Origin of the sequence: Nocardia sp. NPDC058480, assembly GCF_042720495.1 — a bacterium.
Classification (GTDB): Bacteria; Actinomycetota; Actinomycetes; order Mycobacteriales; family Mycobacteriaceae; genus Nocardia.
Genome location: NZ_JBHXMN010000021.1, coordinates 55,244 through 102,783 on the forward strand (window position 1 = coordinate 55,244; position 47,540 = coordinate 102,783).

Sequence of the window (47,540 nt, forward strand, 5' to 3'; positions counted from 1 at the left end):
TCCATCCGGCCGAGCACGGTGAACGCGGCGTCGAGCAGTTGCGCGCGGCGTTGCTCCGGTGGCAGACGCGGGGCATAGCGGCGTCGCGGTCGTTGCTCCTGCGTCGCGGTCACACGCCCACCTACCTTTCTCCCCTGGACGATACCCCCGCGTCCGACCTAATCCTACGCAACCGTTGTATTCATCACACGCTATTGCTACGGTGGTGTTGTATTCACCTGTGAGGCTCTGCCTCGGCACTGCAAAGGAGCATGTGCAATGGCTTTCGATCCGTCGACCCTGCGCCGCGACGACTACGGCTTCTTCGGGCCGGACTCCCCCAGCTGGAAGGTGTGGGGGTCGCCGACCGCGCTGATCGGCTTCCAGCGCGCCGTCACCCTCGAGCACTTCGATCCGTTCCTGACCGCGGCGGTCGCCGATTCACAGGGGATCTACGACAACCCCGCGGTCCGGCTCGACCACACGCTGTCCTATTTCGTGCTGGTCGCCCTCGGTGACGGCCGCACCGCCATCCAGGCCGCCGAGCATCTGATGAAGGTGCACGCGCCGATGACGGGCATCGAACCGGTCAGCGGCAAGCGCTACAGCGCCAACAGCCCTGAGGCACAGCTGTGGATTCACGTCACCGGGTGGCATTCGGTGCTCAAGGCCTACGAGATGTACGGGCCGGGGCCGCTGAGCCCCGCCGAGGAGGACCGGTTCTGGGCCGAGTGCGTGATCGCCGCCGAGCTACAGACCTGCAAGCCCTCCGATGTTCCGCGCAACCGCGATGAAGTGCATGCCTACTTCGAACGGGTGCGGCCGCGATTGTGCGTCACCGAGCGGGCGGTGCAGGCCATGCATTACCTGCTGTGGACGCCGCCGAGCAAGGGCTTGACGTTCGCGATCGGCGCCAGACTGCTGTCACTGGCGACGATTCCCACCCTGCCGATGTGGATGCGCGAGCTGGGCCGGTTCAATCTGCCGCGCATTGCCGATATGGCGGTCCGGATTCCGGCGAAGGTGATCGCCTGGGTGGCCGCGCGCCGGGACAACTGGGTGCTGATCCACGCGGCGCCCTACATCGCGCCGATGACCGGGCAGATCTTCGCCGCGCACGCCTATTCGGCGCCGCCGGAAAACCTTTCGACGATCACCCCGCGCGATGCCCGCGAGCGCTACGGCAGCCATGGCACCCGCAGCCTGTGGGGCACCGTCACCGAAACCGCCTGAATGACACCGTGATCGAAGGAACAGGACCGGTCCTGTTCAGCTGACGCCCAGGGTGTTGATGGTGGCCGCCAGGAAAACGATGGCGCTGCCGAGCGCGGTCAGCGCGGCCACGTCGAACGGGCGGCTGCGCACGGCGAGCAACCCCACCTGCACGGTCGGCAGGCACAGCCGGAACGCGGCGGCCACCAGGGCCGCACTGCCGAAGATCAGCGCGCCGCGGCGCCACCGATCCCACGCCACGAAGCCGACCGCGATCACGATCAGCGCGGTCACCACGGTCATCGGCAGATGACTGCGCAGGTACTGCTCCCCCGCGCTCAATCGCGCGACCCGGTGCTTGCCGGTCGTCTCCGCCTCGTTCACGGGGCCGATTGTTCCAGACCGACCCGGTCCGCGACGGATTGGCCCAGTACCCTCCTTCGAGTGTTCAACGTGATGTTCCACGAGCCGGTAATCCCTCCGAACACCGGCAACGCGATTCGCTTGGTGGCGGGTACCGGGTGCGCGTTGCACCTCATCGAACCCCTCGGCTTCGACCTGTCCGAATCGAAACTCCGCCGAGCGGGCTTGGACTACCACGATCTGGCGTCGGTGACAGTCCACCCGAACCTCGACACAGCGTGGGAGTCCCTCGGCTCCCAGCGAGTTTTCGCCTTCACCACCTCGGCGACCACCCGCTACACCGACATCGCGTACCGCCCCGGCGACGTCCTGCTTTTCGGTACCGAGCCCACCGGGTTGCCACCCGAGGTTCTGGCCGACCCCCACATCACCGAGCAGGTGCGGGTACCTATGTTGCCGGGGCGGCGATCGATGAACCTGTCGAACACCGCTGCCGTCGCGGTGTACGAGGCGTGGCGGCAGCTCGGGTTCCCTGACGGGGTGTAGCCCAGATGCATGCAGATTAGCGCTACAATAGCGCTATGGCGACCATTCAGATTCGAGACATCCCCGACGAGGACGCCGAGGTCTTCCGTCGCCGGGCCGAGGCGGCGGGGATGTCCCTTCAGGCATATATGCGCCGCGAGTTGATCGCCGCGGCACGACGGCGGACCAAGACGGAAGCGATAGCGGCGATCAGGGAATCGCTGGCGAACTCCGACAGTCCAGGCGCAACGAACGAATCCATTCTCGAAGCGCTGGCAGACGCCCGTGGCGAATGAGGAATTCGTTGTCGATGCCTCCGCCGCCCTCACCGCGCTGATCCGCAAAGACGCTGTCGGCGCGGCGATCAGCCGACTGCTCGAGACGACGGTTTGCCATGCGCCGCATCTCATCGACGCCGAGATCGGCAACGTTCTACGGCGACACGAACGGGGCGGTCTGATCGATGCCAACGAGGCGGCACTCGGGTTGCGACTGGTCACCACCGTGATCGACAGTCGCTACGCACATCACGGTTGGCTGTCTGAACACGCATGGGAGCTACGCCACAGCATGACGTTCTATGACGGCCTTTACGCCGCATTGGCCGCCCGTCTCGGCATCCCATTGTTGACTGCCGACGCGAAGCTCGCCAAGGCGCACGACCTGCCATGCCGAGTCGAACTGATCAGCTGACACGCTGTGGCGACCGATCACGCCGTAGCGCTCGGTGCAGTCACATCTCGACGTCGAAGCGTTTGAATCGTGAGGTCGCGCCCGCCGACAAGCGGACGGCGGACTTGGAGACGCCGAAGTGGTCGGCGAGCAACTCGATGGCGGCCTTGTTGGCTTTGCCTTCGACGGCCGGGGCGCGGACGTAGAGGGTGAAGGTGCCGTCCTCGGCGGTTTCGACGAGCGGGCCTTTACGGCTGTTCGGTTTGATCGTCGCCCGCACTGTGGGCACCGGGGGTCTCCTTCCTGGACGCTGCCGGTTCGGCATCTGATTCGGTGGTTGCCGAGGCCGTGGCTGCTGGCGGAGTGGTGGTGGTTACCGGGCCTGCCGATCGAGTGGTGGTCGTGGGCGCTGCGCTGCGACGTCTGCGCAGGAATCGCACTGCGGCGTACAGCAATCCGCCGATCACGGCGAGGAAGCCCAACCACGGCACGGCCTTGCCGACGAAGACGATCGCGTCCTGCAACCAGTCGATCAGCGAATGCCAGCCCGCGACGATGCCGTCCCAGAAATTGTCCGGGTCGCCGGGTGCGTTCTTGTCGTCGGCGGTGAGCGTGATGGTGAGCGTCGACAACGCGACCTGATCGTCGAGGCTGCGTTTCTGCGCGGTGAGACTGTCGAGCTCGCCCTGCCTGCTCGACAGCGCCTCCTCCGCGTCGATCAGGTCGGCGGTGTTGGTGGCACCGGTGATCAGCGCTTTGAGCCGGTCGACGGAGGCTTGCAGTGCGCGGATGCGGGCGTCGAGATCCTGCCACTGCATGGTGACGTCGTCGCGATTGGTGCTCACCCGGGTGACCGTGCCGACCCCGCCGAGGCCGGTGATGAAGGCGTCGGTCTTGTCGGCGGGCACCCGGACACTGAGCACGGCGCGAGCGGCACGCTTATCGGTGCCTGGCTGTTCGGTGCGGCTGTCGATCCGGCCGTCGACGGCATCGACCTGCTCGGTGACGGTCGCGGCGGCGGCGATCGGATCGGCCGAGGTGACATCTACCGCCCCGGTGATCACCTCTTTCCGGTTCGACTGGTCCGTCGGCGCCGGGCTGTCCTTCTGCGGAGCACCCTCCCGGAACCCGGGCGTCACAACGGGCGCGGGCCCATCTAAGACGGTGGGCGCCGACGCCCGACCTGCCTTGTCCTCGCTGTCGTCATCGCCGCACCCGGCCAGGAACAGGAGTCCGAGCAACGCGATCATCACCACGGCAAGCTTGCGCATGTTCGCAGCGTAGTGCGTCAGCGGACCCCCGGCTTGCGTTCAACTCGGCGGACACATCGCCACATGCGTGCACAGCCTGGGCCGGGAAACCCTGGATGTCCCTACCCAAAGGGGCCCGCCCCGATCTGGACTGACCGGAGGGTGCGACGAAGGAGTACCCGGAGGGAGGGAAGATCGGGGCCCTCCGGGGCCCCGCTCGAGCGCGCCAGCGCTCCAAAAACTCAGCGGAAGTCGCGTGAGCGGGCGACGATAGTCAGGTCCAAGTGTTCGAGATGGTCGGCGACCAGGCTGGCGGCACCCTCGGCGTTTTGGATGCGGCCGCGGATGAGCAGGGCGGTGGCGCTCTGCGCGAGGCGGCGGTAGCGGGTCCACAGGCCGACCGAGCAGACAACGTTGACCATGCCGGTCTCGTCCTCGAGATTGAGGAAGGTGACGCCCGCGGCGGTGGCGGGGCGCTGGCGGTGGGTGACAGCGCCTGCCACCAGGATGCGGGCGCCGTCTTCGACGAGCAGTAGGTCGCAGGCGGGGACGACGCCGAGCGAATTCAGGTGGGCCCGAAGGAATTCGGTGGGGTAGGTATCGGGCGAGATGCCGGTGGCCCAGACGTCGGCGGCGGCGAGTTCGAGAGCGCTCATGCCGGGCAGGGAGGGGGCGACGGTGGCGGGACCTGTGCCGGGTAGGCGATCGGGACGCTCCACGGCCGCCGCACCCGCTGCCCACAACGCCGCCCTGCGCACGCTGCTACCGCGCGTGTCGACCAGGACGTCCAGTGCCCCTGCGGTCGCGAGCGATTCCGATTGAGCGACAGTGAGTTCCACGCGGCCGGTGAGGTCGAGCATCGAGGTGAAGGGGCCGTGTTCGGCGCGGTCGGCGACGATGCGGTCGGCGAGGTCGGTGCCGATGTGGCGCACGCCCGACAGGCCGAGCCGGATCTCGGTGCCCGCGTTCTCGAGGGTGGGTTCGGCGCGGCTGGCGTTGATATCGGGGCCGTGCACGCGGACACCGTGGCGGCGGGCGTCGGCGACCAGCGACTGTGGTGAGTAGAAACCCATCGGCTGCGCGCGCAACAGCCCGGCACAGAACGCCGCCGGATGGTGCAGCTTGAACCACGACGAATAGAACACGATCGAGGCGAAACTCTGCGAATGGCTTTCGGGGAAACCGAAATTGGCGAAGGCGTAGAGCTTCTCGTAGATGCGATCGGCGACCTCGTCGGTGATGCCGTGCAGCTCACGCATTCCCTGGTAGAGCCTGGCCTTCAACATGGCCATCTTCTCCGGCGACCGCTTCGAACCCATCGCACGCCGCAACTGGTCCGCCTCGGCCGCACTGAAACCGGCGACATCGACCGCCATCTGCATCAGCTGTTCCTGGAACAGCGGGATCCCGAGCGTGCGGGCGAGCGAGCGCTCCAGCGAGGGATGGTCGAACACCACCGGTTCCTTGCCATTACGCCTGCGGATATAGGGGTGCACCGAGCCGCCCTGAATCGGCCCCGGCCGGATCAGCGCCACCTCGACGACCAAGTCGTAGAAATTGCGGGGCTTCAGCCGGGGCAGCGTCGCCATCTGCGCACGTGACTCCACCTGGAACACCCCGATCGAGTCCGCGCGCTGCAACATCTCGTAGACGCCCGCTTCGGTGAGGTCGAGCGCGTGTAGTTCCACTGTCTCGCCCTTGTGCTCGCGCACCAGGTCGATCATGTAGTGCAGCGCCGAGAGCATGCCGAGGCCGAGCAGGTCGAACTTCACCAAACCAACTGCGGCGCAATCATCTTTGTCCCACTGCAGCACACTGCGTCCGGCCATCCGCGCCCACTCCACCGGGCACACGTCGGCGATCGGCCGATCGCAGATCACCATGCCGCCGGAGTGGATCCCCAAATGCCGTGGCAGACCGTCGAGTTCGCCCGCGAGTTCGAGAACCGCAGCCGGGATATCGGTGCCCGTCTCGGCAGCCACCCCGGACCAGCGGCTCACCTGCTTGCTCCACGCGTCCTGTTGTCCCGGCGAAAAGCCGAGTGCGCGTGCGGCATCGCGCACCGAGGACTTGCCGCGATAGGTGATCACATTCGCCACCTGCGCGGCGTAGTCGCGGCCGTACTTGGCGTAAACGTGCTGGATGGCCTCCTCGCGACGGTCTGATTCGATATCGACATCGATGTCGGGCGGCCCGTCGCGCTCGGGTGAGAGGAACCGCTCGAACAGCAGTTGGTTGCCTACGGGATCGACATTGGTGATGCCGATGGCGTAGCAGACCGCGGAGTTGGCGGCCGAACCCCGGCCCTGGCACAGGATGTCGCTGTTCTTGCAGAACTCGACGATGTCGTGCACCACCAGGAAGTAGCCGGGAAAGTTCAGGTCCGCGATCACCGCCAGTTCGTGGTCGATCTGCTCATACGCCTTGGGGTTTCGTTCCGCCGACCCGTAGCGCCGCGCCGCGCCCGCATAGGCGAGGTGGCGCAGCCAGGAGTTCTCGTCGTGGCCTGGGGGCACCTCGAACGGGGGCAGATTCGGGGCGATCAATCCCAGGTCGAACGCGCATTCGCGAGCCAGCACCGCCGCGTTCGACACCGCGTGCGGGTAGTCGGCGAACAGGTGCGCCATCTCCGCGCCCGAACGCAGGTGCGCGCCGCCGGTGGGGGCGAGCCAGCCCGCTATCTCGTCGAGACTGCTCCTGGCCCGGATCGCGGCCAGCGCCATCGCGCGGCGGCGCTGCGCCGGGGACGCGAAATGCGCACCGGTGGTGGCGAGTACCGGAACATCGAGCCGATCGGCCAGCGCGATCAGCAGGGCGTTGCGCTCGTCGTCGGTGGCGATACCGTGATGAGTGAGCTCCACACTCACCCGGTCGACACCGAACCGTTCGATCAGATCTCGCAGCGCCACTTCCGCTTTCGGCAACTTCGTGTCGCCGGCACCCAGGTCGTACTCGAGCGCGGTACGCAGGTGCCCTTTTCTGCAACCGGTGAGCACATGCCAGTGCCCACCCGCCGCCGCGGCGAGCGTGTCCAGGTCGTACCGCAGCACCCCCTTCTCCCCTGCGGCCATATGCGCCGCCGCCATCTCCCGCGACAGCCGCCGATACCCTTCCTGCCCCCTGGCGAGGATCAGCAGATGCGGGCCCCGGGGGTCGGGAGATCCCGTGCGCGGCAGGGAGTCCGGCGCGGATGCGTGCCCGCTTCCCGGCTCGACCGATCCACTGGCATCGCGCATATCGCCGTCCGCCGTGTCGCCCATCGACCCATCAGCACCTGCTTCGCGCGCCTGCGCTCGACCGGCGCCCGGCGTGACACGCACTCCGCCCCGAGGTACAGAACGGCGCCGGACCGCATCCCCTCGGCCCGGCGCCGCCTCCGCATCGGTTCCCAGTGACAGTTCGGCACCGAAAACCGTTGGCATTCCCCATTCCCTGGCCGCCTCGGCGAACCGGACGGTCCCGTAGAACCCGTTGTGGTCGGTGAGCGCGAGCGCTTCCAGACCGAGCCGCACCGCCTCCTCCACCAGCTCCTCCGGCTGACTCGCGCCGTCGAGGAAGCTGTAGGCGGAGTGCGTGTGCAACTCCGCGTAGGGCACCGTCGGGCCGGTCGGCCGGTCGAGCCCGGCGGCGTGGTACTCGCCCCGCTTGCGCGACCAGGCCGGACTGTCGCCGCCGTCGCCTGGGTGCAAGTCCTGCGCGGGTCTGCCGCTCGGCTTGCCCGAGAGTACCCGCTCCAGCTCCGACCAGGTCGGCGGACCGTTGCTCCAGCCCATGCACCCGCTCCTCTCACGACCCCCGCATCACCGAACCCCTTTCCTGTTGCCGGACAACTCAATTCGCGGGCAAGCGCTCCATCGACCGCGATTCCAGCGCGGCCTCCACATGGCCGAGACCCGTGCGGATCACCGCGCCGTAGGCATCGTTGGCGAGCACGTCCAGGTGCCCGCGCGCGATAGCCAATTGCATCCGCGCCATCTCGAAGTCACCGACGCGGCGATGACTGTCGGCCAGGTTCAGATACAGCGAGGGCAGGAACCCGCGCAGCCCCTCGTCGAGCGGGATGCCCGGCCCGAACACCGCGGCGAGCGCCCGCTGATCCCACAGCAACGCACCCTCCGGCAACTCCTGCACATCCGCCAGGTGATGTGCCACCACGCAGCGATGCAACGGGTCGCCGCCTTCCCCTATTTCTCTCCACAGCCTGGTCAGCGCCGCGCGCGCCGCATCCGGGTCGCCACCGCCGAGCCGCACCGCGGCATAGATGTCCGCCATCCGATCGTCCGCCATGCGCACCAGTATCGCACATACGTTCGAATATTAGCGAGAGACATTCGAACATATTTTCGAGTTTCTCGAAGAGCCTGGCCCTGGAACTTACTTCGGAGTAAGTTCGGAGGTAACGAGCTGCAAAGGAGCAGTGATGTCTCAGGTTTCTCCAGGTGAACAGGGCCGCAAGCGGCGCGATCTCACCGGCAGGCACATCGTGATCACCGGCGCGTCCTCCGGGATCGGGCGGGCCGCCGCGCTCTCGGTCGCCGACAAGGGCGGTGTCGTGTTCCTCCTCGCCCGCCGCGCCGACGAACTGGCCGCGGTGGTCACCGAGATCGTCGACGCGGGCGGACGGGCCTACGGCTACCCGTGCGATGTCACCGATTCCGAATCCGTCGATTCGGTCGTCAAGGCCATTCTCGAGCAGCACGGCCACGTCGACATGCTGGTCAACAACGCGGGCCGTTCCATCCGCCGCGCCATCCACCGCTCCACCGACCGCCTGCACGACTTCGAACGCACCATGGCGGTCAACTACTTCGGCGCACTGCGGATAACCCTCGCGCTGCTGCCACAGATGCGCGAGCGCGGCTTCGGCCACATCGTCAACATCTCCAGCACCGGCGTGCAGGTGGCCGCACCCCGCTTCGCCGCCTACCTCGCAAGCAAGGCAGCCCTGGACAAGTTCACCGAGGTGGCCGCGGTCGAAACCCTCGCCGACGGAGTCACTTTCACCACCATCCACATGCCGTTGGTGCGCACGCCGATGATCGCCCCCAGTGGCGAACAGGGCCGCTCCGAATCCCCCGAGTGGGCCGCCGGCACGATCGTCCGTGCCCTCGCCGAACGCCCCAAACGCATCGACGTCCCCCTCGGCACCATCGCCGAATACGGCGGCATCCTCACCCCCAAACTCCGTGACCGCATCATGCACCGCTACTATCGCTCGCTCCCGGATTCCCCTGCGGCCAAGGGCGAGTCGGCCGAAGACACCGCCGTCCCGGCCACCCGATCAGATCCGAAACCCCGTTCCGCCGCCCGAAAATTCACCGGCACCGCCCTGCGCCGCGCGGCCCGCTGGGTGCCCGGCACGCACTGGTAGCCGGCGTAATCGCGCCGTGGGCGATTAGGCCGACTCTCGGCCCCGTCGTAGCGTGCCGCCACCAGACGATCCCACAACCGGTGACAAGGGCGTTGTGCTCGGCGGCGCTAGTTCTCGGGACCGAGATCGAGGGTGAAGTGGTGGGCGGTGATGGTCAGGTGGTGGCGCATATAGAGGCGGTGGGCGGCGGCTCGGGCCGGGCCGACGCCGGAGTCCAGGTGGATCGCCGCGCAGTCCAGGCGCCTGGCCTCGGCGGTGAGCCAGTCCAGCAGGTGGTCGGCGTGGCCTCGACCGCGCACCGCGGGGAGGGTGGACACATCGTCGATGTAGAGATGGTGGCCCCAGGCGGTGGAGTGGGATTCGCGGAAGCCCGCCACCGAAAGCGCTGTCGGAGAACCTGGTTCGAAGCTACCGACCAACCGGTAGCCCGCGGGGCGCAGTTCGGTGTCGATGAACTCGGCCAGCCGGGTTGCCGTCTCCCACTGTGGGCGAAGCTCCAGTAGAGCCTGGCCCGCCAGCTCGGTGTCGTCCTTGCCGATTTCCCGGATGTCGATCATGGAGTCGACGTTAGGGCCGCCGGGTGATCGCACGGGAGAGCCAATCCGCCGCAGTTCCGATAGTCCACCGACGTTGCCGGTCCGGCGCGCACTGGTTGATCGTCCCCGCGACCGTCAGCGGTCGGCGGACGGTGCGGGCTGGGTGGCGAATGGCCCGGAGAGTTGTTCTACGGCAGCGGGTTCCAGGTAGGTGGCTGGTTTGGGGGCTGCGCCGCAGCTGGCTTGGCGGGGGGCGGCGGGGACGGTGCGGGCGGTGACGCGCCAGCGGCGGCCGTCGCGGTGGGTGACGATGGCGGCGCCCGCCATGGTCGGGTCATGGGTGGGAGCCTGATCGGGGTGGACGGTGAGGTCGGTGGCATTGGCCGGGATCTGTTCGCGCACAGCGACTTCGGCGAGCTGGGAGATCGGTGGGTAGCAGCTGCGGCCGCGGAGACCGGTCAGGGAGACCTCGCCGACGTCGGCCGCTTCGAGCATCGCCTTGGCGGCAGTGGCGTCGACGCGGCCGTAGGTGAGGCCGGAGGGAAGCAGGACGACCGCGGGGGCGAAGCGGTGACCGCCGGTGTGCGAGGCCTCCCAGACCCGGCCCGGGTAATCGGCGGCCATGGCGGCGGCGATCGGGCGGCCCAGCAGGGCACAGCACTGGTCGCGTTTGCCGTGGGCGCAGACCAAGACCACCGAATCATCCACACGCACACCGATTCCCGGGGGTGGTCCGTCGACGAGATGCAGGTCTATGTCGAAGAGCTGGCGCAAGTCGGTGATCTCGAACCGCTCACACCAGGAACCCTCCGGCCGCGAACTGACCAGCAGCACAGTGCGGGTACCGGTGAACTCGTTGCGGCCGGGGCGGCGGATCAGCGTCGGCCGAACCTGCGCCGCTGACGTACGCGCCGCCAGTTCAGCGGTGATCTCCGGACCGAGCACCTCATCACCGATCACATCACCGCCCCACGCACCGGGATGCTCGATACACAGCCATCCGGTGAAGTGCCCCGCGGTACCGAGAAGCGGAATGTCGGCAGCGGCCGCCGTACACAACATGCCCTCGAATGGGTTCACAGCGCTCCTCCCGCGACCGAGCCTTCCGGGGCTATCCCGGACAAGCGTCGTTTCACTCTAGAACCGAGCGCGCGGACCGAGTCGACGCCCACCCCACACCCGCACCACACTGAGCGAGGACCGCCGCGCCACGAACCCGAGCTACGGGAGATGAGCGGCTCGGTGGCCTACTCGTAGACGCCCTCGGCGTGCCATTGCGCCGCGTCAAAGACGAGGAGGACGGCGCGAATTTCGGTCGGGTCGGCGTCGAGCTGGACTTGGACGCGCACGGCCAGCGAGGTGGGTTCGGCGGTGGACCACCAGCGTTCGGTGATCGGCCATGGGCCCGCCCAGCCCAGCAGCGCCCACTGCTTGCTGCCCCAGCGCAGGCTGGTGGGGGTGGCGGTGAACAGGCCGCGATCGGTGACCAGGACGGGGGTGCCGTCGTCGGCGGTCAGGTGCACGATCGGGCGGTGCAGCAGGAGCAAGGTGGGGGCGGGTTCGGGAAGTCGACCGGGCCAGGGCTGGGTGGGGTCGGCGGCAGGGGTCAGTTCGTCGCCGAGGGCGATCATGGTGATGCGTTCGGCGGGGCCGCGCCCGCCGCTGAGCACACCGATGCGGACCGCTTCGCCGCCGAGCAGTCCCTGCACGCGGACCAGGGCGCGGCGGGCACGCTCGGTTTCCTCGCCCTCGCCACCCCACAGACCCAGTTGCAGGGCACCGGCGGCGACCACCTCCACCGGCTCCAGCGTGAGCGTGACGATCGGGCCGGTGGGGCGGGCGCGGTGGGTGAGCCAGCCGTCGAGTTGCCAGCGGACGCGGTCGGCGGTGTCGGCGGGGGTGAGCGGGCGGGCGCAGCGCCAGATCCTGGTCAGCTCCTCGCCCGCCTCGGTGCGCGCGGTCACGGCGAGCCTGGTGCAGGCCACGCCCGCCGCCGACAGCACCGCGTGCAGCCGGGTGGACAGTTGCCTGCCCGCGAACGCGGCCGCGTCGACCCGGTCGATGGGCGGATCGCAAGCCAGCTCGACGGTCAGTTCCGGGGCGGGGCGCCGCGCCGACGGCGGGCGTTCCGGCAGCGCCCGGGCGGTGCGATGGGCGAGCACGGCGTCGGCGCCGAATCGGGAGGCCACTTCGGCGGGAGCCAGGCGCGCGAAATCTCCGATGCGGCGCAATCCCAAGCGGCGCAACAGATCTACCAAATCCTTGCGCTCCGGCGCGGCCAAGCTCGGTTCCACGGCGAGCTCCGAGACCGGGAGCGGAGCGAGGTACTGCGCGCCCTCCCCCGGCACCACGATCGCCCCGCGCCGCGCCGCGATCACCGCCGTCGAGATGACATCGGCGATCCCGATCTGCGCCTCGGCCCCCGCTACGGCGACCGCGTCGATCAACCGCACCACCGCGGCCTCCTCGGAGCCGAAATACCGTGCGGCACCATGTGCCCCGAGCACAATGAGCCCCGGCCGCAACACCTCGACCCCCGGCACCGTCGCATCGACAGCACCGACCACCAGCTCGAACAATCGCGCGTCCCGATCCGGATCGTCCTGCACAACAACAAGTCCCGGACAACACCCCTGCGCATCCCGACGCCGCATCCCGCGCCGTACTCCCTCGGCCCGCGCGATCGCCGAACACGCCACCACCGAATTTCCCCGCAGCACAGCGATCGGCCGCTCCGCCGACACACCCTCCACCGCGGCCGCCGCCACCGCGGGCCAGTCCAAGCACCACACCGCCAGCACCCGATCGACGCGCGTCACGACGACACCACCGATCCACCCGCCACACCACGCGCGAACGAGCCACCAGCCGACTCGGGCACCACACCGTCAACGCGCGTCACCGCCGATCCGCATGCCACACCGAGACCGAACGAGCCACCACCAGAATGCGGTAGGCAATCGCAACGGTGACGATGGTGGGTGTCGGCTCGGCGACCGGCTGACCGTCCGCACCGGCTGGGCGATAGACGTGTGCCGAGAGCGACTCGGGAATGCACGGGAGACCCGCGGCGACCGGCCGCCGGGTAGCCGGTGGATCCCCTTACACGCATCGGTCAGAACCTGACAATGGACCGGCGGTCATGAGACGGCCTCGTGTAGCGCGGTGACTTCTGTTGCACCGCTGATGGTTTCGCGAGGCAGCCATTCGGTGCGCCCGGCCTGGGCGCACAGGTCCATGCGGCCGTGGCGGGTCTGGCCCGCCTTGGCACTGACGCGCACGTCGAGGCAGACCGAGCGCAGGCGGCCGCGACCGGGGCCGAGGCCGCGGTAGCCGGTGACGCGGGAGTCGAGGCGCAGGGTCGGGTTGACCCATTCGCCCGCGACGACCAGGGTGGCACCGCGATTGCGGGCGCGGGCGGCGAGGACGCGACAGCGGGCGGGCGGGACGGCGAGGCCACCGAGACCGAGGACCACCAGGTCGAGGCCGTCGAGCAGGACCGCCGCCACCTCGGCGGGGTCGGGGCCGGGGTCGGCGATCACCGCCAAGTGGGACAACTGTGCGCCCATCTCCGCGGCGGCCAGCAAACCGAGCCGGGGCAGGCCGACCACCGCCGCGTGACCGCCGTTTCCGGTGACCGCGGCGAGCAGCCCGGTCAGCAGGGAGTGCGCGCCGGTGTAGGCGACCACCGCACCTTTGGGCAGTCCACCCTCGGGCAGCAGATCGGCCAGCGGGGGCGGAACCGGCAACAGATCACGACGCAATGGCTGGTCACGCGGTATATGCCCGGTCGCGGACTCACCACGTCCCGGCACTGCGGCTATGCGCCTGCGCAGCTCATCGAGCATGCCCAGATCGGGCGACAACGCTTCCGAACCCATCAACACCACCTACTTCCACGATGGACCCGCGAGCGGAAAACCGCCCCGCGCCGAAACAGCAGCACCGTTTCAGCTATCGATCGTATTCGAATATACGTTCGATAGCGACCAGCGTGACATCCACCCCCTCCCCGTGTCCACCGCGGATCCCGATACAGTATTTTTCGACTGACTGGTCGATATCAAGGGAGTGTGGTGGCCGAAATCCGGCGGACACAGGCGCAGCGGCGCGCCGAGACCAGCCGTGCGCTCATCGACGCGACCATCGACACCATTGTCGAGAAGGGCTACGCGCAGGTCAGCGTCAAGGAGATCTGCCTGCGGGCCGGGGTTTCGCACGGAGGCCTGTTCGGCCGGTTCAGTACGTTGTTCGATCTGGTTGCCGCGGCGGCGGCGGAAGTCGGTGTGCGCCAACGTGAACAGTTCGTCGCGAAGATGGTCGAGCTGCCCGATCGTTCCGATGTCCGGGCGTTGCTCACCGTCTGGCGTGACGTGGCTCGCGATCCGATCAACGCGGTGTGGCGCGAACTGATCGTCGCCGCACGCACCGACGCGGCGCTGCGGGAGAAACTCGCGGTCGTCCGCTACGACTACGGTGCCGCCATGCTGGCCGATGGCGTGAAAAACCCGGTTCTGGAAGGACTTTCGCAGGAGCAGGCGTTCGCGCTCGGCTCGATGGTGCTGTTCTGTCTCGACGGCGACGCGATCAACGCCGGCCCGTTCCCCGAGCCACAGTTCGAACAATCGCGGCTCGACGCGTTGACCACCATGGTCAACGGCTATCTCGCATCACATCGCGAAACACGCCCGTAGGCGGGACGCCCCCTGCACGTCCCGCCCACGGTCGCACTCAGCGCTGGGCGCCCACCGCCTGCCCGACCAGCGTCGCCAGCACGGCCCCGGCGAATTCCGGCAAAGCGGTGGCGTTGGCCGGGTCGATCGCGGTCGTGGCAATGGTGGATGTCGTGCAGCCGGGGCCCTGAACCGGGCCTTCACCATCCAATGCCTCGGCGACCCAGGACATCACGCCGCCCGCCGCGGTGAGCGCGACAACGCCGTGTGTGCCGATGATGCTGTCGGGTGTCGCATCGCGCAGGTACGTGATCGACGCGCCGTCGGCGCAGTAGCGGGCGACCAGGTCGTCGGTGCCGCCGATCCAGCTCACCTCGTCATTGACGCCGTTCACCACATACAGTGGCGCGCTCGGTGTTTCCGCGCCCCGCTTGCGCGCGTCGACCTCCCCGCCGAGGACCGGGTCGGCCAGCATCACCTCGATCGGCGCGTTCAGCCATTCGCTCACCCGCTTGAAACGGTTCGCCGACACGGTGGTCGCGGTGCACTCCACGCCGGCCGCGGCGACCGCGGTGCGGCCCGCCGGGGTCAGGAAGGAGTCGAGTCGCGCGGCGAACTCCGGGGAATCCTTGCTGATCGAGGCAAGGCCGAGCGGCACGAGACCGACGGTTTCGCGACCGTCGGCGGTACGCATGGCCGCACCGAGATCCTGCACGGGCGCGCCGATCGCGAAGCCGACCATATTCAATTCCGGCGCGTAGCGCGGCTGCACCTGCGCGGCCCAACTGGTGGCGACCCCACCACCGGAGTAGCCCCATGCCGCGACCCTGGTGTCCTCGGCCAGGCCGAGCGGTGCGAAGTTCCGCGCGGCGCGGATGCCGTCGAGAGTGGCGTACCCCATCAGGTTCGGGGTGAGGAAGCGGTCGTCGATCCCGCCCGGATCAGGAACCGCCACCGCCCAGCCCTTCGCCAATCCGGCCGCGACCAGTGCCATCTCACCGGGAACTGTCGACCAACCCGATTTCTGCCCGTTGAGCATGCCGGCGAGATCGCCGTGCGTCAGGGTGTGCGAGGGCATGCACTCGCGCTGGATCGCGTCATAGGCCATCTGGAACGACAGCAACGGTCGTGGTTGCGCGGGTCCTCGCGGAATCAGCACCGTGGTGACCGCGGCGTGGGGCAGTCCTTCCCCATCGGTGGTGCGGTACAGCAACTGCCAGGCCTGCGCGTTGACGGGGAATTGCAGCAACATCTTCGTGGTGACAGGTCGGCTCGCCAGGATCGCACCCGGCGCGCTGGACTCGAAACCCGCTGGTGGCGTGTAGAAGTCGTCGACGACCTCGGCAGCGCCATGTCCCGCCGCCGTGATCGAACCGACGGCGATCAGCGCGCTGACCAGTAGTGCCGACCAGCGAGTTCGCCGTCCGACGCGGCCTGTCCGTCTGGGAAATCTCATCAATCCAACTCTCGATCCGACAGCGTTGTCATCAGGCGGGCCCGCACCACTTTTCGGACGCTACGTGACCGGACTCACGGAATCAAGATTTCGACCGATCGAAATATTAATTCCACTGAACGGGCCACACTCGGGATCCCGGCCAGTCAGCGCCGGTTTCGGCTACCCTCGCACCCGTGACCGAACGTGCTCGTCCCCATATCGGCCCCGACTACCTGGTCGCGGGCCGCTACCGCCTGCAGTCCAAGCTGGGCGGGGGTGGCATGGGCGCGGTCTGGCTCGCGACCGATCGATTGCTGAACCGGGAAGTCGCGATCAAACAGGTGCTGTCCACCGCGGGACTGAGCGCGGCCGAGGCCGAGGCGATCCGCAGCAGCATCGTGCACGAGGGCAGGGTGGCCGCCAAGCTGTCCCACATCCACGCCGTCGCCGTGCACGACGTGGTGATCGAGGCGGGCGAGCCGTGGCTCGTCATGGAGTACTTACCCTCGCGCAGCGTGGCCAAGGCGCTCGCACTGGTCGAGACGCTGCCCGCGGTCGAGGTGGCCCAGATCGGCGCGCAGGTGGCCGACGCGCTCGCCGCCGCGCATGCCGCCGGCATCGTGCACCGCGATATCAAGCCGGGCAACATCCTCGTCGCCGACCGCGGCAACAGTGTGGGCCTGGCCAAACTCAGCGACTTCGGCATCTCGCGCGGCGCGGGCGACACCCAGGGTGACGAACCCGACGGGATGATCACCGGCACCCCCGCCTACCTCCCGCCCGAGGTCGCGCGCGGCGCCCGGCCCACCGAGGCCAGCGACGTGTTCTCCCTCGGCGCCACCCTCTACACCGCGCTGGAAGGCCAGCCGCCGTTCGGTTTCGACTCCGACGAGCACGACGTCGTCGCCGCGGCCGCGATGGGCCGGATCATCCCGCCCACCCGCAGCGGCATCCTCACCCAGCCGGTGCTGCACATGCTCGAGCCCGCGCCCCAGCGTCGCCCGACCATGGCCGAGGCCCGCGACGAAATCCTCACCGCCGCCTTCGGCCCCGGCACCGGCGCCTACATCCTCGGTGTGCCGCTGCGCACCGAAGACGGCACCATTCCCGCCTGGTCCACCCGCAACTCCGCCAGCGGCCTGCGCAGCCCCAACTCCTCCCCCCTCCCGCGCCCGCAGCGCGCCCCGCTCGCCGCCACCGCCGCACCACAGCAGCGCGGCGGCAGCTTCATCGACAACCTCCCCAACGGCGCCCCCCTCGCCATCGGCGCGGGCGTGCTGATCGGCCTGATCATCCTGATCGCGATCATCATCGCCGTGATGTAGAGCCGCAGCCCTACCGGGTTTCACTCGATGCGGCGCCGATGCGCCCATCGAGTCAGCGCGTTCCGGTTCGACTGTTGTGTCTTACGCAGCACATTCGACGCGTGCGTCTCGACGGTCTTCACCGAGATGAACAAGGATTCGGCGATCTCGCGATAGGTGTAACCGCGCGCCAGCAAGCGCAGCACCTCCAGCTCGCGCGGGGTGAGTGAGTCCAATTCGGGATCGAGTGGCGGCTCGGGAACCGGTGAGCGCCCGGTGAACGAGTCGAGCACGAACCCGGCCAACCGCGGACTGAACACCGCGTCCCCACCCGCGACCCGGCGGATTCCGTCGGCCAGCTCGGCACCGGAGATCGTCTTGGTGACATATCCGCGCGCCCCCGCCCGAATCACCGCGATCACGTCCTCGGCCGCGTCGGACACGCTCAACGCCAAACACACCGGTCCCGCGGCGATCCCGCTCAGCACCGCCACCCCTCCGCCATCGGGCATGTGCACATCCAGCAACACCACGTCCGGCTTCGCGGCATCGATCCCGGCGACCGCCTCGGCCACCGCCCCGGCCTCACCGACGACCTCCATATCGGTCTCCCGGCTCAGCTCGGCCCGCACCCCCGATCGGAAGACCGCGTGATCGTCGACCAGGAACACCCGCACACTCACTACAAGACTCCTCAGTAGAACCGTCTCGATCGACCTGCTGTCATCGGTACCACACCGCGGTGTCCCGGCGTCGAAATCGACTCGGGTTCGGTGCGATCAGCGATCGGTGGGATGGTCGGGCGCCGACTCGCGGTCATCTGGGCGCGGTGGAGTGGTCGGCGCGTCGTCGGCCGCGACCTCGTCCGGCTCGGAGGTCCCGGAGTCGGTGCGCAGCATGACAATCCGCACCTCGGTGCCACGCCCGAGGTGCGAGTCGATCTCGGCGGTGCCGCCGCGGCGCTCGATTCTGGCGCAGATCGACTTGGCCACCCCGCGGCGGTCGGCGGGCACCGCCGACACGTCGAAACCGGCGCCGCGGTCGCGCACGAAGATGCTCACCTGGTGGGGTTCGGTTTCGGCGAACAGGTCGATCTCGGGGACATCCGCGTGTTTGGCGGCGTTGACCAGTGCCTCGCGGGTGGCACCGAGCAGGGCGGTGAAATGTTCCTTGGGCAGGCCCGCGCCGGTGTCGCCGGGATCCATCGCCACATCGCCGACGGTGACCGGGGTGACCTTCACGCCGTGCTGGTCCTCCACCTCGCCCGCGATGGTGCGCAGCGCGGTGGCCAGGCTGGACTGGGCGGGCGCGGTGTCGTCGAAGAGCCACTTGCGCAGCTCGCGCTCCTGGCTGCGGGCCAGGCGAAGCACCTCCTGGGGATCCTCGGCCTGACGCTGGATCAGCGCGAGCGTCTGCAGCACCGAATCGTGTAGGTGGGAGGCGATTTCCTCGCGTTCCTCATTGCGGATGCGGGCGCCGCGCTCGGCATTGAGCGCGCGGACCATGCGCAACCACAGCGGCACCGTGAGCAGACCCGCGCCGACCAGGGTGACCGCCACCGCGATCAGCGCCGACCCGAGCGAACTGAGATCGATCCTGGCCAGCACCACCACCCCGAGCCCGACCACGATCAGCGTCGCCCCGGCCACGATGCGCGACCAGGTGACCACCGAGGGTCGCGCGGGCAGCCCGAACAGTGCCCGTGGTCCCGGTGCGGCGACGTCGTATTCGCGCCAGACCAGCGCGGCGCCGACCGCGACCACCACGATCGGCGCGATCACATGCGCCGCGGTCCCCTGGAACAGCCACCCCACCGTCACCGCGAGCCCGAGCCCGAGCAGGGCCAGCCCGATCGCCTGCCTGCGCTCGTCACCGGTCGGTTTCGCGGCGTCCTCGCCACCAGGGGTGAAGATCCACAGCAGCCCGTAGGCCACCAGCCCCGCACCGACCAGCGCGGACAGCAGCACGAACGCCAGCCGCACCTTGATCACGTCGACACCGAGATGGTCGGCCAGACCACCCGCGACTCCCCCGACCACCCGCCCACCGCTGCGACGGACCATGCGCGGGGTCTCCGGCACCGGCGCGCCCATCGGCTCAGGACCGGGGACGGGCAGCATGGGCCGATAGCCGCGAGGCACGCCATAGCCCTGTGGATACTGGGCGTAGCCCGGCGCGGTCCGGTACTGCTGGGGCGGGATGTGTTGCTGCGGCGGCCCATAAACCACCGGCGCACCCCCGAACGCGCGCTCTACGAAACGGTGCGGACCGCGCAGTCGATGCCCGCCGAACCGCGGATTCGCCGCGGCACCCGGCCCCTCGGAAGGCCCTGCCGAATCACCCGGTCGGAAACCGTTCGCGGGCATCGGCGCACGACCGACAGCGGGCGTGCTGATCCCCGGCTGATGACCGGGCGCGGAGCTCGCTCCGCTGCCGCCCCAGCCCGCGGCACCATTACCGGGCACAGAGCTGTTGCCGGTGCCGCCCGCGGGCGGGCCGACCGGGTAGTGGGTGGCGTTGTTCCCGGCGGCGGCGCCGGGCCCGGGTGGGGCGGCGGACCCCTGGGCGGCAGTGCGGGCGGGAACAGACGGATCCATGCTCTCGATAGTGGCACGCGGGAGGGGGTGCCGACATCAGGAAAGTCCCTGATCTCGTCCCCGATGTCGGCGATCCGGCGCTGACCTGGGCGGCAGCCTGTCCGGTCCGGACAGAAATAGGGCTCTACCTGGGGGTATGTCGGATCCGGTAACGGGCCGATCCGGCGGCGCCGGACGCCGGACCGGAAACCCGGCCACAGGGTCCTCAACAGGCCCTTTAAGCCGATGCGCAGACGCTCCGAAAGCCCGGCCGCCGAGGCTTTCCTACGTTGATGGCAGGCCGGAATGACGGCCTCCGCTTCAGGGGAGGAACGACGTGAACATCATCACCACCGTGCTGGGTGCCGCCGCTATCGGACTGAGCACCATCGGGATGACACCGATCGCTTCGGCGACGCCGATGGCACCACACGAGACGACCTATCACGGGCCGGCCGGCTTCGAACTCACCCTCGGCCATACCGAGGAGTCCTACCGGCTGGTCCCCCCGCTCAACGCGATGCCGACCAATCGCGAGGTGTTCCTCGACAACACCGCCTACGTCACCGCACCGCTCGGTGCGACCGGCGACATCACCTCCGGCTATCTCGTCGCCTGCGCGGTGGACCTGACCCTGTCGGTCGGGTTCAACGGCGGCATCTCGGCGAGCGCGGGGGCGAGCATCGGGTTCGGCTCCTCCGGTCCCGACGCGTCCGTCGATATCGGTCCGTCGATCACGGCCGGCATGGATCTGAGCCTGTCGCTCGCGCCGGGCGAGATCAAGAAGATCGATGTGGGATCGATGTCCCTCGGTGCGGGCACCACCTATCTGGTGAACCGTGACTTCCATCTGATGGTGGGCAACTGCGGTGGGCCGCTCAATGTCTATTCGTGGGCGACAGTCACCGCGAGCACCGGACAGGTGAGCGCCACGAACTCGGTCTTCGGCGACACCATGTTCCTGTGAGCCGACCCGGGACCCGGCAACTCGCCGGGTCCCGGTCCAGCCGAATATCATGACCCTCGGTCGTTTTCATCGAACGGGGGGTTCATTGACCATCAGTGATACGCAGAGTTCTTCGCCGCGAGCGCATTTCGCCAAGCGATTCGCCGAACTCTATGCCGCAGCGGGCAATCCGACATTGCGCCGGGTCGCCACGGCCACCGAACGACGAATGCGCGGCGCGCAGGCGGGCACCCCGTCACCGCAGCGGATCAGCGATTGGAAGGCCGGGCGCAATGTGCCCGCTCGCTTCGAATCGCTGCTGCCGGTGGTCCTCACGCTCGTCGAGATGACCGAGAAGGCCCAGCGCGATCTTCCACGCACACTGGCCGACCCGCACGAATGGCGACGGCTGTGGCAGGAGTCGGTCACCTGGACAGCGGCCGCGGGCGACGGCGAGACCTGCCCCTACCCCGGCCTGCGCGCCTACCTACCCGAGGAGCACACCATGTTCTTCGGACGCGAGCAGGCCACCACCGAATTCGTCGAACTGGTCCGCGCCACCACCGGCATCGTCGTACTGATCGGCGCCTCGGGCGCGGGCAAGTCCTCGCTGCTGGCGGCGGGCCTGCGACCGGCGATCGACCTGCCCGCCGCCACCATGACGCCGGGTGCGACGCCGACCGCCGGACTCGCCGCGACGCTGACCGATGAACCGCGGGTCCTGATCGTCGACCAGTTCGAGGAACTGTTCACCCTGTGTCAGGACGAGGCCGAACGGGTGGCGTTCCTGGCGGCGCTCGCAGGCCTACCCGATTCGCTGACGGTCGTGCTGGCGCTGCGCGCCGACTTCTACGAACAATGCCTGCACTACCCGATATTGCGGAACAGCTTGCAGCGCACCAATTACCTACTCGGCGCGATGTCCATGGACGAGGTGTCGCACGCGATCACCGGCCCAGCGGCCGCCGCCGGACTCACCCTCGAACCAGGCCTGGAAGAGCTGGTACTCACCGAACTGCGCGGGCTCGGCGGGCACCTCAGCACCGACGGCTACGACCCCGGCGCGCTGCCACTGCTGTCCCACGTGATGTCCGCGACCTGGCAGCAACGCGAAGGCCGCAAACTCACGGTCGCCGGTTACCGCAAGACCGGCGGAGTCGCTGGGTCGGTCGCCGAGACCGCCGAACTGGCCTGGAGCGAGCTCACCGCGGCGCAGCAGGGCGCCGCGCAGGAGTTGCTCGGCTCGCTCGTCACGGTCGGACAGGATGGACGCGATACGAGACGGACCGTCGACCGCGCCGAATTACTCGCCCGCAGCGGCGACCCCGACGCCACAGCGGAAGCGCTGGAAGTGCTCGCGGCCAGCAGATTGATCGCTCTCGACGCGGGCTCGGTGCAGTTCTCCCACGAGATCGTGCTGACCGCATGGCCCCGGTTGCGCGGCTGGATCGACACCGACCGAGTCGGACACCAGGTCCGACAGCGGCTCGAGCACGATGCGGCCGAATGGGAAGCAGCGGGCCATGATTCGGCACTGCTGTATCGCGGCACCCGGCTCGACAGTGCGAGCGAGCACACCGGAGGTGCCCCGATCGGTCCGCGTGTGCGTGCCTTCCTCAAGGCCTCACGGCGAGCCGTCCGGATCGGTGGGCGATGGCGGATCGGGGCGATCGTGGTGGTGCTCGCGCTGCTTGCCACCGGCGTGATCGCCATCGACCGCACCCGGCTCGCCGATCAGCGCGCACTGGACCGCGACTACGCCGAACTCGTGGCCGCCGCCAGCCGGACCCGGAGCAGCGACCCATCGATCTCGGCCCAGTTCCTGTTGGCCGCGTACCGAATCCGGCCCGACGACGCGACGCGCACCCAGCTGCTGAACAGCCAGGACGCACCACTGGCCGTCACCGTGCCCGCCCACGAGCGGGGCATCTCCGTGCTGGCATATCGCCCGGCCGACGCACTACTGGTCTCGATCGACTACGTAGGCGACACCGCCTTCTGGGATCTGCGCGATCCCGCGCGACCGCGCCGACTCACCACCTCGCTCGGCACGAGAACCCACCAGCTCGATTTCATCCCGGGCAGCACCGACGCGGTCACCCTCGGCGATGCCGGCACCCAGCTGTGGGATCTCGCCGACCCCGAGTCGCCGCGCCTGATCCACACTCTCGATACCCTCCGTGCCGACACGATCGCCATCGATTCGAGCGGAACCCGACTCGCCGAGGTCGAGGCATCGACGCTCACTCTCTGGGACATCCGCGATCGGTCACGGCCGTCGCGCACCGTCTCCCGTCCACTCGCCGGTGATCACCACTCCGTCGAATTCGGCCCCGGCGGCACGGTGCTCGCGGTCGGCTCCGTCACCTTCGACACCGGCGTCCCCGATACCGTGCAGCTGTGGGACACCGCCACAGCGCGTCCCCTCGGACCGCCGATCTCGACGATGGCCGGCGACTTCCTCCAAGAGGTCACCCTCAGTCCCGACGGCACCCGCCTGGCGATCGGCACACACGGCGCGAAGGGCACCAGCAGCGCACCGTCGAGTCAGTTCGAACTCTGGGACATCACCGATCCGCGCCGCCCCCGCACCTTCGGTGCCTCGACTCGCGTCGACAACGACGTGCTGGCCTCGATCACTTTTCACCAGGACGGAAACCTTCTCGCCACCGGCTCCGACGAGGCCGCACGACTGTGGAACATCAGCGACCCGGCCCAACCCGTGCAAGCGGGCCCCGCCCTGTCGGTCAGCCCGGCCGCCTGCCCACAGGCTCGCGCCTCCCTGTGCAGCGGCGGACCGACGTCGATGCTCTTCCTCCCCGGCGAACCGGTACTCATCAGCGCGGGGCACGACGGCCTGCTACGCACCTGGACGCTGCCCCGGTCGACGATCGACGTGATTCCCAGGATGCCGTCGGGTCCGGTGTTCGATCGAGCGGGAGATCGGATGGCCATGGTGACCAGGACCGGCGACGTGGGGGTCTGGGACACTACCGATCCGCGTCGCCCGACCCGGCTGACCACGATCCCGAACGTACTGGCGCTGTCGAACCCTGTCCTGAGTCCGGACGGACGCACACTGAGCCTGCACGATATGGGCGGCAAGCGGCGGATCGTCTTCGACCTCGACGATCCACGTCATCCACGACCACTGCCCAGCTGGCCGACCGGCGAGGCCGAGAGCTCGACTGTCAAAGGCAACCGGATGCTGCTGACCTTCCCGGACTCGGTCCAGATGTGGGACGTCGCCGACCGCGTCGCGCCGAAGCCCCTCGGGTCGCCGATCACCGCGACTTCCGGAAAGGTCGTCGGTGGCAGCTTCAGCTTCGACGGTAGCCTGGTCGAAGTGATGCTCGTCGACCACCGTGGCGACTGGGAGCAGCATTACACCCGCCAGATCTGGAATCTGGACGACCCGGCGCACCCACGATTGATCGCCGAAACCGACGTAGAACTCAACACCGTCTTACAGCCGTCTCAGTTCCTGCCCGACAACCGGACCCTCGCCGTCACCAAGGCCGATCGCTTCGGCCTGTGGGATGCCGACGCACCCGAGACGTTCACCCCGCTCATCGACGCTGTCCGCACCGAAATCGGGCCGATCAGCTGGGTATCCGCGTCGGCGGACGGCACCGAGCTGGCCGTGTCGAGCGACGACGGCACGACCGGGGTGTGGAATCTCGACGACCCGCACGCACCGCGCAAGTACAGCGGTCCGCTCGGCCCCGCCGACGGTCGCGACCGACAGGTGACCATGCACCCCCGTGGCGAACAGCTCATGATCGTCACCGACAACGGCCAGCTCGGCGTGTGGGACCTCGACGCCGAGACTGTCGCCACCCGGATCTGCGCGTCCACCGGCCCACTCACCGAAGCCATCTGGCGCGGTCACATCGCGAACGTCCCCTACCACTCCCCCTGCCCCTGAACCCGGGAAATTCTCAGGGTTACCCCCGATGTGCGAAAGGGGTGGCTCGGCACACCATGGATGGCATGAGCAGAACGAGCTTCGCCGACCAGGTTCACCAGATGTGGCAGACGCGGCCCGTCCGGCTGCCTCGGCAGGGGCCGATCGCCGGTGTGGCGGCGGGGTTCGGGTTGCGGTATGGGGTGGATCCGGTGCTCGTTCGGGTGGCCTTCGTGGTGTCGACGATCTTCGGCGGGGCCGGGATCATGCTGTACCTGCTGGGCTGGCTGGTGCTGGGGTCGGCGGGGAACGAGGTGTCGGCGGCGCAGGCCTTGTCGGCGCACGATCGGGGGTCGCATTCGCAGACCAAGACGATCGTGTTGATCGTCGCGCTGGCTATCGCCGTGTCGGCCATGGGGCCGATCGGTCTGGGGATGGGCGGGGGCGGGGTCGTGAGCCTGGGGCTGATGCTCGCAGGCTGGTGGATGCTGTACCTGCGTCATCCCGAGCTGCCGGCGGGGTTCGATGCCTACCGCGCGCCGCTCGGCACGACGGGCTATCCGGGTGCGGGTTACCCGACCGGTGGACCGGTGCGCGGCTATCCGTTCAACCCGGAGATGCCGACGACGGGGATGTACACGCCCTACACCAAACTCCCCGACGCCTACGTACCCGATCCGGCGCCCGCCCGTGCGGAAAACCACACGGCCACAGCCGAATCCACCCCACTGCTGCGTGTCGACACGGCCGAGACGGTCGTCCTGCACAAGGACATCGACGAAACAGGTGACACCACTTCGGATACGGTCGACACCGCTCGGATCACAGTGACACCGGCAGAATCCAGCAAGCCTGATTCGGCACTCACCGACGGGGCGGACACGTCGGCTTCGGACACACCGCAAGCCGCCACGGTCCCGAGTGAGCCGACCGCGGATCCGGTTCGTCCGGTTGATGATGAGGTCGCGCCCATCGATCTCGGCAAACGTACGGACAGCCCGCTGTCTGAGGCCGAGGAGACCGGCACCAGTGCGGTTCTGCACAAGAGCCTCCCCGGAACTATCTCTACCGCACCGGAACCCCCTCGAATCAACGCGCAGGTGCCCAACGGCTGGGACCCGCTCGCCGTCGCACCGCTGGCCTGGGAACTCCCGGAAGCGGCACCCCACTACGCGCCCGTTGCGCCACCACAGCCCGCACCGAAACGTCCACGCTCCCGGCTGACTCCGGTCACCATCGGCCTGGCGATCCTCGCCGCGGCGCTGGCAGGCGCCGCAGCGGCATCGGGCGTCGAATGGATGACCCCCGCGCGAATCGCCGCCTTCGCACTCGCCGTGGTCGGCCTCGGCCTCGTCGCTGGCGCGTTCCTGCGGCGCGGATACGGACTGCTGGTACTCACCGCCCCGCTGGCCGGATTCGTGGTGCTGGCCTCGCTGATCGGGCCGATCGACTTCGAGAACACCGGCGCCGTCGGCGACCGCGTCTGGGCACCGACCTCGGTGACCGAACTGCAGCCGCGCTACGCCCTCGACATCGGTTCGGGCACGCTGGATCTGCGTGGCCTGACCCTCACCGAGTCCCGCAGCGTCGAGGTCGCGGTGAATATCGGTGACGCGAAAGTGCAACTGCCCGAAGGGATGACAGTGAATACGACATGTGACATCCGAGTAGCCGATTCGACCTGCACGGAAGGACTGAGCGGACCGGACACCCCCGGTGCACCGGTGCTCGACCTGAAGATCAAGATGCACGTCGGCGACGTGGAGGTGACCCGTGGCTGAGCAGAACAACGTCGAGACCAGGCGCCGACCGGCCTTCTCCCTGCTGACCATCGGCCTGATCGCGCTCGCGGTGAGCGTCTGGGCACTGCTCGGCGCACCGACCCCCGACGGCGGCGGGATCCTGCCCATCGGCTGGGGCGTGGTGATCGCGGCCATCGTCATCGGCCTGTTGCTCACTTTGACCCCCAGCCGTAAACACCACTGACCGAAGGACAACCCCCAGAAACCAGCAATGGCCCGTCACCGTGACGGGCCATTGCTGTATACGGGACCAGTTGAGAGACAAGGGCAATGGACAAATCCGATCAGCAACCGGAAACCCCACTGGCGAAGGTCCTGTCGCCGGCCACCCACCGACCGCACACCGGCGGCTTCCTCCTGGGCAGGCTCCTGCTCACCCAGGTGGCGCAACCGCCACGGCCGGCTTAATTCACTCCCACTCGATGGTGCCCGGCGGCTTGCTCGTCACGTCGAGGACCACGCGGTTGACGTCGGCCACCTCATTGGTGATGCGCGTCGAGATCCGTTCCAGCACGTCGTAGGGCAGCCGGGTCCAGTCCGCGGTCATCGCGTCCTCGCTCGACACCGGACGCAGCACGATCGGGTGACCGTAGGTGCGGCCGTCACCCTGCACACCGACCGAGCGCACGTCGGCCAGCAGCACGACCGGGCACTGCCAGATCTGCTTGTCCAGACCGGCCGCGGTGAGCTCTTCGCGAGCGATGGCGTCGGCCTGGCGGAGCAGTTCGAGCCGGTCGGCGGTCACCTCGCCGACGATGCGGATGGCGAGGCCGGGGCCGGGGAAGGGCTGGCGGGCAACGATTTCCTCGGGCAGGCCCAGTTCGCGGCCGACCGCGCGGACCTCGTCCTTGAACAGCAGGCGCAGTGGCTCGACCAGGTCGAACTCGAGGTCGTCGGGCAGGCCACCGACATTGTGGTGGCTCTTGATGTTCGCGGTGCCGGTGCCGCCGCCGGATTCGACGACGTCCGGGTACAGGGTGCCCTGGACCAGGAATTCGACCTTCGGGGCACTGCCTTCGGCCGCACCCTCTTCGGTGACGATGCCCGCCACCGCGTCCTCGAAGGAGCGGATGAATTCGCGGCCGATGATCTTGCGCTTCTCCTCGGGATCGGAGACGCCCTTCAGCTCACCGAGGAACTTGTCCACCGCGTCGACGGTTACCAGCTTGGCCCCGGTCGCGGCGACGAAGTCCTGCTGGACCTGCTCGCGTTCACCGGCCCGCAGCAGACCGTGGTCGACGAACACACAGGTGAGCCGGTCACCGATCGCGCGCTGCACCAGCGCGGCGGCCACGGCGGAGTCGACACCACCGGACAGCCCACAGATGGCGTGGCCGTCACCGATCTGCTCGCGCACACTCTCGATCAGCGACCCGGCGATATTGGCCGGGGTCCACTGCGCGGGGATGCCCGCCAGCTCGTGCAGGAAGCGGCTGAGCACCTGCTGGCCGTGCGGGGAGTGCAGCACCTCGGGGTGGTACTGCACACCGGCCAGCCGACGCGCGCGATCCTCGAACGCGGCGACGGGGGCGCCCGCGGTGGTACCGGTGACCTCGAAGCCCGCAGGGGCGTCGGTCACCGCGTCACCGTGCGACATCCACACCGGCTGAATGGTCGGCAGGCCGCCGTGCAGCACACCGCCGTCGATGTTCAGTTCGGTGCGGCCGTATTCGCGGGTGCCGGTGTGCGACACCGTGCCGCCGAGCGCCTGCGCCATCGCCTGGAAGCCGTAGCAGATGCCGAACACGGGCACACCGAGATCGAACAGCCGCGCGTCGAGTTGCGGTGCGCCCTCGGCATACACGCTCGACGGACCACCGGACAGGATCACGGCCAGCGGCTGCTTGTCGGCGATCTCTTCCACTGTCATCGTGTGGGGGATCACCTCGGAGAACACCCGCGCCTCACGCACCCGTCGGGCGATCAGCTGGGCGTACTGCGCGCCGAAGTCGACGACGAGGACCGGTCTCTGAGTATCTGCCACCGCCACAGTTTAGTGACGGGGTGAGACGAGCAAGCAGCGGGCATCGCCGGAGCCCGGACTCGCCGTAGTGACTGTGCACGACGCGCCCCCATTGTTGGGCGTGGCGCGGTGGCTCTGGCTATCCTCGTGCTCGTGCCATTCGCCCGCGCGATCGATGCCGACATCTACTACGAGGACAGCGGTGGCACGGGTCCGGTGGTGTTGCTGGCCCACGAATTCTTCATGGATCGCACGATGTTCGCCTCGCAGCAGGCCGCACTCTCCCCCGAATTCCGGATCGTCGCCTGGGACGCGCGCGGTCACGGCCGCACCAAAGACCAGCGATTGCCCTTCACCTACTGGACAGCGGCGCGCGACGCGCTGACCGTGCTCGACTCGATCGGCGCCGAACGCGCCATCGTCGGCGGGACGGCGCAAGGGGGCTTCACCGCATTGCGGACCGCGCTGGTCGCGCCGGAACGGGTCGCCGCGCTGATCTTGATCAGTACCGAGGCGCACGGGCCGACCCTTGACCAGTCCACCGCCACCCAGCGGTTCCTCGACGAGTGGCACGACCGCAGCTCTCGTGAGGAAGCCGCGGGCCGCCTGGCCGACTGGCTCATCGGCGACGACACCTGGTACCGAGACATCTGGACCCGGCGCTGGGTCGGCGACGCCCACAGCGGGCTCGACGCTGCCGTCGGCTGCCTGCTCGGGCGCGATTCGGTACTCGACCGACTACGCGAGATCACCTGCCCGGCACTGATCATCCACGCCACGCGCAGCGGTATCGCGGGCGATCGGGCCCGCACGCTGGCCGACGGGCTCACCGCCTCCACCTTCGTGGAGATCGATGGCGCCCGCCTGGCCGTCACGATGACCCACCCGGAACCGGTCAATACCGCGATCTCCCGGTTCCTGAGGGATCGGGTCTCACTGACCCACGTGCGTTAGCGGACGCTCAGCCCGACCTTCTGGAATTCCTTGAGGTCGGAGTAGCCGGCCTTGGCCATCGACCGACGCAGGCCACCGACCAGGTTCAGCGAGCCGAACGGGTCGTCGGAGGGGCCGTAGAGCACGCGCTCGAGGCTCGGGCGGGTCACCGCGCCGTCGGGGCCGTCGAGCCAGGCCTCGTCGACCGGCAGGAACGAACCGCGCGGCACCGAGGGGTGCGCGGTGGCCGAGGGCCAGTACCAGCCGCGACCGGGCGCCTCGGCCGACGCCGACAGCGGCACACCGAGCATCACGGCGTCGGCGCCACAGGCGATGGCTTTGGCCAGCTGACCCGAGGTGGCCACGTCACCATCGGCGATGACGTGCACGTAGCGGCCGCCGGTCTCGTCGAGGTAATCGCGACGGGCCGCGGCGGCATCGGCGATCGCGGTCGCCATCGGGACACCGATGCCGAGCACCTCGCCGGTGGTGGTGGCGCCGGGGAACGAGCCGTAGCCCACGATGACGCCCGCCGCACCGGTGCGCATCAGGTGCAGGGCGGTGCGGTGATCGCTCACGCCACCGGCCACGACCGGCACATCCAGCTCGGCGATGAAGGTCTTGAGGTTGAGCGGCTCGTCGCCACCGACGTGCTCGGCGGAGATAATGGTGCCGTGCACGACCAGCAGGTCGACGCCTGCCTGGACCAGCGCGGGGGTCAGCGCACGGGCGTTCTGCGGGCTCACGCGCACCGAGGTGGTCACCCCGGCCGCACGGACCTGCGCGACGGCGGCGGCCAGCAGATCGGGCTGCATCGGCGCGGCGTGCAGTTCCTGCAGCAGCGAGATGGCCTTTTCGTAACCCCCCTTGTCGACCAGATCCAGCAGCTGGTCGATCTTGGCCTGCACGTCGGCGTGGCGCGCCCAGAGGCCCTCGCCGTTGATCACACCGAGGCCACCCTGGCGACCCAGCTCGATCGCGAACTCGGGCGAGACCAGCGCGTCGGTGGGGTGCGCGAGCACCGGGATCTCGAAACGGTAGGCGTCGAGCTGCCAAGCCAACGAGACCAGCTTCGACGAACGCGTCCGCCGCGAGGGCACGATATCGACGTCGTCGAGCTCATAGGTCCGACGGGCGACCCGCCCCATACCGATTTCGACCATGTCACGCACAGTTGCTCCCTGTGTTCGGGCGCGCGTGTGCGCGCGTTTTCGCAGACCTGACGGTCTGCATGGCTGTGCGCCGGGAGCGTACCTCCCGGCGCACAAACGCATCTATTGTACTCAGCCGCGCCCGGTGTAGTTCGGGGCCTCGACGGTCATCGTGATGTCGTGCGGGTGACTCTCCTTGAGACCCGCCGCGGTGATCTGCACGAACTGCGCGCCCTGGAGGTGCTCGATGTTCTGCGAACCGGTGTAGCCCATCGCGGCGCGCAGGCCGCCCACGAGCTGGTGGATCACCTGGTTGACCGGGCCACGGAACGGGACACGGCCTTCGATGCCCTCGGGGACGAGCTTGTCCTCGGCGAGCACGTCGTCCTGGAAGTAGCGGTCCTTGGAGTACGACTTGGCCTGGCCGCGGCCCTGCATGGCACCGAGGGAGCCCATGCCGCGGTAGCTCTTGAACTGCTTGCCGTTGACCAGGATCAGCTCACCGGGCGACTCGGCCGTACCCGCGAGCAGCGAGCCGAGCATCACGGTGGACGCGCCTGCGGCGATGGCCTTGGCGACGTCGCCGGAGTACTGCACGCCACCGTCGGCGATCACCGGCACACCGGCGGCCTTGCAGGCGGCGACGGCTTCGAGGATCGCGGTGATCTGCGGCGCGCCGACACCGGCGACCACGCGGGTGGTGCAGATGGAGCCGGGGCCGACACCCACCTTCACCGCGTCGACGCCCGCCTCGATGAGCGCAGCGGCACCAGCACGCGTGGCGACGTTGCCGCCGACGATCTGGATCCGGTCACCGACCTCGGCCTTGACCTTGGCGACCATCTGCAGCACCTGCGCCTGGTGGCCGTGCGCGGTGTCGACAACCAGCACATCGACCCCGGCGTCGGCCAGCGTCATGGCACGCGACCAGGAATCCTCGCCGACACCGATCGCGGCACCGAGCAGCAGGCGGCCGTCGCGGTCCTTGGTGGCGTTGGGGTACTGATCGGTCTTGACGAAGTCCTTGACCGTGATCAGCCCGCGCAGGCGGCCGTTGCCGTCGACGATCGGCAGCTTCTCGATCTTGTGGCGGCGCAGCAGACCCAGCGCGGCCTCGGCGGTGACACCCTCACGCGCGGTGATCAGCGGCGCCTTGGTCATCACCTCGTCCACGCGGCGATCCTGATCGACCTCGAAGCGCATGTCGCGGTTGGTGATGATGCCGACCAGCGCACCGGTCTCGTCCACCACCGGCAGACCCGAGATGCGGAAGCGCGCGCACATGGCGTCGACCTCGGCGAGAGTGTCGGTGGGACGACAGGTGACCGGATCGGTCACCATGCCCGCCTCGGAGCGCTTCACCGTCTCCACCTGGGCGGCCTGATCGGCGGCCGATAGGTTGCGGTGCAGCACGCCCATACCGCCGGCACGCGCCATGGCGATGGCCATGCGCGCCTCGGTGACGGTGTCCATGGCCGAGCTCACCAGCGGCGTGCGCAGGGTGATTTCCCTGGTCAGCCGACTGGATGTCTCGACCGAGCTGGGGATGAGATCCGAGGCCGCAGGCAGCAACAGCACGTCGTCGAACGTGAGGCCGAGCATGGCGATCTTGGTCGGATCGTCGCCCCCCGTAGGAGGGCGCACCGCGATTCGTTCGCCCGACACGGGATTACTCATTCGGATCGACCCCTCCTGGTCGTCATAGCAACCGACGCGACTGGACACAGTGCGACGGTGCTCGAGCGGAAAAAGCTTTCGGATGGTCGACAAGAACAAAGTCGCCGACGCCTGCATTCCATGGTATCCGGCGCCCGGACACGCCTGTGAAGTGAGCCCTTCCGCAAAACTTGCCCGGTGCATCGCTGGCGCGATGCACCAAGTACTGCGTACCGTGGGGATGTGCGTGACCATCTACCACCTGGCCTGCCGCCGGATCCCTTCGCCGGAGACCCCTCCGACCCGTCTGCCGCGCTCGATGCGATCGAGCCCGGTGAGCCGTTGGATCCTCATGAGCGCCTAGCGGTCGAGGAAGATCTCGCAGACCTCGCCGTATACGAAGCCCTGCTGGCCCACCGCGGCATTCGCGGCCTGGTCGTCAGCTGTGAGGATTGTCGGCAAGATCACTACCACGACTGGGACATGCTGCGGGCAAACCTGCTGCAGCTACTCGTCGACGGCACCGTCCGTCCACATGAACCCGCCTACGATCCCACCCCCGAGGCTTACGTCACGTGGGACTACTGCCGCGGTTACGCGGACGCGTCGATGAACGAGGCGTTCCACGGCGACGGGTTCGACGGGTTCGACAACTGAGCTCTGGCGGCGACTCAGCACAGCTGAGCCTGTCGCGAGGCCCGCTCCCCCCGCTCCGGTCACGCGTGCGCGGGGGATGACGCGGGCCCGCACCGGAAAACGCCCCCGAACAACGACGAAGGCCCCGAACCTGTTCGGGGCCTTCGTCGTTGGTTCAATTCATCGTTGCGCAGAAATGCTTACTCAGGAAGACGGCACGATCGGCGGCGCGGGCAGGATCGTCACCGCGGGCGGCAACTGCAAGGTGGGGGGCACCGTCGGGGGCAGCGTCGCCGACGTGGGGACAACCGTCGGGACCACCGTCGGCACGGTCACCACCGGCGGTGGTTCGACGATGGTTGTCGGCGGTGTGGTCGGATCGACAGTGACCGGCGGCGGGGTCACCGGCGGCGGGGTGGTCACCGGCGGTTGCGTCGGCTCGACCGGCGGAACCACCGGCTTGGTCTCCGGACCTGGCGTCTGCATGATGACCGGCGGCTGGGTGGACGGATCGGTGGTGCTCTGGCCGGGAGCTGTCGGTGCCACCGGAGCGGTGGTGCCCGGGTTCGTCGTCGGGGGGACCTGCACCGCGGAAGTCGGCTTGCCCGGCTCGGACGTGGCCGGCGGCAACTGCGCGCCGATCTCCGGCGCGACCTTCAGCAGCTGATCACGAAGCAGGTTCCAGCGCGCGATCAGATCCTCGCGCTTGCCCTTGTCGTCGACTTGGCCCGCGTTGGCCGAAGCCTGTTCCAGCCTGGCCTTCGCCTGTTCCGGATTGCCCGAGGTGAGCAGGTTCTGGGCGGCCAGCAGATCTTCGTCGGCGTACTGTACGACGGTGGACTGCGCCTGCTCGCTGAACACGACCTCCTTGACCCGCCACAGCGGATCGCCGGGAGCCGCGCTGTACGCGAAGGCCGTAATACCGCCGAACACCAGCGACAGTGCCGCTGCTGCCCCGAAAATCGGGCGGACCAGCCGTAGACGTCCGCGCGAGGAAGCTCCGACTCGAACCTGCCGCGCGCCGATCTCCTGATTGACCGCCGCGAACACGGTGTCCAGATCAGGGCCCGCGGGCATCGGCTCGGCCAGTAGGTCGGCCCGCCAATCCGCGAGTAACGACGCCAGCTGGAACTCTTCGGGACTGTCGGTACGCACCGGACCATCGCTGGAGATCGCGTCGATCAGCGCGTCATCGCTGCGCACCGCCGCGATGTCGACCGGTCCGGAGTCACCGGCGTCCTCGGCGGCGTAGGGACCGCTGTCGTGCGATCCGCGCTGCCAAACTTTCCGGTCGCCTAGACCGCGCTCGCCATCCCTAGCCATACATTTCACCTGCCCTCGCCACTTGTGACTTCAGTTTCGCGAGCGCCCTGTGCTGGGCAACCCGTATCGCCCCCGCCGTGCTGCCCACGGCGACTGCGGTTTCCTCTGCTGACAGACCCATGACCAAGCGCAGGATCAGGATTTCTCGATGCTTCTCGGGGAGCGTTGCCAGCAGAGTGTTCATCTGCCTGCTCGTCTCCGAGTCGAGAGCCCGCTGTTCCGGTCCGTGGTCGGTGGATATGACATCTGGTACTTCGGCCATCGCCTCCGCCTTGTTACGGGCGGCGTTGCGATGGGCGTCGGCGACCTTGTGCGAAGCGATTCCATACACGAAGGCCATGAAGGGCCGACCCTGGTCCTGATAGCGGGGCAGGGCGGTCATCACAGCCATACAGACCTCTTGCGCAACATCGTCCGCGGAGAGCTGTCCGCGCTCCGCGGCTCCGATCCGTGCCCTGCAGTAGCGAACCACCAAGGGACGGACCAGTTCCAATACCCGAGCTAAAGCGGTCCTGTCGCCCTGCGCAGCCGCAGCGACGGCGAGGTCCAACTCTTCGCCCATATGCGTCATCGTCAGAGATTTTCCTGGCGTTACGAGTGGCGCGGTCGAATGTGACCGAGCTTCCACCGAAAAGGCGGAACGGACTAACAATAGCGACCCCCGGATCGGCCGCCAGCGGGCGTGGTCGCTTCTAACCGAGCTCTCAGGAAGATCATCCGCAGCGAATCACGCACCGAGCGGGGCGATGTCGCCACCCCAGGCCCGTAGACGGGCGCCATGATCTGCGGCTTCGTCCGCCGCGGCGCGCGCTTGCGCCGGTTCGGCGACTCCCGAGCGCAGCATCGCGGTGGCCCAGCGCAGTGGGAGAAGGCCGTTTTCGCGGCAGCGCGCGTCGACCCGGCCGGCCAGTTCCGCGGACTCGGCGAGGTCGCCGGTCGCGGCGGTCGCGGCCGCGACGAGCAGTGCCGATTTCACCTGGTGGCGTACCGACGGCAGCGCCGCGGCGAGGTCGACAGCCGCGACCGCGTCGCGCAGCGCTCGGCCTGCTTCCCCGCCGGCGAGCGCGGTCTCGGCGCGCACCCAATGCCAGCGCACCTCCGCTCGCGGGGGCGCCTCGGCGAGCAGTGGTCGCACGCGGCCGAGCAGCTTGTGCGCCAGGCCGAGTCGGCCGACGCCGAGCGCGTCGGCGGCTAGACCCGTATACGCGTCGGCGAGCGCCTCGGCGCGGGCCGCACCCGTGGCGCCGAATCCGATCGTCGCGGCGCGGCCGTCGAACGCTGCCGCCGCCGCGTGGCCGCCGAGCTGGCGTAGCAGTGATCCCCGGGTGCTCTCGACGAGGGATCGCAGGCCGGGATCTGTCGTAGTCCGGGCTGATATCAGCAGGTCAGCACGGGCGGCGGCGTAGCGGCCCTGCCCGCCGAGCGCGACCGCGCGGTACCACCGCGACAAGGGGTCCGCAGGCTCCGGCAACTCCGTAGCGGCCAAGCCCGGAGTGGTGCCGAAGGCAGTCGAAACGAGTATTTCGGAACCGATATCCGCGGGTGAGGCCTTTGTCTGCACGCCGAGACTCTAGCCGCGACCAGCCCTGGACGGTTCGCGTGTTATGACCAAGGAACGCCTATTCAGCAAACAATCAGCATTTCTCTCGAGCGCCGATGTTGCCATCAGGTAAATCTCCGCTCCCCGATGCCGCTACCGCAAAGTCTCGAATTCACATGCGTTGCGCGCAATTAACCTTCGCGCCCCGTTTACGCCATCTTTACGGAGTCGGCCCGCGAGGCCCCTTGTGATCCATCACACCCGCTCACCAGGAGCGTCGCCGACACGAACCGGGCCCCTACCGGCGCGACCTGGGAAAACCGAGGCAGCCTGAGAGACGGAGAGACGCCCGATCCATAGCCAACCAAACAGTATGGAGGGATCGGGTGTGGAATGTAAATAGTGAGGAGGTTAAATTTCAGCGCTGCAGATTTACTGAACTCATGCGCCGAACTATTGACGGAATTTCCCGCCTGCACCTAACGTAGCTCATCGCCACGGTTGGCGCCGCGCGAAATCGCAGCGACCTCCGAGCGGCACCGTCAGGCACCGTCGAGCCGGCCACCCATCATCGGGTGCCGCGTTGACCTGCCGCACCACTCGCTCGACAACGCTGACGAGCTCGCGCCACAAGGAGTTCACATGCCCATGCCCACCCACCTCCCCGGACCGAACGCCGATGTCTGGGACTGGCAGATGCGCGGCTCGTGCCGCGGTCAGGACTCCGCGGTCTTCTTCCACCCCGACGGCGAACGCGGCCGCGCCCGCACGGCACGCGAGATGCGCGCCAAGGAGATCTGCCGGGCCTGCCCCGTCCTCATGCAGTGCCGCACCCACGCCCTCAAAGTCAGCGAGCCCTACGGCATCTGGGGCGGCATGTCCGAGACCGAACGCGAGATGCACGCCCGCCGCAACCGGCGGCGGATGGCCGTCTGAGAACCCCACGGACCTCGTCTGGCGGGGTTGGCAAATCTGTTCCAATCCGCTGACCCCGGCGCGCCGAATCCCTAGCAAACAGCTGGCACCCGAATAAAGACACCCCCGGCCGCGAGGGGGTCATAGCCTCGGGCTACATTCGTGACCGATGACACAGAATGGGTTCCGAAGCGAAGCCTTTCCACCGAGCGTGGATTCTGCGGTTACCGCACGCGCGGCCGAAGGAGTCGAGCTAGCTGCACTGCTGCAACGATGTGGTCTGTCCGACCAGCAGGCATTTTCCGAACTGTACGACCGAACATCGGCGCGCGTTTTCGGCCTGGTACTGCGGGTACTCCATGATCCCGGGTACGCGGAGGAGACCACTCAGGAGGTCTACCTCCAGATATGGCGAACCGCCACGAGTTTCGACCCCGCCAAGGGGTCGGCGGTGACCTGGCTGATGACGCTGGCACACCGGCGCGCGGTCGACCGGGTTCGCGCCGAGCAAGCCCACACCCAGCGCGAGGTCGCGTACGGGATCCGGGTGCTCGGCCACGAATTCGACGAGGTCACCGAGGAGGTGGAACGCAGACTAGAACAACAGGCCGTCCAGCGCGGGCTCTCGACCCTCACCGAGACCCAACGCGAGGCGATCTCGCTCGCCTACTACGGCGGGCGGACCTACGCGGAGGTAGCTCAATACCTCGGCATCGGGTTACCGACCGTTAAGTCCCGAATTCGGGACGGATTGACACGACTGAAGAAAAGTTTGGGGGTGACGTGAGATGAACGAAGCCCAGATCGATCTCGCGCACACCGTCGCGCTCGGATTGATCGACGACGAAGACCATCACGCGATCCAGACCATCATCGATACCGAAGACCCAACCCTGTGTACCGAGTTCCTGCGAGAGCTTCGCTGTACCCGCGAAGTGCTCGCCGAACTCGCGTCCGCAACCCCCACCGCACCGCCTCCGTCGCTGCGTGACCGTTTACTGGCCGCGCTCGATGCCGAAGACCCGCCGGTAGCCAGCTGACCCAGCACTTCGACAACACACCGCACACCCCAAGCCCGCCATGACCGCACTACCAGCCCCGCACCGGCGGCCCCTCAGGCCCGCGGACACGCGCGCGCCCTTAATCCGCCATGACCGCACTACCAACCACCGCACTCCCGACCCCTGGGGAGGGACGGCCACGAAGTGGCCGGTCCGCGGCCGGGTCGCCGGTTAGCGCTCGAAAGCGCTGAGCCGAAGGCTCTAGTCTCGAGCGCTAACCGGCGGCCCCTCAGGGCCGCGGACACGCGCGCGCCAGCGCGCCAATAAACACAGCGTCAAACCCTCTGGGACTACCGAACAAAAAGGCCCGCCACCGATCAAAATCGGCAGCGGGCCTCCCTGACCTCACTCGTCAGTGCGCGTGACCGTGCCCGTGCCCGTGGTCGTCGTCGGCCTCGGCCGGCTTCTCCACGATGGCGCTCTCGGTGGTCAGGATCATCCGCGCGACCGAGGCGGCGTTCACCACGGCGGAGCGGGTCACCTTGACCGGGTCGACGACACCGTCGGCGAGCAGGTCGCCGTAGGTCAGGGTGGCGGCGTTGAAGCCGTCCTTGCCCTCGGAGACCTTGGCGACGACAACCGCACCGTCGAGACCGGCGTTGCTGGCGATCCAGTACAGCGGCGCCTCGAGGCCCTTGCGAACCACCTCGACACCGACGGCCTTGTCGCCGGTGAACGAGTCACGCAGCTCCACCAGCGCGGCGGCGGCCAGCACGAGTGCCGAACCACCACCGGGGACGATGCCCTCCTCGACCGCGGCCTTGGCAGCGGCGACCGCGTCGTCGACGCGGTACTTGCGCTCCTTGAGCGCGGTCTCGGTGGCAGCGCCGACCTTGATCACCGCGACGCCACCGGCCAGCTTCGCCAGACGCTCTTCGAGCTTCTCGCGATCCCAGTCGGAGTCCGAGGCCTCGATCTCGCGACGCAGCTGCGCGCTGCGGCCCTTGATCTCGTCGTCGGTGCCCGCGCCGTCGATCAGCACGGTCTCGTCCTTGGTGACGACGACGCGACGCGCCTGACCCAGCTGCTCGATGGTGGCCTCGCGCAGGGTGACGCCGAGATCGGGGTTGATCACGGTGCCACCGGTGACGACGGCCAGGTCGTCGAGGAACGCCTTGCGACGATCACCGAAGAACGGCGCCTTGACCGCGACGGCCTTGATGGTCTTGCGGATCGAGTTGACCACCAGGGTCGACAGCGCTTCGCCGTCGACGTCCTCGGCCACGATCAGCACGGACTTGCCGGACTCGGCGATCTTCTCGAGCAGCGGCAGCAGATCGGGCAGCGAGCTGATCTTGTCGCGGTGCAGCAGGACGTAGGTGTCCTCGAGCACGGCCTGCTGGGTCTCGGGATCGGTCTGGAAGTAGGGCGAGAGGTAGCCCTTGTCGAACTGCACACCCTCGGTGATGACGAGCTCGGTGTTCGTGGTCGAGGACTCCTCGACGGTCACGACGCCGTCCTTGCCGACCGTGGTGAGGGCCTTGCCGACCATCTCGCCGATCTCGGGGTCACGCGAGGAGACGGTGGCGACCTGGGCGATGGCCTGCTCGCCGGAGACGGGGGTGGCCAGCGCGAGCAGCACCTCCGACACCTTCTCGGCGGCAGCGGCGATGCCCTGGCCGAGGGTGATCGGGTTGGCGCCGGCGGCGACGTTCTTCAGACCGCCGCGCACGAAGGCCTGAGCCAGCACGGTGGCGGTGGTCGTACCGTCGCCCGCGACATCGTTGGTCTTGGTGGCGACGCTCTTGACGAGCTGTGCGCCGAGGTTCTCGAAGGGGTCATCGAGGTCGATCTCACGCGCGATGGTGACACCGTCGTTGGTGACGGTCGGGCCACCGAAAGCCTTGGCCAGCACCACGTGCCGGCCGCGGGGGCCGAGGGTTACCTTGACGGCGTCGGCCAGCTTGTCGACACCGCGTTCCAGAGCCCGGCGAGCCTTTTCGTCGAACTCGATCTGCTTGGGCATAAGAGGATTCAGCTCCTGAGTCTGATGGCGGCATTCCCTGGCCCCTGCGTGGTTACGCAAGCTACCGCCTCCGGGGCCTGAGCTCATGCCGCGTGTGTGAACGCAATCCGCCCCGGGCCTGTGAAGACGCCGGGGCGGAACGCTGATGCGGCGTTGGCCTTACTTGGTGACGACGGCCAGGATGTCGCGCGCCGAGAGGATGAGGTATTCCCCACCCTGGTACTTGATCTCGGTGCCGCCGTACTTGCTGTAGATGACGACGTCGCCTTCCTTGACGTCGACCGGGATGCGGTCACCCTTATCGGTGACGCGGCCCGCTCCGACGGCAATGACGGTGCCCTCCTGGGGCTTCTCCTTGGCCGTGTCCGGGATGACCAGGCCGGAGGCCGTCGTCGTCTCGGCCTCGTTGGCCTGGACGAGGATCTTGTCCTCGAGCGGCTTGATGTTCACGCTCGCCACGTTGAGCCCTCCACTTTCAGGGGAAATTCGGCCGTCCGGAACTGGTGCCCCGGACCGGGTTTCAGTCAGCTCGCGACCCTGCGCACAGCCCCGTCGTCGCGGGTGCCGGAGCCGAAGCCCAGAAGTCGACTTGGCACAAGTACAGCTACACAGTGCCGACTAGCACTCTATACGTGAGAGTGCCAGCACTCAAGGTCGGGTTCTGCCGATGTCGCATTGTCGACACGCCCACACTGCCCAGTGATCTTCACATCGCCTGCCACAATCTGTAACGTTCGCATAACAGGCTGTGACAGAGCACAGGAAGGCGCCATCCGCTCGGAGAGCACCATCAGCTTGAAGGGAGGTGAACATGCGAACATCCCTCGGCATCTCGGCCGGGAACGAGGTGGTGTGCTCGGCACTGGTCGCTACGGGGCCCGCCGGCGAGCAGACTTTCGACTACCGCGTCGTTTCCGCCGATGAGGCACATTCCGACCTCGGCGATCTCGTGGCGTCCTCGATCGAGTTGATGACCACTCAGTTACCGGTTTCCCAGGCCGCGATGGCAGGCGAACCGCTCGGGCGCTATTCCGGCGGCGGCCGTCGCGCCGAGTCGGCCCGTTCGCGGCCGCCGACCAGCGTCGCCGTCGCCTACCGCAACAAGGAACAGGCACAGGCCATTCGGGCCGCCTGCGCCCGCCACCGCGATCTACGGTTGGTCACCGAGGGCGCCGCCGCCCTGGCCTACCTGCGCCACACCGGACTGCTCGACCGCTACGCCACCGTCGCGGTGATCGATCTGGGCGCAACCGGACTCACCGTCACCGTCGCCGATTACACCGACAACGTGGTCCTGCACACCGAACGCACGCCGACGCTGAGCGGCAACGCGATCGACGAGCTGATCTACCACCACCTGGTGGACCTGCACTACGCCCGTCGCGGCACCCGGCCCAACCGCACCACGCTGACCAACCGCGGTCGCGCCGCCAAGGAACACCTGTCGCTGGCGCCCGTGGTCACGATCGATCACGTCGCGGGACAGGGGCTCGAGCTCACCCGCCCCGATTTCGAGGAGCTCATCGGCGGCCTGCTGCGCAATATCGCGCTGTTCTCGTCGTCGGTGTTCACCCGTGCGCCGAAGTACCCCGACGCGGTCGCCGTGATCGGCGGGTGCGCCAATATCCCTTGTGTCATCGACATTCTCGACTCGCGACTCGAGGTGCCGGTGCTCACCGTGCCCGACCCGGAGGCCGTGATCGCCAAGGGTGCCGCGCTGGTCGCCGATGCCGCGGCACCGTCCGGACTGGCGGGCGGCGCGGCCGCCGACGCACCCAGTGGCACGTTCGCCAAGGTGGTCGGCACCCTCGTCGGTGCGGTGGTGGTGGTCGGACTGGTGATCGGCTACGGCGTGCAAGCCGTCACGCCCGATACCCCCGATGTCACGCCGGCCGGGACGAGCAGCACCGTGCGTCAGTCCCCCTTACCGTTGGTGCCCTCCCCGGCACCCGCCCCCGCCAATCGGGAGAGCACCGAACGCACCGGCGTCACCAACGCCCCGCCCGCGGCTACCACCGGCGCGCCCACTTCCGCGCAGACGACGAGCACGAACGCCACCACCCCGTCCGTGCCCACTTCGACCACGGCCCCCACCCTGCGCCCCGACCCGAAGCTCCCGCAGATCCCCTACCCCGAGTCCCAGCTCGGCCCACTGGACAGCGGCTCCTCCGGCGGCGGCAGGCAACGCCCCTCCACCCCGAACATCTCCCCAACCCAGGCCCCCGCCCGCAGCGGCCTCCCGATCCCGCGTGCCGACGCGACGAACGAAATCCCGATCCAGCCTGACGATCAGCGCGTCGGCACGCCCCGATAGCTCGCTGAGCCGCCGCTGGTCACGGCTGTTGGTTCAGCCCGGCCAGGATGACATCCAACCCTGCCGAAAACTCCTGCTCCGAGATACTGAGCCGCTGGGAGGCCTTCCATCTCGCGCGGGTGGCCTGCGCCGTACAGGTCTTCGCCCTGATCGTCGCTACCACCCTGCTGCCCGCGAAGGAGATCCAGCGATGAGGACCGTCGAACTGTCCGTGTCGGGACCAGCCCTTTCGGCCGAGGCCGAACACGACCGCGCCCTGCGACTCCTGATGGCGCTGAGCTAGCCGCGCAGCGCACTCACCGACACGGGCAGGCCGGGGTCGGTGGCCACGGTCAGTTCGGCGGGTTGCGCGCCCGCCGCGATCACGTGGGCGCCGAGTGCCGCGATCATGACGCCGTTGTCGGTGCACAGCCGCGGCTTCGGCACACGAAGCGTCAAACCCGCTGCGGCACAGCGCTCTTCGGCGAGCGATCGGATCCGCGTGTTGGCGGTGGCGCCACCGCCGAGCACGATTGTGTCTACGCCGATATCGGCAGCCGCGCGCACGGCCTTCATCGTCAGCACATCGGCAACCGCCTCCTGGAAGGACGCGGCGATGTCGGGAATGGGCAGCTGATCGGGAGTGATGCCCTGGCGCTGGGCGGCCTCGACATAGCGGGCGACCGCGGTCTTGAGGCCGGAGAAGGAGAAGTCGTAGCGCGAGTCACGGGGCCCGGTCATGCCGCGCGGGAACGCGATCGCGCGGGCGTCGCCGTCGGCGGCTGCCGCGTCGAGGGCGGGCCCGCCGGGATAGCCGAGGCCGAGCAGCCGGGCGACCTTGTCGAAAGCTTCGCCGGCGGCATCGTCGACAGTGCTGCCGAGTTCGGTGATCGGCTCACCCAGATCGGTGACCTGCAGTAGATGTGTATGCCCACCGGAGACCAGCAGCGCCACCGCGGGCGGCATCGGACCGTGCTCGAGCGTGTCGACCGCGACGTGCCCGCCGAGGTGGTTGAGCGCGTAGAACGGCACATCCCACGCCGCCGCGTACGCCTTTGCCGCGGCGACGCCCACCAGCAGCGCACCGGCCAGGCCGGGCCCGATGGTGACAGCGAGCGCATCGGGCTTACTGATCCCCGCGGTGGCCAGCGCACGACGCATCGCGGGCACGATCGCCTCGAGATGCGCACGCGACGCGATCTCGGGCACCACCCCACCGAAACGGGCATGCTGGTCGACGCTGGAGGCCACCTCATCGGCGAGCAATTCGACGGAACCATCCGAGTGACGGCGCACGATGCCGACTCCCGTTTCGTCGCACGAGCTTTCGATCCCCATGACAATCACGACAACGCCTCGCTCCGCTGGTCGCCCGCCGCCCGGTCGAATCCGGCGACGATCACGACAACACCTCGTCCTGCCTGCCGCGCGCGGCCCACTCATCGGCCGCGGCGGTCAGTTCCGGGCGCCGCATCGTATAAGCGTCGGCACCACTGGGGTGGTAGTAGTTCTTGCGCAGCCCGATGATGTGAAAGCCGTGCTTGGCGTACATCGCGATGGCGGGTGCGTTGTCGGTGCGCACCTCGAGGAATACCGGTCCACCACGTTCGGCCGCCGTGGCCAGCAGTGCTTCGAGCAGCAGCGTGCCGATACCACCCCGATGACATTGCGGGTCGACACCGATCGTGTGCACCTCGGCCTCGGGATGGGCGTCGTCACCGAGCAGCGCGATGCCCGCGTAGCCGACCATCATCCCGTCGGCATCGCGCGCGGTGATGTAGCGATTGTGCCCACCGGCCAGCTCGGACCGGAACGACACCGCCTGCCACGGGTCGTCCTCGGGAAACAGCAGGTGCTCGAGTTCGACGCAGCGGTCGATATCGGGCAGCGTCATGGGAGCGATCAGGTACTCGGTCACGGCACTCACGCCCCGGTCCGGTCGAGGGTGCGGAAGCTGTTCTCCACCGCATCGGGCCTACGCAGATACAACGGCACCAGCGCTGCCGGCACATCCGCGGCCAGTAGCGCGGGCGCGGCGACGGTTACCAGCCCGGCAGGCGACGGCGTCTCGCTCGGCAGCACCGGTAGATCGAAATAGTCGACATGTGCCGCCGACCCGGCGATCGCCGCGGCCTCACCGACCGGCACGTCGGCAGCCTTGTTCACCTCGGGACCGGCGACCCGCACCCCGTTCAGATACTTGGCCCAGTACACCTCACGCCTGCGCGCATCGGTGACCACCAGCAGCTCACCGGGGTCGCGCTTCTCACCGAAGGTGTCGGCGGCGATCGCGTCGAGACTGCACACCCCGTGCACGGGTAACCCGAGCGCATCACCGAAGGCGGCCGCGGTGGCCATTCCCACGCGTAGCCCGGTGAACGGTCCCGGTCCGAGCCCGACGACGACCGCGTCGAGCTCGTCGCGGCGCACCCCCGCCTCGGCTAGACACTCCAGGATCTGCGGGGTGAGGACCTCGGCGTGCGCGCGGGCGTCGACCTTCACGCGCGCAGCGAGCGTCGCCACGGCGGGCCGGGTACCGGGTTCACCGGCAGGTGACAGGTGCACCAATCCCGCTGTAACGGCGGGTGTCGCGGTGTCGACTGCTAGTACGAGCATGATTGTCTCAACAATACCGGGTGGTATCGGCGCTCGGCGCGCACCGGTGCGCGGGTGATCGCCCGTTATTCGATCCATTCCCAGATCGCCGTGCGCACATCGGATTCCGGCTCCCGGGCGAGTTGCACTCGCAGATGCCGGTCGGCGAGGTGTTCGACAACCCCCTTGCCCCATTCCACGACGACGACCGCGTGGTGCAGGTCGGTGTCGAGGTCGAGCGAGTCCAGTTCGTCGAGGTCGCCGGCGAGGCGATAGGCGTCGACATGCACCATCGCCACCCCGGGCGTGCCGTCCGGGCGCACCCCGGCCTTGTGCGCTCGCGCGATGATGAACGTCGGTGAGCTGACCCGGCCCGCGACACCGAGACCGGCGGCGATTCCCCTGGTGAGCGCGGTTTTCCCGGCGCCGAGCGGGCCGTCGAGCACGACCAGGTCACCCGGTCGCAGGATGGCCGCCAGTTCGCGGCCGAACGCTTCGGTGTCCTCGACCGTGTCGAGAACACGCTGGTGCGGATCAGCCACCGACAGCCTCCTCGCCGCGCGTGTCGGTGATCCCCGCGCGTGCCAGCAGCCGATCGAGTGCGGCCAGGCTCACCTCCGGGAACTGCAGGTGCGGCATGTGCGCCGCCTCACGTACCCGGACCAGCTCGCTGCTCGGCAGTTCCGCCGCCAGTTCGCGGGAGTTACGGAACGGGATCACCACGTCGTGCGCACCGCCCAGAATCAGCACCGGCAGTTCACCCAATACCGGCAATGCGGCCGATTCATCGTGCAGTTCAATCGCTTTCAGGAATTTCTCGATGGTGCCGACCGGTGTGCGGTCGATCATCATCGTGGTGAATCGCGACAATGTCGGGCTCACCGGGCCGTGGAACGAGCTGACGTGCAGGATCGGCGTCACCACCTGCTTGCTCGCGCTGCGGCTGAACTGCACCAGCGTCGGCGCCGTTCGGACCGCCAGCCGGAACCCGTCGACCGCGGGATGGCGAATCAGTTGCGAGATCCCGGTCGCGGTCACCTCCGCGGCCGCGGTGCTCAGCAGCCCGACCGCGCGCACCCGAGACGCGAATAGTTCGGGGAACTGCGCGGCCGCCGCGAGTACCGCCATCCCGCCGAGCGAATGCCCGACCAGCACCACCGGCCCCGTCGGCGCGCACTCGCGGATGACGCGTGCGATGTCGCGGCCGAGCTGGGCGACCGTGCAGCTGTCGGTGCTCGGCGTGCCGGAGCGTCCGTGTCCGCGCAGATCGAAGAAGACCATCCGCAGCCGCGACCCCCACTGCCGCGCGAGATCGCGGCGCTGGAAGTGGAACGACTCCATGCTGTTGCAGAATCCGTGCACGAAAACGACCGTGAACTCGGCGGAATCGTCACCGAAGGTACGGGTGGCCAGCGACACACCGTCGTCGGCGAGCACCACCCCCGGTTCGTCCTCGTCGATCAGGGCGAAGTTCTCGTCGCGATATTCGTCGCGTTCGGCAGGCCACAGCACCCGGGCGCCGATCTGGCGCAGGGTGTGGGCGATGGCGAGCCCCGCGAGCAGCCCCGCAGTCGCCAGGCCGCCGCGCCGGATCACCGTGCGCCGGGTCATCGGCCGGTCCCCACGTAGCGGCGGACCGTGCGACCACGCGGTGCGCAGACGACCTCGTAGTCGATCGTGTCCAGCGCCCGCGCCCAGTCGAGCGGGTGTGGCTGTCCCGCGCCGCCGCCGAACAGCACCGCCCGGTCGCCCTCCCGCACGCCGCCCGCGTTGTCGCCGAGGTCAACCACGAACTGGTCCATGCACACCCGCCCGACATTACGGTGTCGCGCCCCGCCCAACCACACCTCGAAACGCCCACTCAGCGAGCGGAATACACCGTCGGCGTACCCCGCGGGCACCACGGCGACCGTGGTGTCGCGCGGTGCGACCCACCGATGCCCGTACGACACGCCCTCCCCCGCCGCCACCTGTTTCACCAGCGCGACCTCCGCCTGAAACGTCATCGCCGGCTTCAACCCGAATTGCCCGAGCTCGGGGATGGGCGAGAGCCCGTACACCGAGATGCCCGGCCGAACCATGTCGAAATGCAGATCAGGCCTGGTCAACGTGGCCGCCGAATTCGACAGATGCACGAGCTCGGGTTCGAGCCCGTATTCCTTGGCCAGCGCGATCGCCTCGACGAACCGTTCCCGCTGCCGATCCAGCATCGGATGCCCCGGCTCATCGGCATGCGCGAGGTGGGAGAAGATCGCCCGAAACCGCGCCACCTGCCCGTCGACGAGCCCCCGCAAAGCCCGCAAGACCTGCGGATACTCCGTCACCGACACCCCGTTGCGATTGAGCCCCGTATCAACCTTCAACGTCACCGTCGCCGTCTGCCCCACCACCAGCGCCGCCCGCTCCACCGCCCGCAACTGCGCCAGCGAAGACACCCCGATCTCGAGATCCCCCGCGATAGCCGCCGCGTAATCAGCATCAACGGTATTGAGCCAGCAAAGAACAGGCGCGGTAATCCCCGCCGCCCGCAACGCCAGCCCCTCGCCGACCGTAGTCACCCCCAACTCCCGAGCCCCCGCCCCCAAAGCGGCCCGAGCCACCTCAACCGCCCCGTGGTTGTACCCGTCAGCCTTGACCACCACCATCACAGCGGCCCCCTGCGCATACTCCCGCAACACCCGCACATTGTGTGCAATGGCATCCAAGTCGACAACAGTCTCCACTTGCGCATTCACACCCCCAATCCTGGCAGGACCACCTCCCAAGAATGTCAGCGGGCCGTCCCCGAACCCCGCAGCGTCCCGCACTCCCAGCCACACCGTCCAACCCCAAATCCGCCATGACCGCACTCCCAACCCCCACCCGCGACCCCTGGGGAGCGGCGGCCACGAAGTGGCCGGTCCGCGGCCGGGTCGCCGGTTAGCGCTCGAAAGCGCTGAGCCGAAGGCTCTAGT

At 68.4% G+C, this 47,540-nt stretch carries 46 protein-coding genes (1 of these 46 cut by a window edge); 19 read left to right on the top strand and 27 right to left on the bottom strand.

What is annotated here, in order from left to right; genetic code table 11:
• Nucleotides 1–113: the 5' portion of a TetR/AcrR family transcriptional regulator gene (locus tag ACFWO8_RS30685; RefSeq protein ID WP_378971566.1), read on the bottom strand. It extends 523 nt beyond the left edge of the window; the window shows 113 of its 636 coding nt (coding positions 1–113); it begins with the start codon at nt 111–113; its stop codon lies beyond the left edge, outside the window.
• Nucleotides 114–258: 145 nt separating this feature from the next.
• On the opposite strand from ACFWO8_RS30685, the gene ACFWO8_RS30690 reads away from it, so the two are divergent.
• The gene (locus ACFWO8_RS30690; RefSeq protein ID WP_378971575.1) at nt 259–1,212 is read left to right on the top strand and encodes an oxygenase MpaB family protein; all 954 of its coding nucleotides are present in this window, start codon (nt 259–261) and stop codon (nt 1,210–1,212) included.
• A gap of 36 nt (nt 1,213–1,248) precedes the next feature.
• Here the strand turns inward: ACFWO8_RS30690 and ACFWO8_RS30695 are convergent, their stop codons facing one another.
• Entirely contained in the window at nt 1,249–1,575 is a 327-nt protein-coding gene (locus tag ACFWO8_RS30695; protein WP_235569656.1) for a DUF3017 domain-containing protein, read from the bottom strand.
• 60 nt (nt 1,576–1,635) lie between these two features.
• Between ACFWO8_RS30695 and ACFWO8_RS30700 the strand changes: the two genes are divergently transcribed.
• Genes ACFWO8_RS30700 through ACFWO8_RS30710 form a run of 3 tightly spaced genes read left to right on the top strand, consistent with a single transcriptional unit; the run spans nt 1,636 to nt 2,772 of the window.
• Nucleotides 1,636–2,100, top strand: coding sequence for a tRNA (cytidine(34)-2'-O)-methyltransferase (locus ACFWO8_RS30700; RefSeq protein ID WP_378971581.1), 465 nt, complete (start codon nt 1,636–1,638; stop codon nt 2,098–2,100).
• Nucleotides 2,101–2,135: 35 nt separating this feature from the next.
• On the top strand, nt 2,136–2,375 hold the full coding sequence (locus ACFWO8_RS30705; protein ID WP_378971586.1) for an antitoxin: 240 nt from the start codon (nt 2,136–2,138) through the stop codon (nt 2,373–2,375).
• Complete coding sequence (locus ACFWO8_RS30710) at nt 2,365–2,772, top strand: type II toxin-antitoxin system VapC family toxin (RefSeq protein WP_378971589.1); 408 nt, start codon at nt 2,365–2,367, stop codon at nt 2,770–2,772. Before ACFWO8_RS30705 ends, ACFWO8_RS30710 begins: the two co-directional genes overlap by 11 nt.
• Before the next feature lie 40 nt (nt 2,773–2,812).
• Here the strand turns inward: ACFWO8_RS30710 and ACFWO8_RS30715 are convergent, their stop codons facing one another.
• From ACFWO8_RS30715 to ACFWO8_RS30730, 4 genes are all read right to left on the bottom strand, one after another.
• The gene (locus ACFWO8_RS30715; RefSeq protein WP_378971594.1) at nt 2,813–3,040 is read right to left on the bottom strand and encodes a DUF167 domain-containing protein; all 228 of its coding nucleotides are present in this window, start codon (nt 3,038–3,040) and stop codon (nt 2,813–2,815) included.
• On the bottom strand, nt 3,000–4,022 hold the full coding sequence (locus ACFWO8_RS30720; RefSeq protein ID WP_378971599.1) for a DUF4349 domain-containing protein: 1,023 nt from the start codon (nt 4,020–4,022) through the stop codon (nt 3,000–3,002). Before ACFWO8_RS30720 ends, ACFWO8_RS30715 begins: the two co-directional genes overlap by 41 nt.
• A 221-nt stretch (nt 4,023–4,243) precedes the next feature.
• Nucleotides 4,244–7,774, bottom strand: a complete 3,531-nt coding sequence (locus ACFWO8_RS30725; RefSeq protein ID WP_378971602.1) for an error-prone DNA polymerase — start codon at nt 7,772–7,774, stop codon at nt 4,244–4,246.
• Nucleotides 7,775–7,832: 58 nt separating this feature from the next.
• Entirely contained in the window at nt 7,833–8,288 is a 456-nt protein-coding gene (locus ACFWO8_RS30730) for a hypothetical protein (RefSeq protein ID WP_378971606.1), read from the bottom strand.
• A gap of 133 nt (nt 8,289–8,421) precedes the next feature.
• On the opposite strand from ACFWO8_RS30730, the gene ACFWO8_RS30735 reads away from it, so the two are divergent.
• Nucleotides 8,422–9,372, top strand: coding sequence for an SDR family NAD(P)-dependent oxidoreductase (locus ACFWO8_RS30735; RefSeq protein WP_378971612.1), 951 nt, complete (start codon nt 8,422–8,424; stop codon nt 9,370–9,372).
• Nucleotides 9,373–9,479: 107 nt separating this feature from the next.
• Here the strand turns inward: ACFWO8_RS30735 and ACFWO8_RS30740 are convergent, their stop codons facing one another.
• The 4 genes from ACFWO8_RS30740 to ACFWO8_RS30755 all read right to left on the bottom strand — a co-directional run bounded on the left by ACFWO8_RS30740 (nt 9,480) and on the right by ACFWO8_RS30755 (nt 13,789).
• On the bottom strand, nt 9,480–9,929 hold the full coding sequence (locus tag ACFWO8_RS30740) for a GNAT family N-acetyltransferase (RefSeq protein ID WP_378971625.1): 450 nt from the start codon (nt 9,927–9,929) through the stop codon (nt 9,480–9,482).
• A 114-nt stretch (nt 9,930–10,043) separates the two neighbouring features.
• Nucleotides 10,044–10,970, bottom strand: coding sequence for a sucrase ferredoxin (locus tag ACFWO8_RS30745; protein WP_378971810.1), 927 nt, complete (start codon nt 10,968–10,970; stop codon nt 10,044–10,046).
• 185 nt (nt 10,971–11,155) lie between these two features.
• The gene (locus tag ACFWO8_RS30750) at nt 11,156–12,727 is read right to left on the bottom strand and encodes a DNA polymerase Y family protein (RefSeq protein ID WP_378971630.1); all 1,572 of its coding nucleotides are present in this window, start codon (nt 12,725–12,727) and stop codon (nt 11,156–11,158) included.
• Between the two features lie 321 nt (nt 12,728–13,048).
• Entirely contained in the window at nt 13,049–13,789 is a 741-nt protein-coding gene (locus ACFWO8_RS30755) for a hypothetical protein (protein WP_378971636.1), read from the bottom strand.
• Between the two features lie 195 nt (nt 13,790–13,984).
• Between ACFWO8_RS30755 and ACFWO8_RS30760 the strand changes: the two genes are divergently transcribed.
• The gene (locus ACFWO8_RS30760; protein ID WP_378971642.1) at nt 13,985–14,602 is read left to right on the top strand and encodes a TetR/AcrR family transcriptional regulator; all 618 of its coding nucleotides are present in this window, start codon (nt 13,985–13,987) and stop codon (nt 14,600–14,602) included.
• Nucleotides 14,603–14,639: 37 nt separating this feature from the next.
• Here the strand turns inward: ACFWO8_RS30760 and ACFWO8_RS30765 are convergent, their stop codons facing one another.
• The gene (locus ACFWO8_RS30765; RefSeq protein ID WP_378971648.1) at nt 14,640–16,037 is read right to left on the bottom strand and encodes a lipase family protein; all 1,398 of its coding nucleotides are present in this window, start codon (nt 16,035–16,037) and stop codon (nt 14,640–14,642) included.
• 176 nt (nt 16,038–16,213) lie between these two features.
• On the opposite strand from ACFWO8_RS30765, the gene ACFWO8_RS30770 reads away from it, so the two are divergent.
• On the top strand, nt 16,214–17,344 hold the full coding sequence (locus ACFWO8_RS30770) for a serine/threonine-protein kinase (protein WP_378971654.1): 1,131 nt from the start codon (nt 16,214–16,216) through the stop codon (nt 17,342–17,344).
• Between the two features lie 20 nt (nt 17,345–17,364).
• On the opposite strand, the gene ACFWO8_RS30775 is transcribed toward ACFWO8_RS30770, so the two are convergent.
• A complete protein-coding gene (locus ACFWO8_RS30775) occupies nt 17,365–18,000 on the bottom strand; it encodes a response regulator (protein WP_378929110.1) in 636 nt (211 codons plus the stop codon).
• A gap of 102 nt (nt 18,001–18,102) precedes the next feature.
• Nucleotides 18,103–19,443, bottom strand: a complete 1,341-nt coding sequence (locus ACFWO8_RS30780) for a PspC domain-containing protein (RefSeq protein ID WP_378971817.1) — start codon at nt 19,441–19,443, stop codon at nt 18,103–18,105.
• Nucleotides 19,444–20,236: 793 nt separating this feature from the next.
• Between ACFWO8_RS30780 and ACFWO8_RS30785 the strand changes: the two genes are divergently transcribed.
• From ACFWO8_RS30785 to ACFWO8_RS30805, 5 genes are all read left to right on the top strand, one after another.
• Nucleotides 20,237–20,866: an MspA family porin gene (locus tag ACFWO8_RS30785; RefSeq protein WP_378971658.1), complete on the top strand. Its 630-nt coding sequence runs from the start codon at nt 20,237–20,239 to the stop codon at nt 20,864–20,866.
• A gap of 85 nt (nt 20,867–20,951) precedes the next feature.
• Nucleotides 20,952–24,773 carry a hypothetical protein gene (locus ACFWO8_RS30790; RefSeq protein WP_378971662.1) on the top strand — a complete coding sequence of 1,274 codons (3,822 nt, stop codon included), beginning with the start codon at nt 20,952–20,954 and terminating at the stop codon, nt 24,771–24,773.
• A gap of 65 nt (nt 24,774–24,838) precedes the next feature.
• The gene (locus ACFWO8_RS30795; protein WP_378971669.1) at nt 24,839–26,533 is read left to right on the top strand and encodes a PspC domain-containing protein; all 1,695 of its coding nucleotides are present in this window, start codon (nt 24,839–24,841) and stop codon (nt 26,531–26,533) included.
• Nucleotides 26,526–26,738 carry a hypothetical protein gene (locus ACFWO8_RS30800; protein ID WP_378971672.1) on the top strand — a complete coding sequence of 71 codons (213 nt, stop codon included), beginning with the start codon at nt 26,526–26,528 and terminating at the stop codon, nt 26,736–26,738. The genes ACFWO8_RS30795 and ACFWO8_RS30800 overlap by 8 nt, the downstream gene beginning before the upstream one ends.
• Before the next feature lie 86 nt (nt 26,739–26,824).
• Nucleotides 26,825–26,962, top strand: a complete 138-nt coding sequence (locus ACFWO8_RS30805) for a hypothetical protein (RefSeq protein WP_378971675.1) — start codon at nt 26,825–26,827, stop codon at nt 26,960–26,962.
• 1 nt (nt 26,963) lies between these two features.
• Here ACFWO8_RS30805 and guaA read toward each other — a convergent pair whose 3' ends face one another.
• Nucleotides 26,964–28,538, bottom strand: a complete 1,575-nt coding sequence (gene guaA / locus ACFWO8_RS30810; RefSeq protein ID WP_378971682.1) for a glutamine-hydrolyzing GMP synthase — start codon at nt 28,536–28,538, stop codon at nt 26,964–26,966.
• A 132-nt stretch (nt 28,539–28,670) separates the two neighbouring features.
• Here guaA and ACFWO8_RS30815 point away from each other — a divergent pair, with 132 nt between their 5' ends.
• Nucleotides 28,671–29,471 (top strand): alpha/beta fold hydrolase, encoded by an 801-nt coding sequence (locus tag ACFWO8_RS30815; RefSeq protein WP_378971688.1) that lies wholly within the window; start codon nt 28,671–28,673, stop codon nt 29,469–29,471.
• Here the strand turns inward: ACFWO8_RS30815 and ACFWO8_RS30820 are convergent.
• Nucleotides 29,468–30,622, bottom strand: coding sequence for a GuaB3 family IMP dehydrogenase-related protein (locus ACFWO8_RS30820; protein ID WP_378971692.1), 1,155 nt, complete (start codon nt 30,620–30,622; stop codon nt 29,468–29,470). The genes ACFWO8_RS30815 and ACFWO8_RS30820 overlap by 4 nt on opposite strands.
• A 111-nt stretch (nt 30,623–30,733) precedes the next feature.
• Nucleotides 30,734–32,278 (bottom strand): IMP dehydrogenase, encoded by a 1,545-nt coding sequence (gene guaB / locus ACFWO8_RS30825; RefSeq protein WP_378971700.1) that lies wholly within the window; start codon nt 32,276–32,278, stop codon nt 30,734–30,736.
• A gap of 222 nt (nt 32,279–32,500) precedes the next feature.
• Between guaB and ACFWO8_RS30830 the strand changes: the two genes are divergently transcribed.
• Complete coding sequence (locus tag ACFWO8_RS30830) at nt 32,501–32,914, top strand: DUF5319 domain-containing protein (RefSeq protein WP_022567296.1); 414 nt, start codon at nt 32,501–32,503, stop codon at nt 32,912–32,914.
• Nucleotides 32,915–33,097: 183 nt separating this feature from the next.
• Here ACFWO8_RS30830 and ACFWO8_RS30835 read toward each other — a convergent pair whose 3' ends face one another.
• The 3 genes from ACFWO8_RS30835 to ACFWO8_RS30845 all read right to left on the bottom strand — a co-directional run bounded on the left by ACFWO8_RS30835 (nt 33,098) and on the right by ACFWO8_RS30845 (nt 35,777).
• The gene (locus tag ACFWO8_RS30835) at nt 33,098–34,216 is read right to left on the bottom strand and encodes an anti-sigma-D factor RsdA (RefSeq protein ID WP_378971710.1); all 1,119 of its coding nucleotides are present in this window, start codon (nt 34,214–34,216) and stop codon (nt 33,098–33,100) included.
• The gene (locus ACFWO8_RS30840) at nt 34,209–34,787 is read right to left on the bottom strand and encodes a sigma-70 family RNA polymerase sigma factor (protein WP_378971718.1); all 579 of its coding nucleotides are present in this window, start codon (nt 34,785–34,787) and stop codon (nt 34,209–34,211) included. The genes ACFWO8_RS30835 and ACFWO8_RS30840 overlap by 8 nt, the downstream gene beginning before the upstream one ends.
• A gap of 156 nt (nt 34,788–34,943) precedes the next feature.
• Entirely contained in the window at nt 34,944–35,777 is an 834-nt protein-coding gene (locus ACFWO8_RS30845; protein ID WP_378971721.1) for a hypothetical protein, read from the bottom strand.
• 621 nt (nt 35,778–36,398) lie between these two features.
• Here ACFWO8_RS30845 and ACFWO8_RS30850 point away from each other — a divergent pair.
• The 3 genes from ACFWO8_RS30850 to ACFWO8_RS30860 all read left to right on the top strand — a co-directional run bounded on the left by ACFWO8_RS30850 (nt 36,399) and on the right by ACFWO8_RS30860 (nt 37,711).
• Nucleotides 36,399–36,692, top strand: coding sequence for a WhiB family transcriptional regulator (locus ACFWO8_RS30850; protein WP_022567299.1), 294 nt, complete (start codon nt 36,399–36,401; stop codon nt 36,690–36,692).
• Nucleotides 36,693–36,840: 148 nt separating this feature from the next.
• Entirely contained in the window at nt 36,841–37,458 is a 618-nt protein-coding gene (locus tag ACFWO8_RS30855; protein ID WP_378971738.1) for a sigma-70 family RNA polymerase sigma factor, read from the top strand.
• A 1-nt stretch (nt 37,459) separates the two neighbouring features.
• Nucleotides 37,460–37,711 (top strand): hypothetical protein, encoded by a 252-nt coding sequence (locus ACFWO8_RS30860; protein WP_378971741.1) that lies wholly within the window; start codon nt 37,460–37,462, stop codon nt 37,709–37,711.
• Between the two features lie 373 nt (nt 37,712–38,084).
• On the opposite strand, the gene groL is transcribed toward ACFWO8_RS30860, so the two are convergent.
• Both groL and groES read right to left on the bottom strand, forming a co-directional pair.
• A complete protein-coding gene (groL, locus tag ACFWO8_RS30865; RefSeq protein ID WP_378971746.1) occupies nt 38,085–39,698 on the bottom strand; it encodes a chaperonin GroEL in 1,614 nt (537 codons plus the stop codon).
• A 159-nt stretch (nt 39,699–39,857) separates the two neighbouring features.
• Nucleotides 39,858–40,157, bottom strand: a complete 300-nt coding sequence (groES, locus tag ACFWO8_RS30870; RefSeq protein ID WP_056818214.1) for a co-chaperone GroES — start codon at nt 40,155–40,157, stop codon at nt 39,858–39,860.
• Between the two features lie 352 nt (nt 40,158–40,509).
• On the opposite strand from groES, the gene ACFWO8_RS30875 reads away from it, so the two are divergent.
• Together ACFWO8_RS30875 and ACFWO8_RS30880 are read left to right on the top strand one after the other, a co-directional pair.
• Entirely contained in the window at nt 40,510–42,012 is a 1,503-nt protein-coding gene (locus ACFWO8_RS30875) for an Hsp70 family protein (protein ID WP_378971754.1), read from the top strand.
• Nucleotides 42,013–42,059: 47 nt separating this feature from the next.
• Entirely contained in the window at nt 42,060–42,206 is a 147-nt protein-coding gene (locus ACFWO8_RS30880; protein ID WP_378971761.1) for a hypothetical protein, read from the top strand.
• Between the two features lie 85 nt (nt 42,207–42,291).
• On the opposite strand, the gene tsaD is transcribed toward ACFWO8_RS30880, so the two are convergent.
• From tsaD to alr, 6 genes are all read right to left on the bottom strand, one after another.
• Nucleotides 42,292–43,338, bottom strand: coding sequence for a tRNA (adenosine(37)-N6)-threonylcarbamoyltransferase complex transferase subunit TsaD (gene tsaD, locus ACFWO8_RS30885; protein ID WP_378971770.1), 1,047 nt, complete (start codon nt 43,336–43,338; stop codon nt 42,292–42,294).
• 52 nt (nt 43,339–43,390) lie between these two features.
• Complete coding sequence (rimI, locus tag ACFWO8_RS30890; protein ID WP_056819219.1) at nt 43,391–43,885, bottom strand: ribosomal protein S18-alanine N-acetyltransferase; 495 nt, start codon at nt 43,883–43,885, stop codon at nt 43,391–43,393.
• A gap of 29 nt (nt 43,886–43,914) precedes the next feature.
• Nucleotides 43,915–44,607 (bottom strand): tRNA (adenosine(37)-N6)-threonylcarbamoyltransferase complex dimerization subunit type 1 TsaB, encoded by a 693-nt coding sequence (gene tsaB / locus ACFWO8_RS30895; RefSeq protein ID WP_378971776.1) that lies wholly within the window; start codon nt 44,605–44,607, stop codon nt 43,915–43,917.
• A 65-nt stretch (nt 44,608–44,672) separates the two neighbouring features.
• A complete protein-coding gene (tsaE, locus tag ACFWO8_RS30900; RefSeq protein WP_378971784.1) occupies nt 44,673–45,128 on the bottom strand; it encodes a tRNA (adenosine(37)-N6)-threonylcarbamoyltransferase complex ATPase subunit type 1 TsaE in 456 nt (151 codons plus the stop codon).
• Entirely contained in the window at nt 45,121–46,197 is a 1,077-nt protein-coding gene (locus tag ACFWO8_RS30905) for an alpha/beta fold hydrolase (protein ID WP_378971791.1), read from the bottom strand. Before ACFWO8_RS30905 ends, tsaE begins: the two co-directional genes overlap by 8 nt.
• A complete protein-coding gene (gene alr / locus ACFWO8_RS30910; RefSeq protein ID WP_378971824.1) occupies nt 46,194–47,330 on the bottom strand; it encodes an alanine racemase in 1,137 nt (378 codons plus the stop codon). The genes ACFWO8_RS30905 and alr overlap by 4 nt, the downstream gene beginning before the upstream one ends.
• Between the last annotated feature and the right edge of the window lie 210 nt (nt 47,331–47,540).

What these genes read in the sequence shown, in the direction of transcription:
- ACFWO8_RS30690 (WP_378971575.1), top strand. Translation starts at nt 259, where the DNA reads ATGGCTTTCGATCCGTCGACCCTGCGCCGCGACGACTACGGCTTCTTC.
- ACFWO8_RS30705 (WP_378971586.1), top strand. Translation starts at nt 2,136, where the DNA reads ATGGCGACCATTCAGATTCGAGACATCCCCGACGAGGACGCCGAGGTC.
- ACFWO8_RS30720 (WP_378971599.1), bottom strand. Translation starts at nt 4,022, where the DNA reads ATGCGCAAGCTTGCCGTGGTGATGATCGCGTTGCTCGGACTCCTGTTC.
- ACFWO8_RS30725 (WP_378971602.1), bottom strand. Translation starts at nt 7,774, where the DNA reads ATGGGCTGGAGCAACGGTCCGCCGACCTGGTCGGAGCTGGAGCGGGTA.
- ACFWO8_RS30730 (WP_378971606.1), bottom strand. Translation starts at nt 8,288, where the DNA reads ATGGCGGACGATCGGATGGCGGACATCTATGCCGCGGTGCGGCTCGGC.
- ACFWO8_RS30735 (WP_378971612.1), top strand. Translation starts at nt 8,422, where the DNA reads ATGTCTCAGGTTTCTCCAGGTGAACAGGGCCGCAAGCGGCGCGATCTC.
- ACFWO8_RS30740 (WP_378971625.1), bottom strand. Translation starts at nt 9,929, where the DNA reads ATGATCGACATCCGGGAAATCGGCAAGGACGACACCGAGCTGGCGGGC.
- ACFWO8_RS30745 (WP_378971810.1), bottom strand. Translation starts at nt 10,970, where the DNA reads ATGTTGTGTACGGCGGCCGCTGCCGACATTCCGCTTCTCGGTACCGCG.
- ACFWO8_RS30755 (WP_378971636.1), bottom strand. Translation starts at nt 13,789, where the DNA reads ATGGGTTCGGAAGCGTTGTCGCCCGATCTGGGCATGCTCGATGAGCTG.
- ACFWO8_RS30765 (WP_378971648.1), bottom strand. Translation starts at nt 16,037, where the DNA reads ATGAGATTTCCCAGACGGACAGGCCGCGTCGGACGGCGAACTCGCTGG.
- ACFWO8_RS30780 (WP_378971817.1), bottom strand. Translation starts at nt 19,443, where the DNA reads ATGCTGCCCGTCCCCGGTCCTGAGCCGATGGGCGCGCCGGTGCCGGAG.
- ACFWO8_RS30795 (WP_378971669.1), top strand. Translation starts at nt 24,839, where the DNA reads ATGAGCAGAACGAGCTTCGCCGACCAGGTTCACCAGATGTGGCAGACG.
- ACFWO8_RS30805 (WP_378971675.1), top strand. Translation starts at nt 26,825, where the DNA reads ATGGACAAATCCGATCAGCAACCGGAAACCCCACTGGCGAAGGTCCTG.
- guaB (WP_378971700.1), bottom strand. Translation starts at nt 32,278, where the DNA reads ATGAGTAATCCCGTGTCGGGCGAACGAATCGCGGTGCGCCCTCCTACG.
- ACFWO8_RS30835 (WP_378971710.1), bottom strand. Translation starts at nt 34,216, where the DNA reads ATGGCTAGGGATGGCGAGCGCGGTCTAGGCGACCGGAAAGTTTGGCAG.
- ACFWO8_RS30840 (WP_378971718.1), bottom strand. Translation starts at nt 34,787, where the DNA reads ATGACGCATATGGGCGAAGAGTTGGACCTCGCCGTCGCTGCGGCTGCG.
- ACFWO8_RS30850 (WP_022567299.1), top strand. Translation starts at nt 36,399, where the DNA reads ATGCCCATGCCCACCCACCTCCCCGGACCGAACGCCGATGTCTGGGAC.
- ACFWO8_RS30855 (WP_378971738.1), top strand. Translation starts at nt 36,841, where the DNA reads ATGACACAGAATGGGTTCCGAAGCGAAGCCTTTCCACCGAGCGTGGAT.
- ACFWO8_RS30860 (WP_378971741.1), top strand. Translation starts at nt 37,460, where the DNA reads ATGAACGAAGCCCAGATCGATCTCGCGCACACCGTCGCGCTCGGATTG.
- groL (WP_378971746.1), bottom strand. Translation starts at nt 39,698, where the DNA reads ATGCCCAAGCAGATCGAGTTCGACGAAAAGGCTCGCCGGGCTCTGGAA.
- ACFWO8_RS30875 (WP_378971754.1), top strand. Translation starts at nt 40,510, where the DNA reads ATGCGAACATCCCTCGGCATCTCGGCCGGGAACGAGGTGGTGTGCTCG.
- ACFWO8_RS30880 (WP_378971761.1), top strand. Translation starts at nt 42,060, where the DNA reads ATGACATCCAACCCTGCCGAAAACTCCTGCTCCGAGATACTGAGCCGC.
- rimI (WP_056819219.1), bottom strand. Translation starts at nt 43,885, where the DNA reads ATGACGCTGCCCGATATCGACCGCTGCGTCGAACTCGAGCACCTGCTG.
- tsaB (WP_378971776.1), bottom strand. Translation starts at nt 44,607, where the DNA reads ATGCTCGTACTAGCAGTCGACACCGCGACACCCGCCGTTACAGCGGGA.
- ACFWO8_RS30905 (WP_378971791.1), bottom strand. Translation starts at nt 46,197, where the DNA reads ATGACCCGGCGCACGGTGATCCGGCGCGGCGGCCTGGCGACTGCGGGG.